The sequence below is a fragment of the Streptomyces sp. NPDC001393 genome, assembly GCF_053597455.1.
In genome coordinates, this window is sequence record NZ_JBSFIH010000046.1 from 1 (window position 1) to 57671 (window position 57671).

Annotated in this window: 25 protein-coding genes and 2 pseudogenes (1 of these 27 running past the window's edge); 5 read left to right on the forward strand and 22 right to left on the reverse strand. The window is 71.9% G+C overall.

What is annotated here, in order from left to right:
- The 4 genes from ACWC2T_RS34490 to ACWC2T_RS34505 all read right to left on the reverse strand — a co-directional run.
- Nucleotides 1-248, reverse strand: a 248-nt coding sequence (locus ACWC2T_RS34490) for an ATP-binding cassette domain-containing protein (RefSeq protein ID WP_450674273.1), incomplete at its 3' end; no start/stop codon positions are given.
- Between the two features lie 99 nt (nucleotides 249-347).
- Nucleotides 348-1190: a DUF4097 family beta strand repeat-containing protein gene (locus ACWC2T_RS34495; RefSeq protein ID WP_450674274.1), complete on the reverse strand. Its 843-nt coding sequence runs from the start codon at nucleotides 1188-1190 to the stop codon at nucleotides 348-350.
- Nucleotides 1191-1279: 89 nt separating this feature from the next.
- The gene (locus tag ACWC2T_RS34500) at nucleotides 1280-1798 is read right to left on the reverse strand and encodes a hypothetical protein (RefSeq protein ID WP_450674275.1); all 519 of its coding nucleotides are present in this window, start codon (nucleotides 1796-1798) and stop codon (nucleotides 1280-1282) included.
- Nucleotides 1799-2039: 241 nt separating this feature from the next.
- Nucleotides 2040-3617: an acyl-CoA carboxylase subunit beta gene (locus tag ACWC2T_RS34505; RefSeq protein ID WP_450674276.1), complete on the reverse strand. Its 1578-nt coding sequence runs from the start codon at nucleotides 3615-3617 to the stop codon at nucleotides 2040-2042.
- A 488-nt stretch (nucleotides 3618-4105) separates the two neighbouring features.
- Here ACWC2T_RS34505 and ACWC2T_RS34510 point away from each other — a divergent pair, with 488 nt between their 5' ends.
- From ACWC2T_RS34510 to ACWC2T_RS34520, 3 genes are all read left to right on the forward strand, one after another.
- Complete coding sequence (locus tag ACWC2T_RS34510; protein ID WP_450674277.1) at nucleotides 4106-5626, forward strand: FAD-dependent monooxygenase; 1521 nt, start codon at nucleotides 4106-4108, stop codon at nucleotides 5624-5626.
- Between the two features lie 83 nt (nucleotides 5627-5709).
- Complete coding sequence (locus ACWC2T_RS34515; protein WP_450674278.1) at nucleotides 5710-6468, forward strand: thioesterase II family protein; 759 nt, start codon at nucleotides 5710-5712, stop codon at nucleotides 6466-6468.
- Between the two features lie 229 nt (nucleotides 6469-6697).
- Complete coding sequence (locus ACWC2T_RS34520; RefSeq protein WP_450674279.1) at nucleotides 6698-7336, forward strand: hypothetical protein; 639 nt, start codon at nucleotides 6698-6700, stop codon at nucleotides 7334-7336.
- A gap of 874 nt (nucleotides 7337-8210) precedes the next feature.
- On the opposite strand, the gene ACWC2T_RS34525 is transcribed toward ACWC2T_RS34520, so the two are convergent.
- On the reverse strand, nucleotides 8211-9023 hold the full coding sequence (locus ACWC2T_RS34525; RefSeq protein WP_450674280.1) for a hypothetical protein: 813 nt from the start codon (nucleotides 9021-9023) through the stop codon (nucleotides 8211-8213).
- Between the two features lie 501 nt (nucleotides 9024-9524).
- Here ACWC2T_RS34525 and ACWC2T_RS34530 point away from each other — a divergent pair.
- Together ACWC2T_RS34530 and ACWC2T_RS34535 are read left to right on the forward strand one after the other, a co-directional pair.
- Nucleotides 9525-11177 carry a trypsin-like serine peptidase gene (locus ACWC2T_RS34530; RefSeq protein ID WP_450674281.1) on the forward strand — a complete coding sequence of 551 codons (1653 nt, stop codon included), beginning with the start codon at nucleotides 9525-9527 and terminating at the stop codon, nucleotides 11175-11177.
- Nucleotides 11178-11499: 322 nt separating this feature from the next.
- Nucleotides 11500-11742: pseudogene (locus ACWC2T_RS34535) on the forward strand (dienelactone hydrolase family protein); the annotation flags it as partial.
- 397 nt (nucleotides 11743-12139) lie between these two features.
- Here ACWC2T_RS34535 and ACWC2T_RS34540 read toward each other — a convergent pair.
- The 17 genes and pseudogenes from ACWC2T_RS34540 to ACWC2T_RS34620 form a co-directional block, all read right to left on the reverse strand.
- Nucleotides 12140-13024: a 3-hydroxybutyryl-CoA dehydrogenase gene (locus ACWC2T_RS34540; RefSeq protein WP_450674282.1), complete on the reverse strand. Its 885-nt coding sequence runs from the start codon at nucleotides 13022-13024 to the stop codon at nucleotides 12140-12142.
- Entirely contained in the window at nucleotides 13021-14010 is a 990-nt protein-coding gene (locus ACWC2T_RS34545; RefSeq protein WP_450674283.1) for a 3-oxoacyl-ACP synthase III family protein, read from the reverse strand. The genes ACWC2T_RS34540 and ACWC2T_RS34545 overlap by 4 nt, the downstream gene beginning before the upstream one ends.
- A 1-nt stretch (nucleotide 14011) precedes the next feature.
- A complete protein-coding gene (ccrA, locus tag ACWC2T_RS34550) occupies nucleotides 14012-15370 on the reverse strand; it encodes a crotonyl-CoA carboxylase/reductase (protein ID WP_450674284.1) in 1359 nt (452 codons plus the stop codon).
- Nucleotides 15371-15425: 55 nt separating this feature from the next.
- Nucleotides 15426-18704, reverse strand: coding sequence for a non-ribosomal peptide synthetase (locus ACWC2T_RS34555; protein WP_450674285.1), 3279 nt, complete (start codon nucleotides 18702-18704; stop codon nucleotides 15426-15428).
- 99 nt (nucleotides 18705-18803) lie between these two features.
- On the reverse strand, nucleotides 18804-21914 hold the full coding sequence (locus tag ACWC2T_RS34560) for a type I polyketide synthase (RefSeq protein ID WP_450674286.1): 3111 nt from the start codon (nucleotides 21912-21914) through the stop codon (nucleotides 18804-18806).
- Nucleotides 21915-21919: 5 nt separating this feature from the next.
- Complete coding sequence (locus tag ACWC2T_RS34565) at nucleotides 21920-28504, reverse strand: type I polyketide synthase (protein WP_450674287.1); 6585 nt, start codon at nucleotides 28502-28504, stop codon at nucleotides 21920-21922.
- A 9-nt stretch (nucleotides 28505-28513) separates the two neighbouring features.
- Nucleotides 28514-34018, reverse strand: a pseudogene (locus tag ACWC2T_RS34570) (type I polyketide synthase); the annotation flags it as partial.
- Nucleotides 34019-34088: 70 nt separating this feature from the next.
- A complete protein-coding gene (locus ACWC2T_RS34575; RefSeq protein WP_450674288.1) occupies nucleotides 34089-37229 on the reverse strand; it encodes a type I polyketide synthase in 3141 nt (1046 codons plus the stop codon).
- Nucleotides 37230-37285: 56 nt separating this feature from the next.
- Entirely contained in the window at nucleotides 37286-38023 is a 738-nt protein-coding gene (locus ACWC2T_RS34580) for a thioesterase II family protein (RefSeq protein WP_450674289.1), read from the reverse strand.
- Complete coding sequence (locus ACWC2T_RS34585) at nucleotides 38020-39270, reverse strand: cytochrome P450 (RefSeq protein WP_450674290.1); 1251 nt, start codon at nucleotides 39268-39270, stop codon at nucleotides 38020-38022. The genes ACWC2T_RS34580 and ACWC2T_RS34585 overlap by 4 nt, the downstream gene beginning before the upstream one ends.
- The gene (locus ACWC2T_RS34590; RefSeq protein WP_450674291.1) at nucleotides 39267-39527 is read right to left on the reverse strand and encodes an acyl carrier protein; all 261 of its coding nucleotides are present in this window, start codon (nucleotides 39525-39527) and stop codon (nucleotides 39267-39269) included. The genes ACWC2T_RS34585 and ACWC2T_RS34590 overlap by 4 nt, the downstream gene beginning before the upstream one ends.
- 399 nt (nucleotides 39528-39926) lie before the next feature.
- A complete protein-coding gene (locus tag ACWC2T_RS34595; protein ID WP_450674292.1) occupies nucleotides 39927-40691 on the reverse strand; it encodes an ABC transporter permease in 765 nt (254 codons plus the stop codon).
- Nucleotides 40688-41662: an ATP-binding cassette domain-containing protein gene (locus tag ACWC2T_RS34600; RefSeq protein ID WP_450674293.1), complete on the reverse strand. Its 975-nt coding sequence runs from the start codon at nucleotides 41660-41662 to the stop codon at nucleotides 40688-40690. The genes ACWC2T_RS34595 and ACWC2T_RS34600 overlap by 4 nt, the downstream gene beginning before the upstream one ends.
- 100 nt (nucleotides 41663-41762) lie before the next feature.
- Entirely contained in the window at nucleotides 41763-42512 is a 750-nt protein-coding gene (locus ACWC2T_RS34605) for a thioesterase II family protein (RefSeq protein ID WP_450674294.1), read from the reverse strand.
- 16 nt (nucleotides 42513-42528) lie between these two features.
- Entirely contained in the window at nucleotides 42529-46350 is a 3822-nt protein-coding gene (locus ACWC2T_RS34610) for a non-ribosomal peptide synthetase (protein WP_450674295.1), read from the reverse strand.
- 91 nt (nucleotides 46351-46441) lie between these two features.
- Nucleotides 46442-50329, reverse strand: a complete 3888-nt coding sequence (locus tag ACWC2T_RS34615; RefSeq protein ID WP_450674296.1) for a non-ribosomal peptide synthetase — start codon at nucleotides 50327-50329, stop codon at nucleotides 46442-46444.
- A gap of 4 nt (nucleotides 50330-50333) precedes the next feature.
- Nucleotides 50334-57671, reverse strand: partial view of an amino acid adenylation domain-containing protein gene (locus ACWC2T_RS34620; RefSeq protein ID WP_450674297.1) — the 3' portion only. It continues 438 nt past the right edge of the window; 7338 of the gene's 7776 nt are visible here — the last part of the coding sequence; its start codon lies beyond the right edge, outside the window; its stop codon occupies nucleotides 50334-50336.

Consider the following 57671-nt stretch of genomic DNA (forward strand, 5'->3'; position numbering starts at 1 on the left):
TCATGGCCCGCCACCTGGACCTGCCCGCCGTCGCAGGAGATCAGCGTGGACAGGATCTGCACCGTGGTGGTCTTCCCGGCCCCGTTCGGGCCGAGGAGCGCGAACACGGAACCGGCCGGAATGAGCAGGTCGATGCCGTCGAGCACGACCTTGTCGCCGTAGGACTTGCGCAGCCGGGTGGTGGAGATGGCGGCGGGCGACGTGTGACCGTCGGCCCGACTGGGCGTGGGCATGACAGATGAAGGCATGGGTCCTCCTGTTCGAAGGCTGAGTGAAGTGCGTACGAGGATGGAGCGTGTACGGGGATGGAGCGCGTACGAGGTGGGACGAGTCCGCGGGGCCGGGGTTCAGGCCTTGGCGCGGCGGATGTCGATGTTGCCGTGGCGGGTGCGGGCACGGACCTCGACGGTGTCCTCGGTCTTCTCCGGGCTGTCGGAGGTGTTGAGGGTGTTGCGCACCTGGCCGGAGCCCGAGCTGACGTCGAGCCAGGCGGCCGTGCCCTGGCGGACGCCGACCTCGATGGCGCCGTAGGCGGTCTCCAACTGGACCTTGCCCCGGGCCACTTCACCCACGCGCAGGGTGCCGTGGGCGGTGGTGGCGGTCACCGAGGCCTCGGCACGCTCGATGCTGATGTCGCCGTTGGCGCCGCTGACCCGCAGCTCGCCGGTGACGGCGCCGACGGTCGTGGTGCCGTGGGAGTTCTTCAGCACGGCGGGCCCGTCCACGAGGCCGACGCGCAGGCTGCCGGAGCTGGTGCTGATCTCGACCGGGCCTTCGGCACGGTCCACGGTGATCGAGCCGTGCGAGGCGGTCAGGTGCAGCGGGCCGGTCGCATCGAAGCGCACATCACCCGAAGAGGTCTTCACGCGGACCTCGCCGAGCCTGCCCTCGCCGAGCACCTGGGTCCAGGCACCGGAGGTGTCGATGCGCGAGCCCGCGGGCAGGTCGACCGTCACGTCGACGACGCCGGTGCGGCCGAACAGGCTGGACTTGGGCGTCCTGACGGTCAGCACGCCGCCCGCGTAGGCGACCTGGGTCTGCTCGGCCGCGCGCACGTCCAGGGTCTTCTTCGGGTCACGGGGCCGCACCTCGACGACCGTGTCGGCCCGCTCGCCCGCGGTGAACTGGATGGAACCGGCCTCCACACGCGCGGTGACCGAGATCGCTTCGGGAGTGTCGAAAGAAGGCATGGCTGTCCCGTCCTCATGGGTCTTCAGGACGTCCCCGCGGTGGGACGTGATGGGGTGTGGGCGAAGTGGCGCAGGCACGGGCGCCGCGGCTAGCGCACCCAGCCCGTGAAGCTCTGTCCGACGGCCTGTGCCCTCTCCGGTGTACCCGGACGGGCGCCGCCCTCGACCGCGGCCGACACGGCCCGCACCAGCCAGGCGTTGACCGACAGACCCTCACGGCTCGCGGCCTGCTCGGCACGCGCCTTGAGATGCGCGGGCAGCCGCAGGTTGACGCGGGCGGTGCCGCCCTCGTCGCCCTCGGCCGGGACCGGGGCCCGGAACGGCTCGGCGGGCGCGGTCGGCTCCGCGATGGCGCCGCCGTCGGTGGGCGGTGGCGTCACCACGAAGTCGGGGTCCAGCCCGCGCAGCCGTACGTCGACCGAGCCGGGCGCGAGCTCGCGGGTGATCTCGTCCATGGCCGCGGAGAGCACGTTGAGCAGGGTCAGCCGGGTCGCCGACTCCAGAGGAGCGGTGAGTCGCTCGGCCAGCTCGCGGGCATCCTCCCCGCCGGCCTCGGCGGCCACCGCGAGTTCACGGCGGAGGGTGTCGACATACGGCGTGAGGTCCATGACGTCATCATGGCAGCATCATGGCGCCATGCGCAAGTCTTCATGGCGCCGCGCGGCTACATCCTCCAGGGGAAACCGTTCTATCTGCGGAAACGCCGGGGCGGCGAGCTGGGCCATGACGGCGACAGGCGCGCTCAGGCTCCCTCGAAGGCGCGAAATGACACCGGATGGCGCCAGCTAACGCCAAGCGGTGCCATGCGGCGCCATATACGGACCGGTCGCCCGGTGTGGGGCTCGCAGGTCACTGGGGCTGGTTCCCGTGCTTGCGGGACGGCTGTGCCACGTACTTGGTGCGCAGCACGGCGAGCGCGTCGATCAGCCTGACGCGGGTCTCCGCGGGGTCGATGACATCGTCCACCAGGCCGCGTTCGGCGGCGTAGTACGGGTGCATGAGCTGGTCCCGGTACTCCTTGATGTACTGCTTGCGGGCGGAGGCGGGATCGGCCGCGGCCGCGATCTCGCGCCGGAAGACGACGTTCGCGGCGCCCTCCGCCCCCATCACCGCGATCTCGTTGCCGGGCCAGGCCAGCGACACGTCCGAGCCGATGGAGCGCGAGTCCATGACGATGTACGCGCCGCCGTAGGCCTTGCGCAGGATCAGCTGGATCCGGGGAACCGTCGCGTTGCAGTAGGCGTAGAGGAGTTTCGCGCCGTGCCGGATGATGCCGCCGTGCTCCTGGCCGACGCCGGGCAGGAATCCGGGGACGTCCACCAGCGTCACGAGCGGGATGTTGAAGGAGTCGCACATCTGCACGAACCGGGCCGCCTTCTCGCTGCCCTTGATGTCGAGGACTCCGGCGAGCACGGCGGGCTGGTTGGCGACGATGCCGACGACATGACCGTCCAGCCGGGCCAGGGCGCACACCACATTGGGCGCCCATGCCTCGTGCACCTCGAAGAAGTCGCCGGCGTCGACGAGTTCCTCGATGACCTCGCGCACGTCGTACGCGCGCTTCTCGTCGGACGGCACCAGGTCGAGCAGGGCCGGGGTGAGCCGGTCGGGCCGGTCGGCGCAGGGTTCCGACGGCGGCAGCTCATGGTTGTTGGAGGGCAGGAAGGACAGCAGGTAGCGGACGTCGGCGAGGCAGCTCTCCTCGTCGTCGTAGGCGAATCCGGCGACCCCGGACAGACCGGTGTGGGCGTCGGCGCCGCCCAGCTCCTCATGGCTGATCTGCTCTCCGGTGACGGCCTGCACCACGTCCGGCCCCGTGATGAACATCTGTGAGGTGCCGCGCACCATGAACACGAAGTCGGTCAGCGCCGGGGAGTAGGCGGCCCCGCCCGCGCACGGGCCCATCATGACGCTGATCTGCGGGATGACCCCGGAGTTGCGGACGTTGCGCTGGAAGATCCCGCCGTACCCGGCGAGCGCGGTCACGCCTTCCTGGATGCGCGCTCCGGCGCCGTCGCACAGGCCCACGATCGGGGCCCCGGCGGTGGCGGCCATGTCCATGATCTTGTGGATCTTCTCGGCGTGCGCCTCGCCGAGGGAGCCTCCGAAGATCCTGAAGTCATGGGCGTACGCGAAGACGACACGCCCGAAGACCCGGCCCCAGCCGGTGACCACGCCGTCGGTGTAGGGACGCTTGTCCTCCAGGCCGAAGCCGCTCGCCCGGTGTCTGCGCAGGCCCTCGACCTCGGTGAACCGGCCGTCGTCGAAGAGGAGCCGGAGCCGTTCGCGGGCCGTGAGCTTGCCCTTGGCGTGCTGTGCCTGCGTGGCCCTTGCACTGGGCCCTCGGCGCACGGCGTCACGTATGGCCTCGAGTTCGGCGACCGTGCCGCGCTGCTGCCCGACCGGCATGTCGTCCAGGGCGGTCATGGGTTTCCCCTTTCCGGCCGTCGTGATGAGTCAGCTGTCGTGATGAACCAGCTGTCGTGATGAACCAGCGGCCAGCCTCTTCCATGTCACTCGAAGCCGGTTGGAGCGCCGGACGACGACGACTTCGGCCAGGCCGGCCCTCCATCGCCCCGCGAGCATCCGTCGAGCGCGAAAGGTGATGCTCTCGAGTCGTGAGCTCCGATGTGCCGGCCATGAGCCCTCGCGGAGCCCCGAACCGCCCGTCGGCGCCCCCACCACCCCCCGAGGGCACCGGCGGGCTTCATGTGTGCCCGATGTGTGCTCGATGTGTGCCCGGAGCCGGCGGCCATGGAGCCGCCTCGTAGGCGTGTCCCGCCGGCGGGACAAGGCACGTCGGACGGCGGTGGGCACCGCCCCGGCACCGAGTTGTCTTGAACCGCTGATCCATGTGCCGGACCGTGGAGGTGGTGCAACGACGTGACAGGCGCAGTGGAATGAGGGGGAACGACGTGGCAGACACCCGCATGGACACGGACGTGGTGATCGTGGGTGCCGGGCCGACGGGCCTGATGCTCGCCTGCGAACTGCGCCTGGCCGGCACCGACGTGACCGTGGTCGAGAAGCTCGCCGAGCGGTCGGGCGAGTCCCGCGCCGGCGGGATCCACTCCCGCACCCTGGAAGTCCTCGACCAGCGCGGCGTCCTCGACCGCTTCCTCGCCGAGGGCGAACTGCAGCCGGTGGGCCACTTCTCCGGCCTCTACCTGGACTTCGACGAGTCCGAGTCCCGGCACCCCTACCCGCTGATGATCCTGCAGTCCTCCATCGAACGGCTCCTGGAGGAATGGGCCACCGGACTCGGCGTCCACCTGCGCCGCGCCTGCGAGGTCAGCGGGATCAGCCAGGACGAGGCCGGCGTCACGGCCGAGCTGAACACGGGCGGGACCACAGCCGCGACCCTGCGCGCCCGCTACCTCGTCGGCTGCGACGGCGGTCGCAGCACCGTCCGCAAGCTCGCGGGCATCGACTTCCCCGGCACCGAAGCCACCATGACCGCCCTCATCGGCGACGTCGAACTCCCCGACCTGCCCGAGGACTACGTCTGGGTACGCCGCACCCCGGTCGGCGACTACTCGGCCATCGCCTTCGAACCCGGCTGGCACCGGGTCATCACCTCCGAGTACGACCACGTCCCCGGCCGCGACGAGCCCGTCACCTTCGAACGCCTGAAGGAATCCCTGACCAGGGTCGCGGGCACCGACTTCGGCATCCGCAACCCCCGCTGGATCTCCCGCTTCAACGACGCCGCGCGCCAGGCCGACCGCTACCGGGCGGGCCGGGTCCTCCTCGCCGGCGACGCCGCCCACATCCACTTCCCCGCCGGGGGCCAGGGCCTCAACATGGGCGTGCAGGACGCCGTCAACCTGGGCTGGAAACTGGCCTCAGTCGTACGCGGCCAGGCGCCCGAGAGCCTGCTGGACACCTACCACGCCGAGCGCCACCCCGTCGCCGAACGCGTCCTGCACAACACCCGCGCCCAGTCCGCCCTGGTGCGGCCCGGCCCGCAGACCGACGCGCTGCGGGACGTCTTCGGCTCCCTCATGGTCTTCGACGAGGTCAACCAGTACCTGCGCCACCTGCTCAACGCCCTCGACATCCGGTATCCGGTCGACGGCGACCACCCGCTGACGGGCCGCCGCGTCCCCGACGCCGACCTCACGGCATCCTCCGACGGCGCCACCCGTGTGTACGAGCTGCTGCACGCCGGCCGCCCCGTCCTGCTCGACCTGCACGGCGACACCCGGCTGGCAGCCGGCGCCAAGGGCTGGAGCGACCGCGTCGACCTCGCCGAAGCACGCAGCGCGGACGAGCACTGGACCGTCCCCGCCATCGGCGACATCCCCGCCCCCGCCGCCGTCCTCCTCCGCCCCGACGGCCACGTCGCCTGGGCGGCCGACAGCGGCGACACCCCCGACATCGCCGCGCTCACCAGCGCCCTCACCACCTGGTTCGGCCCGGCCCTGCAGGGATGACACACCGCGCGAAACGAACGGACGACCGGTCCCGGCACGAGCGGGGACCGGTCGTCCGACACTGACGAAGGGACACACCGACAGTGAACAGCACGTGGCTGCGACGCTTCACCACGGCCTCGGGGGACGGGCCGCGGCTCGTGTGCTTCCCGCATGCGGGGGGCTCCGCGACGGCGTTCAAGGACCTGGCACACCGGCTGCCCGCGCACTTCGACGTGGTGTCGGTGCAGTACCCGGGGCGCCAGGACCGCTACGGCGAAACGCCGTTCACGGACCTGGTCCCGCTCGTCGAGGCCGTGGCCGGGGAGCTGGCCCGCGAACTGGCCGCGGACCCGGGACGGCCGTACGCCCTGTTCGGCCACAGCATGGGCGCGCTCGTCGCGTTCGAGACGGCCCGGCTGCTCGCCCGGGGCGAACTGCCGGATCCTCAGCGGCTGTTCCTGTCCGGCAGGGGCGGCCCGGAGACCGGTAGTGCCCCCTACCACCTCTTCGACGACGCCGATGTGCTGGCCGATGTGCGCAGGCTGGGCGGCACCGACCAGGCCATGCTCAGCGACCCCGACCTCCTGGAGCTGGTGCTGCCGGCGCTGCGGGCCGACTACAAGGCCCTGGGCACGTACCGCTGGCGCGGGGGTGAGCCGCTCGCCGCTGCGGTGACCGCCCTGACCGGGGACAGCGACCCGATGATGACGGTCGAGGATGCTCATACCTGGCGGGCGCACACCACCGGCGACTTCGCCGTGAAGGTCTTCTCCGGCGGCCACTTCTACCTCTTCGACCACCTCGACGGCATCGCCGCGACCGTCACCGAGGGGCTGCTCACCGAAGCCGCCGTCTCCTGACCGGCCGCCGGCAGCAAGGGGCCAGGAGGACGAGGACGCATGAGGACCGTCGCGCCCAAGACCACGTTCTACGAGGCGTACCGCGATGAAGGCACTCGGCATCACGCACACGCCGGCCGTCATGCTGGGCACGAACGTCCGCCTGAGTGACAATCCGGTTCAACCTCCTGCACAACCGGGTCGAGACCGAGGCGAGCATCGTGTACGCCGATCCTGGCCCCATCGGCGAGTGGCCGTGGATCCCTGGGAGACCATCAACGTCGCCAACTCCCGCAATAAGCCGTTCCAGCAGGCCATCTCCTACATGACCGGCGGGCACGGCGCGTGGGGCAGCGTCGTCATCGATGACCAGGGGCAGATCGCCCTGAACGCCGAGTACGCCGTGGTGGCGGCCGTGGGAGAAGCTGGCCCTGCCCCGGCTGCGCAAGGCCTCCGACCCGCGCGTGGTCGACTTCGGCGCTGGCCACGGCGACTACGCCAAGAAGCTACGGACCGACGAGGGCTACCTGATCGACGACTACGAGCCGTACCGCACCACGCCGGCAAGTACGCTGTTGACATCCAGGGCGTCCTCGGCATGATCCGCACCATCGAAAAGCGGCTCGCCGAGCACGGCCTGTACGACATGGTGGTCCTCGACTCCGTCATCAACGCCACCACTTCGCTGGACTGCCAGCACTGGGTGCTCACCGCGGTGAATGCGCCGTGCCGGGGCGACGGCACGGTTCGGGACCCGCGACCTGCTCAACGAGGTGGCCCGGATCGCGCAGACATCCTCCGAGCGGACATCGTTCACCCGGGCCCTGTATGTAGCCCGCCGTTCGGTGATCACGCCGTGCGGCTTTTCCCCCTCGGCCCGAAATCATGACCGTCTTCTCGGCCTCGCCGAGATCCGCTGGATCCTCCTGCCACGACGACGCTCACGCGACTGCCCCCGCAAACTGAAGTCGTCGATCACCCCGTTCAGCAGCAAGGCCCCCGACGAACCTGCCAGCCACCGTTGCTGGCGGGCGCGGAGACGCCGGCGGCCAGCCAGCCGGGACGCGGTCCGGGCCGCCGTAGAGCGGATCGCGGACAAGACCGTGCCGGCGGTTGGATCCGCCTCAGATCCTCGGCTCCCCCATGTCCTGGTGCTGCAGTTGGTCACGTGAACAGGGCTAAGCTCGCGGGGAAACGGGGGCGGAGCGGTCGCTGCTCGTCCTCTGCCTCAGACATCTCGGGAGCCCTGCCATGGTCCAAACCCCTCGCCCTCGTGCCCTCGTGACAGTGGCCGCCGCCGTACTCGCCACATCCCTGTCCGCCTGTGGTTCCGGCTCCGGCCAGGCGCACCCAGCTCCGGCACATCCCACCGCCACCGCGACTCCGACCACCACGCCTGCCACCAACACGCCCGCACCCGCGACAACCGCAAGCCAGGCCGATCTGCTTGCCGCAGCCCGCCAGAGTGCCCGTAACCCCGCCTTCGCCCATGCCGTCCGCCCCGGTGACACGCACTGGACGGCCAGCAAGGTCCGCTTTCCGTCGGGGCATTACACGCTTCGTACCGCGTGCGTCGGGGACGGAACTGTGACTGTAACGGCCACCGGCAGTGGGTCCTGGAGCGTCCGGTGCACACACGGCCAGATCTCCGTGGATCAGGTCACGGAGACTACGGTCGGTCGGTCGGTGGACTTCTCCTTCACGGCCAAGACCGGAGTGCGCTTCGCAGCCGTTGCCAACAGTTGAGGCCACCGCCCAACTCGCTAGCGGTTGCAGTGCATCTGTGAGTTCCCGTCAGCCGGCAGCACACGCACCTGGGTCTCGAAGCGGTAGTCCACCCCACCGTCCCCCGCACCGCCGCCGAAACCGAAGCGGACCGGATACAGGCCCGGTCGGGTGCCGCATCGTACGGTGACGTCGGCCGTGAAGGAATGGGTCAGCTGCTCCAGTGTGGGCTGCACGGCTTCCCGCTGGTCGCGAGGCTTGGTCTCACGCAACCTGATGTGCCCGTCGAACGTGGGGGAGTCAACGACGTCGCCCACGAGCGCGGCCGCGTTGGCACCGAGCGCGATGTGGGCACTCTCGCCGGGCCGCACCGGTGCCACAGGACTCAGTAGCGGCCACAGCTCCTCGGTGGTGTACGGAGAAGGATGGGCGCACGCTGCGGTGGGGACGCTCGTGGGCTGCACCCGTACCTTGGCCCACACCGTGGAGTCGCGCTGCTCTCCGACCAGGTAGACAGGATACACCCCTGGTTTGGCATCACAGCGCACCGTTGCGGCGGTGACGTAGCTGGACTTGGCGCCGTGGAGGGTTACCGGTTCGGTGAACACCGGTGAGCGGACGGTGTCTTGCGGATGCGCGACCCCGTCGTTGGTGGACACGAGGAGTGTGTCGCCCGGGCGCGCATCGCGTGGCTGGGGGGTGCCCTCCTCCGGCCACAGATAGGGGTAATCAGGATCGGTCGCCGACGCCGAGGGGAGTGAGGCCACCGGTGTGGGCGGGGGGCCCGCGGCGGTGAGTGCCAGCGTGACGGCGGTCATCGCGGTCAGTGCGGCGAGAGTGCGGGGCAACATCACGAGAGCGATCCTCAGCTTTCGTTCGTCCGGACGGGTCCGGCCTGTGGAGGAAGTCGTGTGCAGGCGGGATGACGGGCCTGTGCGCATGCTGTCAAAAAGCCGTTGATCATCTGTGAACATCATCTTACGCTCCGTGTGAAGAACGCCGGTTGAGCGGCGTCGTACTGACCGGAGCCTCCGGCAGCGTGCGCGGCTCCCGTTCCTTTTTGCGCCTTCCCTCGCCACCTTTCTGAAAGGGTATCGGTGCGGCACTTTCGATTGTTCCGTCCTCTCGCCGTCGGTCTGTGTGCGGCCGTCCTCGCCACAGTTGGCGCCGATGCGGCCCTGGCGGCGGACAAGCCGCCATCCGTCCCGTCCAGACCCGCTCCGTCGCCGGCACCCACGGCTTCGCGGTCTCCAACGCCCCGCGTGGCGCCGACCAAAGCACCCGGACCGACGACGGGCCGAGCGGTCGGGAAGGAGAGCCGTGTCGCCGCCGAATACTGGACAGCGGCTCGTATGGCGGCTGCCAAGCCTCTTGGAGACAAGCCTCTCGGCCGGAGGGTCAAGGCCTCCTCCGGTCTCGCGGCAGGCGCCCCTCCTGGCACCCCCGCTCCCGAGCACTTCAGCGGAACGCCGGTCGTCGGTACCTTCTTCGCACAAGGCCCGAATGGTAAAGACTGGTACTGCACCGGGTCCGTCATCGACAGCAGCACACGCAATATCGTTCTCACCGCCGGGCACTGCGGCCTGGGGCTCAAGGGCGGCAACTACATCTTCGTTCCCAAGTTCATCATGGGAGCCGGACCCGACAAGCAGCCCTTCGGGATCTTCAAGGTCCAGCATCTTTTCCTGGACGCCCGTTACGGCCCTTCACAGACCTCACTCCCGGTGTCCGACCTGGACACCGCCTTCGCCCGGGTGGCGCCGAACCAGTTCGGCAAGCAACTGCAGGATGCCGTGCACGGCGCTCTCACCTTCACGCAGCCGAGCGGCTACATCAACACGGTCCAGATCATCGGGTATCCGGCCAACTCCCACGGCAACGACACAGGCTATGCCGTCCAATGCAGCAAGCAAGTGGTCACCAGTCAGCTCGCCGGATACCGGCAGATGCAGATGACTTGCGGCGGCTTTTTCGGTGGCACCTCGGGGAGCCCTTGGATCGTCGATTGGAACCCGACCACCCTCACCGGCAAAGTGATAGGGAATCTCGGTGGAAAAGGGGGCGGTGGCAGCAATGACTGGACCAGTTACGCGCCGCTTTTCGGTCAGAACGCTGCCGATCTGCTGAACGACGCCATCACCAACCAGGACCCGCCCTCGAACCCTCCGCCGTACATAGGCCTGTCCCAGGCGAACAAGTTCCCAGAAGGCGCGGCAACCTGGCAGCACGCCAAGCTTCTGGCATCAGGAGACTACAGCGGGAGTCACCACAGCGACCTCATCGTCGTATGGACCGACGGGGAGGTCACCTTGTACCCCGGCGACGGCCAGGGCGGCTTCCTCGAGGAAAAGCAACTCGCGCCGCCCAAGTCCATATGGACGCACGCCGTAACCATCACCGGGGGCGACTTCGCCGGCAGCTCCCTGTACGACCTCATGGTCCGCTGGTCGGACGGCGAGGTCACGCTCTACCCCGACGTCAGCACCGCCGGGCTCGGCAACGAAGTCCAGATGGCCCCACCCCAATCACAGTGGAAAGACGCCATGCAGATTTCCGCAGGACAGTTCCACAACGGCGGCTACGTCACCGACCTCGTCGTCCGCTGGGTCGATGGCGAACTGTCCCTGTACACCTACGTCGGCGCCGGAACCTTCGGTACCGAACACCAACTCCTGGCACCCAACAGGACGTGGAAGGACGCCACACTGGTGACCGGTGCCGATCTCTCAGGGCAGCCCAACTGGGACATCTTCGTCCGCTGGGTCGACGGCGAACTGGACACCTACGTGGCCACCTCCGCGGCAGGTCTCGGATCCGAATACCGCATGCTGGACGCCAATTCGCTGTGGACCCACGACCTGGTGATGACCGCAGGCAACTACATCGGAGACAGCTACAACGACGACCTGATCGTGCGCTGGTCCGACGGAGAAACCACCCTCTACGCCGACAGTGGTCCCTCCTACCTGGGCAAAGAGAACACACTGGTCTACCCCGGCACCTGACCCGGCCGGACCGCGACACGATCGGTGGCTGCACGATTCGCCTTCAGCCTCGACGCCCATCCATCCCAAGCCGCCAATGCGCCGATCGCCGCGTCCGATACCTGGCCCCGGCCCGGCGACGCCCTTCCTTCGGTGGGGCGTCGCCACGGCCGACCCGGGCGCCAGGCGGGGAGCGCGACCGGCCCCCGCCCGACACCTGGCACGCCGGGGCCGCGCCTCTACCAGGCCGCCCCGCCCCGCCGCACCAGCGCACTTTGCCGATACCCGCGCCCGCCGTTCGGCGGCGCCTCTACCGTCCGGCCCGACAGGTGATCAGGGGGCGGCCGGGGTCGGGTCGGAAGACCCGATCATGCCGCCCGCGCAACGCGACGCCTTCACCGCCGAGATGCAGGCCGCGGGCGTCGACTGGCGCCTCGTGGTCTACGGCGGAGCCCTGCACGCCTTCCACTACCCACCGGTCGACCACACCGCGCGCCCCGGCGTCGGCCACCACCCACGGCACGCACAGCGGGCCTGGCGCGACATTGTCGACCTGCTCGCCGAGTGCTTGCCTGTGACAGAGTGACCGGTCCCACACCACCAAGAGGTCACGGGTCCCTTGGACCGGCTTCATGTCGCACCACCACCACGGCTCCATCGGGCAATCCGCAACAGCGAGGCCGGCCGTCAGCCGCCGACCATCCGATCTCGCATAAGGAAACGCCCTCGTCAGCCACGGCCTTCCACCGCTCTGCCTGAGCGCCCCGCTTGCCGTAGCAGGGGTTCAGATCTTTCGGCCCGGCCCGCAGGTCCTGAACGAGGCCACCGGCGAGTACGAGCCTGGCCTGGACGTCATCGTGTGGGAGGGCTTGGGCGCGGTGTTCGCCGCTGGCGGGCCCGGCATGGTGATGTCCCCGGCCGGCAGGCGTACCAGGACGACACCCGCAACCGTTGACGGTCGGCCGGGCCCTCTCGCGCACCGCTCACGTGTACGTGTAGAAGCCACGGCCGGACTTCTTGCCCAGCAGGCCGCCCTCGACCATGCGCAGCAGCAGCGGCGGAGGCGCGTACAGCGGCTCCTTGAACTCCTCGTACATGGCCTGCGCGATGGACACGGTGGTGTCCAGGCCGATGAGGTCGGCGAGCCGCAGCGGGCCCATCGGGTGGGAACAGCCCTGCTCCATGCCCTGGTCGACGACCTCGGCCGGCGCCAGGCCCGACTCGACCATCCGGACGGCGGAGAGCAGATAGGGGAACAGCAGCGCGTTGACGAGGAAGCCCGCCCGGTCCGGCGAGGCGATCGGCTTCTTGCCGAGGACGTCGCGGACGAAGACCAGCGCCCGCGCGCTCACCGCCTCGTCCGTGCGCACGGAGGCGACGAGCTCGACGAGCGGCAGCGCCGGCACCGGGTTGAAGAAGTGGATGCCGAGCACCTGGCCCGGGCGCCGGGTCGCGGCGGCGAGTCGTACGACCGGGATCGAGGACGTGTTGGTCGCCAGGATCGCGTCCGGGTCCTCGACGATCTTGTCGAGGGTGGCGAACAGGTCCAGCTTGAGCTGCTCGTCCTCCTTGACCGCCTCGATCACCAACTGGCGGTCCGCCAGTTCGGCGAGGTCGCGGGTGTACGACACCCGGCCCAGCGCCGCCTCGCGTTCCTCGGCGGTCAGTTTGCCCCTGGCCACGCCCCGGTCGAGGGACGCGGCCAGCCGCTCGGGCGCCGTCACCAGCGACGACTCGGAGAACACGGCGACCGTCACGTCGAGCCCGGCCTTCGCGCACAGTTCGGCGATGCCGGTGCCCATGATGCCGCTGCCGGCGACACCCACCCGGTCGATGCCGGCACCGGCTTGGTGCGTGGACGTGGTCATGCGTGGGCCCCCCAGGTCAGAAGTGATGCTCCGATCGACATGCCACCGCCGAACCCGGCGAGCAGCACCAGGTCACCCGGCGACAGCGCGCCCGTGCGGTGGGCCTCGTCGAGTGCGACCGGCACCGAGGCACTGCCGACGTTGCCGTACCTGATCAGGGTGCGGTGCGTCTGCGCGGCGCCCAGCCCGGTGCGCTCGACGACCTCGCCGAGCATCACGCCGTTGGCCTGGTGCGGTATGAAGTGGTCGACCGCGCCGATGTCCACGCCGGCCCTGCGGGCCAGCGCGAGCAGCGCCGGCGGCACGTGCTCGGCGACGAAGTCCCGTACCCCGCGGCCGTCCATCCGGAAGAAGTGGCCGCCGTCCGCGACGGTCGCCGCCGACGCCGGATTGCGGCTGCCGCCGGCCTCGACCCGGATCAGATGGTGCGCGTCGCCGCGGCTGGACAGGTCGCTGGCGATGATCCCGTACGGCTCGGGCACCGCCCCGACGACCGCGGCCCCGGCGCCGTCGGCGAACAGGACCGCGGTCCTGCGGTCGGTGAAGTCCAGGATCCGCGAGTACACGTCCGCCCCGATCACCAGCACCCGAGTGTCCGGGCGCACGGTCACCAGGCTGTGGGCCAGCGACAGCGCGTAGACGAAGCCGCTGCAGACGACATTGACGTCGAAGCAGGCCGCGCCGTAGGCGCCCAGGCCGTGCTGGACCAGGTACGAGGTGGGCGGCTGCGGGAAGTCCCCGGTGGAGGTCGAGACGATGATGTAGTCGATCTGGTGGGCGGTCAACTCCGCCTGGGCCAGCGCGCGTTCGGCGGCCTTCACCGCCAGGTCGGACGTCGCCTCGTGCTCGGCCGCGTAGCGCCGCGACCGGATCTGCGTCTTGCGTTCGATCCACTCGGCGGTGACGCCGACGCGCTCGGCGACCTCCTCGTTGCCCACCTCGTGCTTGGGCAGGTAGGAGCCGGTGGAGAGGATGCCGATGCCCATGTCATGACACCCCTGCGGATCCGGGCGCACCGCCGGCGCGCAGCGGGTTGAGCCGCGCGGCCCCGATCTTCTCCCGCAGTGCGGGATCGGTGACGCCGAGTCCCTCCTCGGGCGCGAGGCAGAGCACGCCGACCTTTCCGGTGTGCCGGTTCGTCTGGACCAGCCGTGCGGCCTCGCCGACCTCCTGCAGCGGGAAGACCTCGGAGAGGACGGGGGAAAGGTGCCCCAGCCGGAAGAGCCGGTTGCATTCCGCCTGCTCCTGCAGGTTCGCGGCGTGGCTGCCCACGATCCGCTTGAGGTTCATCCAGAGGTAGCGGTTGTCGAAGTGGTGGTCGTAGCCGGTGCTCGACCCGCAGGTGACGACCACTCCGCCCTTGCGCACGACGAACACCGAGATCCCGAACGTGGCCCGCCCGACGTAGTCGAACACGACATGCGGGTCCTCGCCGACCTGCCGCCGGATCTCCCGCCCGAGCCGCTTGCCCAGCTCGATGGTCCGTTCCGGGGTGGGCGCGCCGTCCCCGCCCATGCCGATCTCGCTGCGGTTGATCACCACGTCGCAGCCGAGCCGGCGCAGCGCCTCGGCCTTGCGTTCGGAGCTGACCACGCCGACGGCGATACCGCCCGCGTTCTTCACCATCTGCACCGCGAACGCGCCGAGACCGCCCGTCGCGCCCCAGACGAGCACGATGTCGCCCTGCTTGATCCGGGCGCCGTTGTCGCCGACCAGCATCCGGTACGAGGTCGCCGCGGTCAGCAGGACACTCGCCGACTCCTCCCAGGTCAGATGCGCCGGCTTGGGCAGCAGCTGGCTCGCGCGCACCACCGTGTAGTGGGCGAGCCCGCCGAAGTTCGTCTCGTAGCCCCAGATCCGCTGCCCCGCTCCAAGCATCGCGTCGGCGTGCGTCGCCGGTTCCTGCTCGTCGACCTGGACACAGCTGACGACCACGTGGTCGCCCGCCTTCCAGTGCCGTACCCCGGCCCCGACCCGTACGACGACCCCGGCCGCGTCCGATCCCACCACCTGGTGCGGCAGGTCGTGCCGGGCGGCGTATCCGCCCTGGCGGGCGTAGCGCTTCAGGGACTGGAACGTGGGCACCGGCTCGAACGTCGCCGACCACACCGTGTTGTAGTTGATGGAGCTCGCCATGACGGCGACGACCACCTCGTCCGGCGCGATGTCCGGCATCGGAACCTGCCCGACGTGCAACGACTTGCGGACGTCCTTGTCCTCGACGCCGTCGAACATGCCGAGGTCGGAGGCCAGGAGGTGCGCGGCCTCGTACTCCGGCGGAAGTTCGTGTCGCCCGATCTCGTCCGGGCCGGCCCCGGACAGCAGGGCTTCTGTCAAAGAATCCATGATTCCCTTTCTCCTCACCCCGCTGACGGGAGGGCGGTTGAGCGGCGGGCGGCGGTCAGAGGACCGCGCCCTCCTTGGTCCGCCTGCGCAGGCTCGGCCTGCTGGACTGGCCGAGGTCCTTCAACATGTCCGACAGGCCGATGATGGTGCGCGCCGCGAACAGCCTGCGGATGGACACCTCCTGCTTCAGCTCGGCCCGGATCAGGCCGACCAGCCGGATCGCCCGCAGCGAGTTGCCGCCGAGGTCGAAGAAGTCCTCGTCGATGCCGACCCGGTCCAGTTCGAGTACGTCGGCGAACGCCGCGGCCAGCATCCGCTCGGTGTCGTTGCGCGGTGCCCGGTAGGTGCGCTCGTCGAACTCGGGCTGCGGCAGCGCCGCCCGGTCCACCCTGCCGCCCGCCGTCACCGGCAGGCGGTCCAGCACCGTGAACACCGACGGCACCATGGACTCCGGCAGCCAGCCCGCGGCGAACCGGCGCAGTTCGTCGGCCGAGACGGTCCGGCCGGCCACCGGGACGACGTAGGCCACCAGGTGCCGCTGACCGGAGCCGTCCTCCCGGACGACCACGACCGACTGCGCGAGCCCGGTGTGCTCGGACAGCACCTCTTCGACCTCGGCCAGCTCGACCCGGACGCCGCGTACGTCCACCTGGGCGTCGGCCCGGGCCGCGTACTCGAGCCGGCCGTCGGTGCCCCAGCGCACCCGGTCGCCGGTGCGGTACATGAGGGCGCCGGCCGGGCCGAACGGGCAGGGCACGAAGCGCTCCGCGGTCGGGCCGGGCCGCCCGGGGTAACCGCGCACCACGCCGGGACCGGCCACGTACAGCTCTCCGGTCACGCCGACGGGGACCGGCGTCAGGCCCGGGCCCAGTACGTACAGGGCGGTGTTGTCCATCGGGCGGCCGACCGTGCCCGCGTGGCGCACCGGTTCGCCGGCGGCCAGGCGGTGGCAGGCGGCGAACACGGTCGATTCGGTCAGGCCGTGGCCGTGGACGATCGTCAGCTCGGGGCAGGCCTGACGGACCCGGCGCAGCGCGGCCGCGGACACACGGTCGCCGCCGGTCCACACCTCACGCAGCCCGGCGAGGCATTCGGGGCGCTCGGCGGCGATCGCCGAGAACTGGCCCGCGGGCAGCCACACCGTGGAGATCCCGTGGTCCGCGCGAGCCTTGCTCAGCACGTCGGGGCCGAGCTCCCCGGGGGGAGCCACGACCACCCGGCCGCCGCCCAGCAGGGGCGCCCACAGCTCCAGGGCGAGTGCGTCGGAGGTGTGCGGCGTGTGCCAGAGCACGGTGCTGTGGCCGGCTTCCTGCCAGTGGTGGTCCAGGACGAACCGCTCCACGTTCCGGTGCGTCACCCCGACCGCGGTGGCCCCGCCGGCCGGCCCGGAGTCGTACAGCACGGCCAGCAGGTTGTCCTGATGGAGGCTCAGGGGGGATGGCGGGGCGGCGTCGCCGTCGTCGCCGGCGGTGTCCGCCACGAGGTCGTCGAACACGATCGCCGGGACGTCCCCGCCGGCCGAGAGCCGTCCGGCTGTCGCCGCGTCGGTGAGCAGTGCGCGTGCCGAGGCCTCGCCGATCCGGGAGGCGATGCGCTCCGCCGCGAGCGCCGGGTCGACGGGCAGGTAGGCTCCGCCCGCCTTCACCACGCCGAGCAGGGCGACGGCGAGGTCCACCGACCGGGGCATCGCCACCGCCACGACCGTCTCGGGTCCGACGTGCCGCCGGCGCAGCGCCTCGGCCACGCGGTTCGAGCGCTCGTCCAGCTCCCGGTAGGAGACCGTGGTGTCGCCACAGGCCAGCGCGACGGCGTCGGGATCCCGCTGCACCGCCCGGGCGAACAGCTGCGGGACCGTCAGCCCCGGCAGCGGCGCGTCGGTGGCGTTCGGCGCCTTCAGGACCTGGTGCCGCTCGGCACCGCCGAGCACGTCCAGCGCACCGACCGGCTGGGCGCCGGCGGCCACCACGGCGCGGATGTACGCGATCAGCTCTTCGCCGATGAAACGCAGTTCCGCGCGGTGGTACAGGCTTGCGGGGGCGTCGAGCCGGATGTAGAGGTCGCTGTCGGGGCTGCCGTCGGTGTAGACGCCGATCGACAGTTCCTCGAAGGTGCCGGTCGTCGCGCCCGAGTAGCGGGCCGGGCTGTCGCCGAAGCGGAGCTGCTCCACGAACTCGACGACGTTCACGACGGCGCCGTAACTGCCGCGGCCGCTCAGGACGGTTCCGGCCGCGCGCTGGATGTCGGAGTAGTGGCAGGCGGTGTGGTCGAAGAGCTCGTACGTCTCCTCGACGAGCGTGTCGGCGACCTCGGTGAAGGTCGCGCCGAGGCCGATCTTCACCCGTACCGGCACCACGTTCACCGCGAGGCCGGGCGTCCGGCTCGCCACGCCGACCCGGTTGCCGACGGCCAGCGAGAGGAGGAACTCCGGCCGGTCGCAGCGGTGCCGCAGGAACACCGCCGTGGCGGCGGTCAGCATCTGCGACATCCACAGGCCCATGGACTGCGCGGTGTTGGTCCACACGTCCAACTCGGCGCGGGGAACGGTCAGTGTCCGGCTGACCATGCCGATGGTCTCGGCCACCTCGGACCAGCGGTCGGCGCTGCTCAGCGGTTCGGACAGCGCGGACCGCTGCGCGTCGGACAGGGCGACGCGCGGAACCTGCGCGGGCGGGGGCGCATCGGTCAGGTAGTCGCGCCAGAACGCGGAGTCCTCGGCGAACTTCGGGGAGGCGAGGTACTCCGTCGCCTCGGTCGCGAAGGACTCGGCGTCCCAGGGGTGCGGCAGCTGGGGCACCTGCTCGCCGCGCACCAGCGCCGTGTAGACCTCGGCGAGCCGCTTCGACAGCAGGCCGCCCGCGCCGAACCCGTCCGATATGAGGTGGTGATAGGCGATCACCAACAGCGAGCGGGCCGGCGCGAGTTTGACCACACCGAGCCGGAACAGCAGGTCCCGCTCCAGGTCGAACGGCCGGCGCACCAGGTCGGCCAGGGCGTCGCGGGCCGCCTGCTCGGGGTCGGCCTCGGTGCTCAGATCCAGGAAGAACGGCCGCCAGTCGCCCAGTTCCCGGGGGATGAGGCGCAGGTGGCCGCCGTCGTCGGCGAAGTTGACGCGCAGCACCTCCGCCTCGCCCATGACGTGCAGGAAAGCGGACTGGATGACCGCCGCGTCCAGTTCGCCGTCCACATCCCACATGGTCAGCGCATGGTTCGGCGTGTCGGGAGCCATTTGCTGCGCCCGCCACATGCCTTTGTGCGCAGAGGACGCACCGAATGAACGCACTGAGACCAACCCCTCGACAAACAAACCGGGACACCGGAGGAATTCGCAGATCACCCCCCATGGTCCGGGGGGTGGATCGGCCGTTCAAGACAACGTGATTCCCGGCGGGACAGGCCGCTGTCGAGCTTGCGGTGTCCCGCCGGCGGGACATTCCTACGCGGCCATCGAGGACACGATGTGCCCGGCGATCAGTCGCGCGGTCGGGTGCCGCAGCACCATGTTCGCCCTGAGCTTCAGTCCGGTCGACGCGCTCAGGCGTTTGCTCAGCTCCATCGACAGCATCGAGTCGAACCCGATCTCCCAGAACTTCTCGTCGGGGTCGATGGACGCGCTGGAGGGGTGTCCGAGCACGACGGCGGCCTTCTGGAGGACGTGGTCGAGGACGAGGGTGCGGGCTTCGTCCTCGGAGAGGGCGGAGATCCTCTCCGGCAGCGGGACGACCTCGTCGTCGTCCTCGGGCGGCTGAGCCGGGGACACCTCGGCCGTCACCGCCGCCGTGGGCGAGGAGGTCAGCCAGTACCGCTGCCGCTGGAAGGCGTACGTCGGCAGGTCCACCCGCCGGCGCGTGGTGAACAGGGCATCCCAGTCGACGGATCCGCCCCGGACGTACAGCTGCGCCAGCGAGCCGAGCACGGCCTCCACCTCGTCGCGGTCGCGCCGCGTCGACGCCAGGACCAGCGCGTCGTCCACGTCCTCGACGATCTCCTCCACCGGGACGTTCAGCACAGGATGCGGGCTCGCTTCGATGAACACCCGGAAGCCGTCCGCGGCCAGTTGCCGGACGGACGTCTCGAAGAGGACCTTTTCGCGCAGGTTGTTGTACCAGTAGTCGGCGTTCAGCCCCGCGGTGTCGACGATTTCGCCGTACAGCGTCGAATAGAAGGGCAGCGTCGACGACTTCGGCTTCACGTCGGACAGCGCGCCGATCACCTGGTCGCGGACCCGGGTCACCTGGTGGGAATGGGAGGCGTAGTCGACCGGAATTCTCCGCGCCTGGGCGCCGTCGGCCTTCATCTTCTCGACGAATTCGTCGAGCGCGTCCGGTTCCCCGGACACCACCACGGAGCGGGGTCCGTTGACCACGGCGACGCTCACCCGGTCGCGCCACGGCGCCAGTTGTTCTTCCACGACGTCCGCGGACTGGGCGACCGAGGCCATCCCGCCGAGCCCCTTCAGCTCGATCAGGGCCTTGCTGCGCAGTGCCACGATCTTGGTGGCGTCCCGCAGGGACAGCGCACCGCAGACGTGGGCGGCGGCGATCTCGCCCTGGCTGTGGCCCACCACCGCGGCCGGTTCCACGCCCCAGGACCGCCACAGGGCGGCCAGGGACACCATCACGGAGAACAGCGCCGGCTGCACCACGTCCACCCGGTCGAAGGTGGGCGCCCCCGCCACGCCGCGCACCACGTCGAGCAGCGACCAGTCGACCCACTCCGACAGTGCGGCCGCGCACGCGTCGAGGGACTGCGCGAAGACCGGGAAGGCGTCGTACAGCTCCCGGCCCATGCCGATCCACTGCGAGCCCTGCCCGGGGAACACGAAGGCGACGCCCCCGAGGTTCCCGGCGACGCCGCGGACCACCCCGGCGCAGTCCGCACCCTCGCTCAGCGAGGAAAGGCCGCTCAGCAGCTCGTCACGGCCGCGCCCCAGCACCACCGCGCGGTGCTCGAACCGCGACCGGCTCGACACCAGCGACCAGCCGGCGTCGGCGAGGTCCAGGTCCGCGCCGGCGGCGAGGAAGTCGCGCAGCCTGCCCGCCTGCTCCTGAAGGGCCTTCGCCCGCTTGCCCGACACCACCCACGGCACCAGTGCGCCCACCACGCCCGCGTCCGGGCCCCGCTCGTCCGGCTGCTCCTCGGGCGGGGCCTCTTCCAGGATCACGTGCGCGTTGGTGCCGCTGACGCCGAACGAGGACACCCCGGCCCGCCGCGGACCGCCCGTGCGGGGCCACTCACGTCCCTCCACCAGGAGTTCGACCGCGCCGGAGGACCAGTCGACGTGGTGCGAGGGCGTGTCCACGTGCAGGGTCTTCGGCAGGTAGCCGTGGCGCATGGCCAGCACGGCCTTGATGACGCCGGCGACCCCGGCGGCGGCCTGGGCGTGCCCCATGTTCGACTTCAGGGACCCCAGCCACAGCGGCCTGTCCTCGGGCCGGTCCTTGCCGTAGGTCGCCAGCAGGGCGCCCGCCTCGATGGGATCCCCCAGGGCGGTTCCGGTGCCGTGGGCCTCGACGAGGTCGACCTCACAGGGCGAGACGCCCGCGTTCGCCAGTGCCTTGCGGATCACCTTCTCCTGGGCGCGGCCGTTGGGGGCGGTCAGCCCGTTGCTGGCCCCGTCCTGGTTCACCGCGCTGCCGCGTACGACGGCCAGCACCGGGTGGCCGTTGCGCCGGGCGTCGGACAGCCGCTCCAGGAGCAGCACGCCCACCCCCTCGGCCCAGCCGGTCCCGTCGGCCGCGTCCGCGAAGGCCTTGCACCGGCCGTCGGCCGACAGGGCCTCCTGCCGGGAGAACTCCACGAACATCGCGGGCGTCGCCATCACCAGGGCCCCGCCCGCCAGTGCGAGCGAGCACTCCCCCGAACGCAGCGACTGCACCGCCATGTGCAGGGCCACCAGCGACGACGAGCAGGCCGTGTCCACCGACACCGCCGGCCCGGTCAGCCCCATCTCGTACGCCACCCGGCCGGACGCGACGCTCAGCGCGCTGCCGTACAGGAAGTAGCCCTCCAGCTCCTTCTGGCCGCCCTCCAGGAAACGCCACCCGTACTCGGAGGAGCTGACCCCGGAGAAGACGCCGACCTCGGACCCGCGCACGTCGGCGGGGACGATGCCGGCCCGCTCGAAGACCTCCCAGGACGTCTCCAGCAGCAGGCGGTGGTGCGGGTCGACGGCCAGCGCCTCACGCGGGCTGAGGTGGAAGAAGTCCGCGTCGAAACCGGCCACGTCGGCCAGGAACCCGCCCTGGCGCGTGTACGCCTTGCCGGCGGCCTGGGGATCGGGGTCGTACACGTCTCGCCACCCGCGGTCCTGCGGGAAGTCCCCGACGACGTCCCGGCCTTCGCGGACCACGTCCCACAGGTCCTCGGGCGTCGAGACGCCTCCCGGGTAGCGGCACGCCATGGCCACCACGGCGATCGGCTCGCCACGGCCGGTCTTCAGGGCGTCGTTCTCCTGCCGGAGGCGGTCGCGTTCCTCGATGAGCGTGCGGAGTGCCCGCTGGACCCGGTCCGTGCCGTCCGCGGTGCGATCTGCGGAGTTGGTCATGTCACTTACCCCTTCTCACCCAGAGCCAGGTCGACCAGTGCGTCCAGGTCCAGGTCCGACAGTTCTTCCGCCGCGGCGTCCGCGTCCGCCGCCGGTGCGTCGCCGCTCGGCTCGGGCGCCTCGGCGCACGCCAGGACTGTTTCCAGGACGCCCGCGCGGCGCAGGCTCTCGATCGAGACGGTCCGCAGCAGCTCGCGGATCTCGGCGTCCCCGGCCTTCTCGGCGGCCTCGGCCGGGCCGGTGTCCGCTTCCGGGCGCAGCAGGCCGCACAGGTACTCGCTCAGCTCGCGGGGGGTCGGGTAGCTGAAGACGAGGGTGGACGGCAGGCGCAGTCCGGTCGAGGCGGACAGGCGGTTGCACAGTTCGACCGCGGTCAGCGAGTCGAATCCGAGCTGGGTGAACGCCTGGTCGATGTCGACGGCCGTCCCCGACGGGTGGCCGAGCACGACGGCGGCCTGGTCGCGGACCCAGTCCAGGGCGGCGGCCTGTGCCTCGTCCGCCGGCAGGGCGGCCAGCTTCGCGGCCAGGGAGAGCGAGCCGCCGGCCTTGGCCGTGCTCGCCGCGGCGCGGCGCGGCCGGCCGCCGTCGACGAGGTCGCGCAGCAGCGGCGGCAGCTCGTCACCGCTCTTGCCGCGCAGCGCGGCGACGTCCAGCCGGGCCGGGACGAGGACCGGCTTGCCGCTCGCGCACGCCGCGTCGAACAGGGCCAGTGCCTCCGGCGTCGGCATCGCGGCGATGCCCATCCGCCGCAGCCGGGAGAGGTCGGCCTGGTCCAGCTCCCCGGTCATGCCGCTGCTCTGCTCCCACCAGCCCCAGCACAGCGAGGTGCCGGGCAGGCCGGACGCCCTGCGCTGCGCCGCCAGACCGTCCAGGAAGGCGTTGGCCGCGGCGTAGTTGGCCTGTCCCGCGTTGCCGAGCGTGCCCGCGAGGGCGGAGAACTGGATGAACGCCGACAGGGTGTGGTCGCGGGTCAGCTCGTGCAGGGTGACGGCGCCGCCGACCTTGGCGCGCAGCACGTGGTCGACGCTTTGCGCGGTCAGCGACTCGACGGTGCCGTCCGCGAGCACACCCGCCGCGTGCACGACCGCGGTCAGCGGGTACCGGCCGGGCAGGTCCGCGAGCAGGTCCGCAACGGCGGCCCGGTCCGCGACATCGCACTGGACGACCCGTACGGCCGCGCCCGCGCTCTGCAGGTCCGCGACCAGCTCGGGCACCCCGTCGGCCGCCGTTCCCCGGCGGCTGGCCAGCAGCAGACTGCGTACTCCGTGTTCGGCTACGAGGTGCCGTGCCAGGAGCGAACCGACTCCCCCGGTGCCGCCGGTGACCAGCACGGTGCCGCCACCGAGGCCGTCGCCCACCTCGAGGACCAGCTTGCCGACGTGGCGGCCCTGGCTCATCTCGCGGAAGGTCCGGCGCGCGTCACGGATGTCGCGCAGGGAGATCGGGTTCAGCCGCACCCGCCCGTCGGCGAACAGGTCCATGACGGCCCGGAACATCTCGTGGATCGCGTCCGGGCCCGCCTCGTAGAGGTCGAAGGCCTCGTAGTCGACTCCGGGGTGGTCGGCCGCCACCTGGCGGGGGTCGCGGATGTCCGTCTTGCCCATCTCGACGAAGTGTCCGCCGCCCGGCAGCAGCGTCAGCGAGGCGTCGACGAACTGGTGCGCGAGGGAGTTCAGTACGACGTCGACACCGCGGCCGTCCGAGGCCTTCAGGAACTTCTCGGCGAACTGAAGGTCGCGCGACGACGCCAGGTGCGCCTCGTCCAGTCCCAGGCCGCGCAGCACGGGCCACTTGGCCGGGCTCGCGGTGGCGTAGATCTCGGCGCCGGCGTGCTGGGCCAGCTGAACGGCGGCCATGCCGACGCCGCCCGCCGCGGCGTGGATGAGGATCCGCTGCCCCTTCCTGAGGTTCGCCACGCGGAAGAGCCCGTGGTAGGCGGTGAGGAAGGTGCACGGCACGGACGCCGCCTCGGCGTAGCTCCACCCGTCGGGGATGGGCATGAGCATGCGGTGGTCGGCCACGGCCGTGCGGCCGAAGGCGCCGGTGAAGATGCCCATCACCCGGTCGCCCGGGGCCAGACCCGGCACGTCGTCCGCCACTTCCAGGACGACTCCGGCGCCCTCACTGCCGAGCCCGGCGTCGATGGCCGTCTTGTCCACCAGCCCCAACGCGATGGTGACGTCACGGAAGTTGAGGCCCGCGGCCTGTACGGCGATGCGGACCTGACCGCTGGTCAGGGGTGCTTCGACCTCGGGGCACGCCACCCAGGTCAGGTTCTCCAGCGTGCCCTTGCTCGGGATGCCGAGCCGGTGGGGGCCGGCCGCCGGCGGCTCGAGCCGCTGGTCCTCGGGTGCGGCCGGTGCCAGGCGGGGGACGAGCAACGCGCCCTCGCGCAGCGCCAGTTGGTCCTCGTCGAGGGCGAGCGCGTCCGGGACGCGTGCGAGGGACGTCTCGGCGTCGTCGACGTCCACCAGCCGGAACCTGCCGGGGTGCTCGGTCCGGGCGGAGCGGATCAGGCCCCACACGGACGCGCCGGGGAGGCTTTCGACGCTCTCGCCCGTACCGGTGTCGAGGGCCCGGCGGGTGAGCACGACCAGCGTGGACGAGGCGAGCGAGTCCTCGGCGAGGAACCGCTGGACCCACTCCAGCACGCGCTTGTCGGTGTCGCCGACCGTGGCGAGCAGATCGGGGCCGGCGGCGACGAGGTCGTCCAGGCACAGGACGAGGTGCCGGGGCGGCTGTCCCGCGAGGACCTCGTCGAGGGAGGCGTGGAGCACGGCGGTGTCGTCGCCCGCCGCGGCGAGCCGGGAGGCCAGGCCGCCCGTCGTGCCGAGGACGCTCCACGGCCCGCGGTAGGTCTCCCGCCCGCCCTCCTCGACCGGCCGCCACCGCACCTCGTACAGCGACCGCTCCTTCCCGCCGCGCGCCGAGTGCACCTGCTCGGCGCTTGCCGGCCGGAACGTCAGCGCCTTCACCGAGGCGATCTTGCGGCCCTGCTCGTCGGCGACGGCCAGCGACACGGCGTCGGCGCCGGCCGGGGAGAGGCGGACCCGCACGGTCGGGCCGCAGCTGCCGGCCAGTGCCGCGCCGGACCACGAGAAGGGCATCCGGCCCTGCTCGCCCGTCACCTCGATGACCCCGCCGGCGATCGCCGCGTGCAGGACGGTGTCCATCAGTGCCGGATGCAGGCGGAAGGCGCCGGCGGCCGGGTCCTCGGCGGCATCCGGCAGGGTGGCGAGGGCGAAGAGGTCGTCGCCGTGCTGCCAGACCTCGCGCAGCCCGCAAAACGCCGGACCGTAGTCGAAGCCCGCGTCCGCGAAGTCGTCGTAGAGGCTGTCGATGGCGAGCTGCCGGGCGCCGGCCGGCGGCCACACGGCGAGCTCGCGGGTGTCGTCCGCCCACGCGGCCGTCGGCGGTGTGCCCGGTGCCAGGCCGCCCATCGCGTGCCGGGTCCAGCCGCCCACCGCCAAACCGTCCTCGCCGGGGCGTGAGTACACGTCCAGGGAGCGGCGCCCCGTCTCGTCCGCCGCGCCGACGACGACCCGCACCTGCACATCGCCCGAGTCGGGGATGATCAGGGGGACTTCCAGGGTGAGTTCCTCGACCGCGCCGCACCCGACGTGGTCGCCGGCCGACAGCGCCAGGTCCAGGTAGGCCGTCGCCGGTACGACGACCGCGCCGAACACGGCGTGATCGGCCAGCCAGCCGTGGGTCCGCAGGGACCACAGGTCGGTGAAGACCACCTCGCCGGTGCCGGGGTGGTCCACCACGGCACCCAGGAGCGGGTGGTCCGGGGCCGCCAGACCGGCGGAGGCGACGTCCGCCGACTCCATGCCGGCCCGCAGGTCCAGCCAGTACCGCTGCCGCTGGAACGCGTACGTCGGAAGGTCCACCCGGCGGCGCGCCCCGAACAGGGCGTCCCAGTCGACCCGGACTCCCCTCACGTGCAGTGCGGCCAGCGCGCCGGTCAGCGCCTGCGGCCCGGTGCGGTCCCGCCGCGACGCCGACAGGACCACCGCGTCGTGCACGCCCTGAGCGGCGAAGGCCTCCTGGGTGATGCTCGCGAGCGTCGCCCCCGGCCCCACCTCCAGGAAGACGCGTGCACCGGCCGCGCGGGCGCACTCCACCGCGTCGTGGAAGCGAACGGGTTCACGGACGTGGTTCACCCAGTACTCGACGGTCGACAGCTCCTGGAGCGTGACCTCGCGGCCCAGCCTGGTCGAGACGATCGGGACCGCCATCTCGCCCGCGGGGAACGTGGTGAGCGATGCCGCGAACTCGTCCAGGATCGGGTCCATGAGCGGGGAGTGGAACGCGTGGTCGACCGCGAGCAGCTTCGCCGAGGTGCCCTCGGCGACGAGCCGGTCGCGCAGGGCGTGGACCTGGTCGCGCAGGCCCGAGACCACGATCGACTCCGGGCCGTTGACGGCGGCGACGCCGACCCGGTCGTACTCCCCGAGCAGGGCGCTCACCTGGGCTTCCGAGGCGCGTACGGCCAGCATGGCGCCGCGCTCGGTGACCGTCTGCATGGTCCGTCCGCGTGCGGCCACGAGCCTGGCCGCGGTGTCCAGGTCGAAGACCCCGGACACATGGGCGGCGGCGATCTCGCCGACGGAGTGGCCGATGAGGTGGTCCGGGCGCGGGCAGTACCGCGCCAGGAGCCGGTACAGGCCGACCTGCAGGGTGAACAGCGCCGGCTGCGCGATGTCCGTGCGCTCGCGCTGCGCGGGTTCGAGCTCGTCGGCGAGGAGCAAAGGCTTGAGCGCGAAGGGCAGGTGGGTGTCGAAGTGTGCGCACGTCTCGTCGAGGCTCTGCGCGAACACCGGGTAGGTGTCGTACAACTTCCGTGCCACGCCAGCCCATTGGCTGCCCTGGCCCGGGAACATGAAGACGGTTCCGCCCACTTCCCCGGCGACACCGCGGACCACCGCGGCGGACTCCTCGCCGTCGCTCAGCGCCGCCAGAGCGCATCGCAGCTCCTCCCGGTCGTGCCCGAGGACCACCGCGCGGTGCTCGAACCGCGACCGGCTCGACACCAGCGACCAGCCGGCGTCGGCGAGGTCCAGGTCCGCGCCGGCGGCGAGGAAGTCGCGCAGCCTGCCCGCCTGCTGCTGAAGGGCCTTCGCGCTCTTGCCCGACACCACCCAGGGCACCAGGCCGCCGGCGACACCCGCCTGCGGGGCGCGTTCCGGCGCCTCCTCCTGGGGCGGCGCCTCTTCCAGGATGACGTGCGCGTTGGTGCCGCTGACCCCGAAGGCGGACACGCCCGCGCGCCGGGGCCGGCCCGCCGGTGTGGTCCACTCCCGGGCCTCGGTCAGCAGCTCCACCGCCCCGGCCGACCAGTCCACGTGGGTCGAGGGACGGTCCACATGCAACGTCTTCGGCAGCACCCCGTGCCGCATCGCCATGATCATCTTGATCATGCCGCCGACACCCGCGGCCGCCTGCGTGTGGCCGATGTTCGACTTCAGCGACCCCAGCCACAGCGGGCTCAGGCCGTCCCGCTCCTGACCGTAGGTGGCCAGCAGGGCACCCGCCTCGATGGGGTCGCCCAGCGTCGTGCCCGTGCCGTGCGCCTCGACCGCGTCCACGTCGCCCGCCTGCAGCCGGGCGTTCGCCAGCGCCGCCCGGATCACGCGCTGCTGCGCCGGTCCGCTCGGCGCGGTCAGCCCGTTGGACGCGCCGTCCTGGTTGATCGCCGAACCGCGGATCACCGCCCAGATCCGGCGTCCGTTGCGGCGCGCGTCCGAGAGCCGCTCCAGCACCAGCACGCCGACGCCCTCGGCGAAGCCGGTGCCGTCCGCCGCGTCCGCGAACGCCTTGCACCGGCCGTCCACGGACAGACCCCGCTGCCGCGACATCTCCCGGAAGACCTGCGGCATCCCGACGACGGTGACGCCGCCGGCCAGGGCGAGGCCGCACTCGCCCTGCCGCAGCGACTGCACCGCCTGGTGCACCGCCACCAGCGACGACGAGCACGCGGTCTCCGTGGACACCGCCGGGCCCTCCAGCCCCAGGGCGTACGCCACGCGCCCGGACGCCACGCTCAGCAGGGAACCGATCTGCGCGTAGCCGGCGATGGCCTCCGGGGTGGCGAAGTGGTTGCCGTATCCGAAGTAGGCGAGCCCGGCGAACACGCCGGTGTCGCTGCCGCGCAGGGACTCGGGGTCGATACCGGCCCGTTCCACGGACTCCCACGCGGTCTCCAGGAGCAGCCGCTGCTGCGGGTCGGCGGACAACGCCTCGCGCGGGCTGATCCCGAAGAACTCGGCGTCGAAGTCACCCGCGTCGTACAGGAAGCCGCCCTTGCGGGTGTAGCAGGTGCCGGGCCGGTCCGGGTCCGGGTCGTACTCCAGGTCCCAGTTGCGGTCGTCGGGGAAGTCCGACACGACGTCCGCGCCGTCCCGCACCAGCTCCCACAGCTGCTCCGGGGAGGCCGCCCCTCCGGGGTAGCGGCAGGCGACACCGACGATCGCGATGGGCTCGGCAGCGGCGTCCGTCAGCTCCTGCAGGCGCTTTCGCGTCTCGATCAGCTCGATCGACGTCCGCTTGAGGTAGTCGAGAACGTCGGCATTGTTGTCGTTGGTCATCGCTCTCCCCTAGCCGAGCTCTTTGTCCAGCAGCGCGAGAAGCTCTCCCGCCGAGGCCGAACTGATCTGGTCGGCGATGCCGGCCGGTGCCCCGGCGCTCGCCATCGAACGGACTCGGCCCTGCAGTTCGCCGAGCAGACTGGAAATGGTGGCCTGGTCCTCCTCACCGAGCCCGAGGAACGCGTCCTCGAGCCGGGCGCCCAGTCCTTCGATCTCCTTGACCAGGTGATCGGCCGGGGACTGCGGGTCGGCCCCGGAGTCGGGGGTGATGCTCGCGGCCAGGAACTGCGCGAGGGCGGCCGGGTTCGGGTGGTCGAAGACGAGCGTGGCGGGCAGCTTCAGGCCGGTCACCGCCGCAAGCTTGTTCCGCAGCTCCAGCGCCGTGAGCGAATCGATCCCGAGCGTCTTGAACGTCGCGGCGGGGCCGATCCGTCCGGTGTCGGCGTGCCCGAGCACGAGCGCGGTCTGCGTGCGTACGGCGTCGAGCAGGGCCGCCTCCGCCTCCTCGGGCGGCAGCGACGTCAGCGTCTGCGCGAGAGAGAGGTCGGTGGAGGCCGGGCCGGCGGCACCGGCGGACGGGCCGGCCAGCGTGCGCAGCAGCGGTGACGCCATCGGGCCGAGCGCCGTCAGGTTCAGCCGCACCGGCACCAGCACCGGCTCGTCCGCGGGGAGCGCCGAGTCGAAGAGCGCGAGCCCCTCCTGCGACGACAGCGGCTGCACGCCCTGCTGTTGCATGCGGACCACGTCCGCGTCGGTGAGGTCGGCGCTCATCTCGCTGCGCTCCGCCCAGAAGCCCCAGCCCAGTGCGCGGGCCGCCAGTCCCTCGGCCCGGCGGGCTTCCGCGAGGCCGTTGAGGAAGGCGTTGGCCGCCGCGTAGTTGGCCTGCCCCGCGAAGCCGAGCACGCTCGCGATCGAGGAGAACAGCACGAACGCGGACAGGTTCAGATGCCGGGTCAGCTCGTGCAGGTGCCAGGCGCCGCGCACCTTCGGCGCGAGGACCGCGTCCAGGCGGTCCTCGGTCAGGGCCGCCACGACGCCGTCGTCCAGCACGCCCGCGCAGTGGATCACCGCGGTCAGCGGGTGCTCGGACGGCACCGCGGCGATCAGTTCGGCGACGGACTCGCGGCTGGTCACGTCGCAGGCCACGATGTCGACGTGCGCCCCGGCCCCGGTCAGCTCCTCGCGCAGCGCGGCCGCCGCCGGAGCCTCGGCCCCACGCCTGCTGGTCAGCACCAGTCGGCGCACCCCGTGCCGCGCGACGAGGTGCCGGGCCAGCATCGCGCCCAGGCCGCCGGTGCCGCCGGTGATCAGCACCGAACCGGAGCCGAGAGCGTCCGGTGCCCCGTCGAAGTCGCCCGTGGCGTGGGCCAGTTGAGGTGTGGTCACCCGGCCGGCGCGGATCTTGAGCTGGGCTTCCCCGGTTCCGGCCGCAGCCGGGACGAGGGCCCACGAGGCGGGCTGGTCGTCCGTGTCCACGAGCGTGAACCGGCCCGGGTTCTCGGTCTGCGCGGTACGCAGGAATCCCCAGACCGCGGCAGCCGCGGGGTCGGGGTGCGGCACCTGCTCGTCGTGGAACGCGTCCCGCGTGACGACGACCAGGCGGGAGTCACGGAACCGTTCGCCGGAGAGCCAGGTCTGCGTCCAGCGCAGCACGCGGTGGAGGTTCCGCTCGACGTCGGCGGGTGTGTCGGCGCCGTCCGCACGCTCGATGCCGACGATGACGACCGGGGGTGTCTCCCCGGCCAGGGCGGCGAGTTCGTCGAGATCGGTGAAGACCTCCCGGTCCTGGCCCAGGGCCGCGGTGACCGCGTCGGATCCGCCCACCACCGCGTACCGGTCCACGGCCGGAGAGGACACGACCGTGAGGGGGACCCAGTCCAGCTGGAACAGCGAGTCCTGCCGGTCGAAGCTCAGCTCGGTCAGCTTCTCGACGTCCGCGGGCCGCAGGCTCAGCGAGGCGACGCCGCCGACGGGTGCTCCGCCGGCGTCCGCGAGGGTCACGGACAGCGCGTTCTCGCCGGCGGGGGCCAGACGGACGCGCAGTGCGGTCGGCCGGGCGGAGTCGAGGCGGATGCCCGTCCACCGCAGCGGCAGCCAGCCCTCGGGCCGGGAGGTGTCGACGAACCGCCCGAGGCCGAGCGGGAGCAACGCGGCGTGCAGCAGCGCCGGGTGGATCCGGAACCGGCCCTGATCGGCGCCGTCGGACGCGGGCAGCTCCACCTCGGCGAACAGGGTGTCGCCCTGGCGCCACACCTGCTTCAGGCCCCGCAGCAGGGGACCGTGGCCGAAGCCGAGGGCGGCCAGCCTGGCGTACTCGTCCTCGAAAGGCACGGCGGCCGCGCCCGCGGGCGGCCAGGAGGTGAGGCCTTCTTCCGCGCGGGTCGCTCCGGTGCCGGATCCGACGAGCCCGACGGCGTTGCGCGTCCACTCGGGTTCGCCCTCGCCGCGGGAGTGCACGCTGAGCGCACGGGTGCCGTCGACCACGACGCGGATCTCGCGGTCGGCCGTGCGGGACAGCACCAGCGGTGTCTCCAGGGTGAGTTCCTCGACGACGTCGCAGCCCGCCTTGTGCGCCGCCCACGCCGCCAGCTCCGCCAGCACCGTCGCGGGCACCAGGACGGCGCCGTGGACCACGTGCTCGGCGAGCCACGGGTGGCGCTCCACGGACAGGCGCCCGCTGCCCACGACGGAACCGCGCTCGCCGTCACCGGGCAGATCGATCACGGCGTCGAGCAGCGGATGGTCGGACGTGCCGGCGGCGGTGGTCTCGGCGGGTGTGTTCAGCCAGTAGCGCTGCCGCTGGAAGGCGTACGTCGGCAGGTCGACCCACCGGCCGCCGCTGTCCGGGAGCGCCGCCTCCCACGACACCGCGAGGCCCGCCACGAAGGCCTCGGCCGCCGACTGGTACAGCCGCGCGAGGCCGCCCTCGTCGCGGCGCAGGGAACCCACCACGAACCCGGTGGCACCGGGCGTGGTGTCGAACATCTCCTGGATGTTCATCACGAGCAACGGGTGCGGGCTGAGCTCGATGACCGCGCTGCTCGGTTCCTGTTCGACCAGGCGCTGCATGGCGGCCGCGAACTGGACCGGTTCGCGCAGGTTGCGGTACCAGTAGGCGGTGTCGAGGTCGGTGGGGTCGATCAGGTCGCCGGTCACCGTCGAGTAGATCGTCACCGGCGTGGGCAGGGGGGTGATCCGGCCCAGCTCCTGCTGGAGCCGGTCCTCGAACCGGTCCATCAGCGGCGAGTGGCCGGGCACGCTGGACTTGATCAGGCGTGCGCGGGCGCCCTCGGCCTGGCAGGCCGCGACCAGCGCCTCGACGGCCTCGGTCTCGCCCGAGACCGTCGTCGAGTTCCGTCCGTTCACCGCGGCGATCCCGATCCGCGACTCCTGCCCCTGGATCAGTTCCCGCACGCGGTCCTCGGGCAGCAGGATCCCCGCCATGCTGCCCTGCCCGGCGACCGTGGCCAGCAGCCGGGACCGCAGGGCCACGATCTTGGCCGCGTCCTCAAGGGTCAGGGCGCCCGCGACGTAGGCCGCGGCGATCTCGCCCTGGGAGTGGCCGATCACCACATCCGGTGTCACCCCCAGCGAACGCCACACCCGGGCCAGCGACACCATCACCGCGAACAGCACCGGCTGGACGACGTCGATGTCCTCCAGGTCCGCCGCGTCCGGCCCGCCGCACACGGTGTCGATCAACGACCAGGACACCCACGGCTGAAGCGCCTCGGCGCACGCGCGCAGTTCCTTCGCGAAGACCGGGGAGGTCTCCCACAGCTCCCGGCCCATCGCGGCCCACTGTCCGCCCTGGCCCGGGAAGACGAACACGGTCCTGCCCACCGGCTTCGCGACGCCGGACACCGCACCGGCGAGCCCGGCAGTGTCACCTGCGGCGACGGCGGCCAGGGCGGCGAGCAGTGCCTCCCGGTCGGTGCCGATGACCACCTGGCGGTGCTCGAACAGCGACCGCGTCGTCACCAGCGCGTGTCCCACGCCCGTGACCGGCAGGTCCGCGTGCGCGGCCACGTGGTCCCGCAGCCGCAGGGCCTGTTCGCGCAGCGCCTGTTCCGACTTGGCCGACAGCACCCACGGCACCGGCCCGGCGACGTCCCCGGCGGCGGGAGCCGGCGTCTCCTCCTGCTCGGCGGGCTCAGGTGCCTGCTCCAGGATCAGGTGCGCGTTGGTGCCGCTGATGCCGAAGGCGGACACGCCCGCGCGCCGGGGCCGGCCCGCCGGTGTGGTCCACTCCCGGGCCTCGGTCAGCAGCTCCACCGCCCCGGCCGACCAGTCCACGTGGGTCGAGGGACGGTCCACGTGCAACGTCTTCGGCAGCACCCCGTGCCGCATCGCCATGATCATCTTGATCATGCCGCCGACACCCGCGGCCGCCTGCGTGTGGCCGATGTTCGACTTCAGCGACCCCAGCCACAGCGGGCTCAGGCCGTCCCGGCCCTGACCGTAGGTGGCCAGCAGGGCCTCCGCCTCCATGGGGTCGCCCAGCCTGGTGCCGGTCCCGTGCGCCTCGACCGCGTCCACATCGCCCGCCTGCAGCCCGGCATCGGCCAGGGCCGCCCGGATGACCCGCTGCTGCGCCAGGGGGTTCGGCGCGCTGAGCCCGTTGGACGCGCCGTCCTGGTTGATCGCCGAACCGCGGATCACCGCCCAGATCCGGTGCCCGTTGCGGCGCGCGTCCGAGAGCCGCTCCAGCACCAGCACGCCCGCGCCCTCGGAGAAGCCGGTGCCGTCCGCCGCGTCCGCGAACGCCTTGCACCGGCCGTCCACGGACAGACCCCGCTGCCGGGCGAGTTCCACGAGCATCCCCGGAGTCGGCAGCGCCGCCACACCGCCGGCCAGCGCCAGCGTGCACTCCCCGGACCGCAGGGAGCGCACGGCCTGGTGGACGGCGACGAGCGAGGCCGAGCACGCGGTGTCGGTCGACACCGCCGGGCCCTCCAGACCCAGCACGTACGCCACCCGGCCGGAGGCCACGCTGAGGTAGTTCCCGGTGAGCTGGAAACCCTCCACCTCGCCGGCTGCCCCGCCGCCCACCCGTGGGCCGTAGTCGACGCCGTAGATCCCGGTGAACACCCCGGTCGCCGAACCGCGCAGGCCGGCCGGGTCGATACCGGCCCGCTCCAGCGCTTCCCACGACGTCTCCAGCATCAGCCGCTGCTGCGGGTCCATCGCCAGCGCCTCGCGCGGGCTGATGCCGAAGAACTGCGCGTCGAACTCCGGGAGCTCGGGCAGGAATCCGCCCGTGCGGGTGTACGTCTTGCCGTGCGCCTCGGGATCCGGGTCGTAGAGGGCCTCCACGTCCCACCCGCGGTCCAGGGGGAAGTCGCCCATCGCGTCCACGCCTTCGGACACGACCGACCACAGTCCTTCGGGGGACGTCACCCCGCCAGGGAAGCGACACCCCACACCCACGACAGCGATGGGCTCGCGCGCCGACTCCTCCAACTCGCGCACCCGCTCGCGCAGTTCCTGCGCGTCGCCGACGGCACGGCGCAAGTAGGACCGGAGCTTGTCGACATCCTCCACCAGGGCCTCCCCCAAAGGTTGTTTAGAAGAACGGGTGTGGCTATACGTATCCGCGTTCGATCAACGCGTAGAGATCGTCATCGCTGCGGCTCTCCAGACTCGTGTCCTCCACCGTTTCGCCGGCCTCGGGCGCCGCGTGTGCCTCGGGCGTCTCGGGCGTCTCGGGCGTCTCGGGTTCGAGGAGGGAGAAGAGGCGTTCGGCGAGCGCGTGCGGAGTGGGGTAGGTGAACGCGACGGTGGCCGGGAGCCGCACCGCGACCGCCGCGCCCAGCCGGTTGCGCAGTTCCACCGCCATCGAGGAGTCGAAGCCGAGTGCCTTGAAGGTCTCGGTCGCCCGTGCCTGGAGATCGGTGCCCGTCAGGCCCGCGCCCTTGGTGCTCAGCAGCGCCGCGGTTTCGGCGCACACGAGGGCGAGGACCGCTGACGGCGAGCCCAGGTCCGCCGCCCTGGTGCGCGCACCCGGCCCGTTCGCCTGCGTGGCGGGGCCACCCGCGGTGTCGGTGCCGGCGGGCGCCGTCAGCCAGTACCGCTGCCGCTGGAAGGGGTAGGTCGGCAGGCCGATCCGGCGCGGCCGGCCGGCGGCGAACACCGCCTGCCAGTCCACCGGCACCCCGCGCACGTGCAGCTCGGCCAGGGACGTCAGGACCTTGCCCAGGCTGCCGTCGTGCCTGCTCAGGGTGCTCACCACCGCAGGCGGGCTCGCCAGCGCGTCGGCGGCCTCCTCCATCGCCACCTGGAGCACGGGATGCGGGCTGACCTCCACGAACACGCCGCCGCGCTCGCGCATCAGGTTCTGAACGACCTCGCCGAAACGTACCGTGGAGCGCAGGTTGTCGTACCAGTACGAGGCGTCGAGCCTGCGGGTGTCGAGCGGTCCTGCGGTGACCGTGGAGTGGAACTCCACCGCCGTCTGACGCGGTGTGATGCCGGCGGCGGCCTCCAGCACCTGGTCACGGATGCGTTCGACCTGGTGGGAGTGGGACGCGTACTCGATCCTGACCCGGCGCACCCGGACCCCGTCGCCGGCCGCCAGCGCGGCGAACTCCTCCAGTGCCTGAAGGTCCCCGGCGATCACCACGGAGGCCGGCCCGTTGACCGCGGCCACGGACAGCCGTCCGGACCACCGCCCGAGCCGGTCCTCGACCCAGGCCAGGGGCGCGGCCACCGCGTTCAGCCCGCCCAGGCCGGCCAGAGCGGTCAGTGCCCGGCTGCGCAGGGCGACGACCCGGGCCGCGTCCTCCAGGGAGAGCGCACCCGCCGCGCACGCCGCGGCGATCTCTCCCTGCGAGTGCCCCACCACCGCGTCGGGGACCACTCCCAGCGACCGCCACAGCCGCGCCAGGGACACCATCATCGCGAACAACGCGGGCTGGACCACGGCGTCCCCGCGCTCCAGCGACGGCGCCGACTCGGCGCCGGTGATCAGGTCCAGCAGCGAGAAGTCCAGCCACGGGTCCAGCGCCCGCGCGCAAGTGTCGATCGCGTGCGCGAACACCGGCGACTCCGCGTAGAGCTGCCGTCCCATGCCCAGCCACTGCGACCCCTGGCCGGGGAAGACGAAGACGACCGGACCCGCGGGCCCCGTGGCGACGCCGCGCACCGCGCGGGCCGCGTCACCGCCCGCCGCCACCAGGTCGAGGCCGGCCAGCGCCTCCGCACGGTCACCGCCGAGCACCACCGCCCGGTGCTCGAACGAGGACCGCGTCGACACCAGCGAATGTCCCACGTCGGTCGCCGACAGCGAGGCGTCGGCGGTCACGAGCTCCCGCAACCGCGCCGCCTGCTCCCGCAGGGCCGGCTCCGAGCGCGCCGACAGCACCCAGGGCACCACGCCGGAGACGCTCGCGGGGACCGGGGCCTCGTCCGTGGCGGGGGGTTCGGTCCGGGACTCGGGGGCCTGTTCGAGGATCACGTGCACGTTCGTGCCGCCCATGCCGACCGACGACACCCCGGCCCGCCGCGGCCGGCCCGGCTCGTCCGGCCAGGGCCGGGCGGCCCTGGGGACGTCGAAGTCCTCCTCGAAGTCCGCGATGGCGGGGTTCGGGGAGCGGAAGCCCGGCTGCGGAACCAGCTCGGCGCGGTCGACGCACAGCGCGGCCTTCACGAAGCCGGCGATCCCCGCGGCCGGCTCCAGGTGCCCGACGTTCGCCTTCACCGAGCCGATCACCAGGGGGCGGCTGCGGCCGGCTTCCCGGAACACCTCGCGCAGACCGGCTATCTCGGCCGGATCGCCGAGCCGGGTGCCGGTGCCGTGGGCCTCGACGTAGTCGACACCGTCGAAGGCGATCGCCGCGCGCCGCAGGGCGGACAGCACGGCCGCCGCCTGCCCGGTGGGGCTGGGGTCGGGCATCCGGGAGGACGCGCCGCCGCTGCCGACGCCCCAGCCGCGCACCACCGCGTAGATGTGGTCACCGTCGGCGACGGCGAGGTCGAGCCGCTTCAGCAGGACGAACGCCCCGCCCTCTCCCCGGATGAAGCCGTTGGCCCGTTCGTCGAAGGGGAAGCAGCGGCCGTCGGGCGACAGGGCGCCCAGGTTCGCCAGCCCGGCCCCCGCTTCCGGGTCGGCGATCAGGTGTACGCCGCCGGCGATCGCCATGTCGACGGCGCCGGACCGGATCCGGTCGCAGGTCAGCGCCAGGGACACGAGTGAGGAGGACTGGCCCGAGTCCGCGCAGAAGCTCATGCCGCGGACGTCGAGCAGGCCCGAGATGCGGTTGGCGATCAGCGCGCCGCTGGAGCCGAGCGCGGCGTAGTGGTCGTCCTGGTCGCTGCCGGAAGCCTTGCGCAGCAGTTCGTAGCCGGAGGGCGCGGCGCCGACCACGACGTCGACCTCGCGGCCCGCGAGCGTGCTCGCCGGGATGCGGGCGTCCTCGACGGCCTCCCAGGCGAGCTCCAGGCCCAGCCGCTGCACGGGGTCCATGGCGGCCGCTTCCGCCGGTCCCGTTCCGAAGAAGGCGGCGTCGAAGGCGTCGATGGAGTCGAAGAAGGAACCCGAGTTCAGGGTGGCGGCGTCCGGGTGGGAGGTGTGCTTGGAATGCGCGTCGGCCGCCCGGTGCTGGGGAAATGTTCCGATGGTGGACTTCCCGTCGTGCAGCAGGCGCCAGAACTCGGCCAGGTTCTGCACACCGGGAAAGCGGCACGACATCCCGATGACGGCAATATCGGTGGCTGCGCCACTCATGGCATTCCTTCCGGTTCCCTCGGTGTACGGCTCTTTGACGGGCGGCTGGCTTGCGTTCACAGCCAACGGGTCAGCAACTTCCGCAGCTCGTCCGGCGCGTCCATGAAGTCGTAGTGACCGCCGTCGACCACCCGGAATTCGACCGAGTCCGCGTACTGGCGCCACCCCTGGAGGTCGGCGAGGGTCACGTCCGGGTCGTCCCGCCAGTGCAGTACGACGATGGGGCAGTCCACCGCGACCGGCTCGGTACGCCGGTACGCACCCGCGGCCGCGTGATCGCGCAGCAACACCATGAGGCCGAGATCGATCATGTCCGGCCGCGGCTCGATCCCCCGGCTGCGGACGAACGCCTCGACCTCGGCGCGCAGTTCGGGCTCGGTCATGGTGAGCATCCGGTCGCGCGCGGCGTCGTGCGGGGCCGGCTGGCCCGACACGAACAGACAGTCCGGCGTGGGCAGGCCGAGCTCGGCGAGCCTCAGCACGGTCTCGTACGCGGGCAGCGCACCCGCGCAGTGCGCGAAGAACGCGTACGGCCGGTCGAGCAGCGGTGCCAGGGATTCGACCAGGCCGGCGGCGAGGTTCTCGTAGGTGCCGTAGTGCGGATGGCCCAGCCGGTTCTCCCGGCCGGGGAACTGCACCGGGCAGACCTCGACGTCGTCGAGCGCGGCCGGCCAGGCGCTGAAGGCCGAGGCCCCGGACCCGGAGAAGGGGAAGCAGAAGATCCGGGCGGGGTGGCCGGTGGACGGCGGCCGGACGAACCACGGCGACAGGGCGGTGGTGGAGCCGGATGTCATGACGTCTTTCGTTTCTGGGCGACGATGGGCAGGTGGGTCATCCCGGCGATGAAGTACGACCGCAGGTGCTGCGGTTCGCCGGCGAGCTCGATCGATCCGAAGCGCTCGAGCAGTTCCTCGAAGAAGATGCGCAGGGTGAGCCGCGCCAGCGGTGCGCCGATGCAGAAGTGCGGCCCGAACCCGAACGCGACGTGCCGCTTGGCGTTGCTGCGCGTGATGTCGAACGTGTGCGGGTCGGCGAACTGGGACGCGTCCCGGTTGGCCGATCCGATCCACGCGACGACCGCCGCACGGGCCGGGATCGTGCCCCCGGCGATCTGCACGTCGTCCACCGCGTACCGCATGAAGTTGCACGCGGCCGAGGTCCAGCGCAGCCCCTCCTCGACCAGGTTCGGGATCAGCGTCGGGTCGGCCTGCGCCTTCTCGAACTGCTCGGGCCGCTCGATGAGCGCCTGCACCGTGCCCGAGACGGTGTGCGGCGTCGTCACGTTGGCGCCCAGCAGAATGCTGTAGCCGTCGAGGGCGATCTCCTCGTCGCTCAGCGGCGCGCCGCCCGGGCGGACGCTCATGAGGTGGGCGAGCAGGGTGTCGTCCTCGCCACCGGTCGCCCGCCGCCGCTTGACCCACTCGGTGACGTAGTTGACCAGCTCGTGGTGGGAGATGGCCAGCGTCGCGGCCTCGTGGCCGACCATGAAGTGCGGGTCCGCGGGAGCCGTCACCATCGCGGTCAGCTGGACGAGTTCCTCCCAGTCCTTCGCCGGGATGCCGAGCAGCGGGCCCGTGACCATCGCCGGCAGGAGCAGCGCCCGCTCGGCCAGGTCGAAGGTCTCACCGTCGAGGGCCGGCTCCAGGAAGCGCCGGATCGTGCCGCGGATCGAGTCCTCCCAGGACTTCACCGCCCGGGCCGTGAGCTTGGAGCCGAGGGGCCTTCTGACCTCGGTGTGCCGCGGCGGGTCGGTGGACGTCAGCAGCTTGCCGGCCGCGGGGTCGTCCACCCCGACGTGGGTGGGTGTCGTGCCGCGCTCGGAGGTGAACTCCCGGTGGTCGCCGAGCACGCGGCAGACGTCCTCGTGGCGGGTCACCGACCAGAACTCCCGGCCGTCCGGGAGGACTTGGTGGTGCAGGGGCGCCTTCGCCCGCATCACGTCCCAGACCGGATGCGGATCGCCCGAGGTGTACAGGTCCAGGTCGAACAGGTCGACGCTGTCGAGGTCGACGTCGCGCCCGGGACCCGGCGTCAGCCTCACGCCGCCGCCCTCCCCTGCTCGATCAGCTCGGCGACCCGGGCCGGGGTCTGCGCCAGGTAGAAGTCGCGCACGGACAGCTTGACGCCGTAGTCCTGCTCCACCCGCTCGATGATCTTGATGCCGGACAGCGAATTGCCGCCGAGCGCGAAGAAGTCGTCCTGCGGACCGATCTCGCAGTCGAGGTATTCGGCCCACAAGTCCGCGATTTCCTGCCCCAGTGACACCGGTGCGCTCGACGGCGCGGCTTGACGTTCCATTGCCAGTCTTTCCTTCCTCCGCCGACCGGGAATGCCCGCTCGCGTCGTTTTCGGTCCGGGGTCCGGACCGCCATCGCCATGACGACCACTGGGGCCGGATGCGCTGTCCCGCCGGCGAGACAAATTCTTTGAATGGCCGAATTGAGTGTGGCGTGCATTCGCGTCCGTTCACACCGGGTTGGTGGTGTCCCGTGCTGCGCCGGCGGTCGGGTTGAGAGCGACACGGCGAGCGGACAGGGCCATTCGACAGCGGCTCGGTGCAACGACGTTAGAGGCCCGGTGGAATGCGGGGGAATGACGTGGGGGCGTCCGGGGGGCGCGGGGAACGCAACGGGCCGCCACGGCGAAGGGGAGTTCGCCGAGGCGGCCGGGGAGGGGATGGGGAGCGGTGGGGCGAGGTCACACCCGCTTCTTGAAGTTGGCGACCGCCCACACGTAGCCGACGACCGTCAGCCCGGCGCACCAGGCGACGGCGGCGACGACGTGGCCGGTCGAGGGTGCGCTGCCGGACAGCAGGCCGCGCAGCGTCTCGATGATCGGGGTGAAGGGCTGGTACTCGGCGAACTGCCGCACGCCGGTGCCCATCGTGTCCGCCGGGACGAACGCGCTGCTCAGGAACGGCAGCATGATCAGCGGCACGGTGGCCATGCCCGCGGACTCCACGGTCTTCGCGCCCAGGCCCATGGCGACCGTGAGCCAGCTGGTCGCGAACCCGAGGAACAGCATGACGCCGATCGCGCCGAGCCACTGCGGGAAGCTCGCGTGCGGACGGAACCCCATCGCGAAGCCGACGCCGATGATGGCCGCGTCGGCGATCAGGGCGCGCAGCGTCGTGGAGACGACGTGACCGAACAGCACGGCGCCGTGCGAGACGTCCATGGCCTTGAAGCGGTTGGTGATGCCCGTCGTCATGTCGCTGTTCACGGCCGCCGCGGTCGGCCCCAGCCCGTAGGTGATGGCCATCACGAGCAGACCCGGCACCGCGTAGTCGACGTACTTGCCCTGGACCTTGAAGGCACCGCCGAACACGTAGACGAACATGAGCATCATCACGATCGGGAACAGGACCGCGTTGAACACGGTGACCGGATTCCGGGTCGTGTGCTTGTAGTTGCGGCGCATCATGATCGCCGCGTCGCCGAACGAGGTCGAGACACTGCTCACGGTGCGACCGCCTCCTTCTCCTTGATCGTGTGCTCGGTGTTCGCGCTGCCGCCGGCCGTGTTGTCGGTCAGGGCGAGGAAGACGTCGTCGAGGTCCGGTGTGTGCACCGAGAACTCCCGGGCGTTGACGGCGTGTTCGTCGAGCCGGCTCAGCAGGGCCAGCAGCGACCTCGGCTCACCGTCGTTGGGCACCCGCAGGGTCAGCTCCTCGTCGTCCCGCGTGGACCCGGGCAGCACCCGGGCCGCCGTGTCGAGTTCGTGGATGTCGGCGAAGCGGAACCGGGCGTGGGTGCCGGGGATCTGGCGCTTGAGCTCCTCGGGGGTGCCCTGGGCGACCAGGCGGCCCTGGTTGAGCACCGCGATCCGGTCGGCGAGCTGGTCGGCCTCCTCCAGGTACTGGGTGGTCAGGAAGATGGTGGTGCCCTCCGCCACCAGCTCGCGGACGATCTGCCACATCGTGCGCCGGCTGCGCGGGTCCAGACCCGTCGTCGGCTCGTCCAGGAAGATGACCTGGGGGTTGCCGACCAGCGTCATGGCCAGGTCCAGCTTGCGGCGCATACCGCCGGAGTAGGTCGCGGCCATCTTGTCCGCCGACTCCACCAGGTCGAACCGCTCCAGCAGCCGCGTGACCAGCTCGCCGGCCGCGCGCACGCGCTTCAGGTCCGCCACCAGGCGCAGGTTCTCCCGGCCCGACAGCAGCTCGTCCACCGCGGCGAACTGGCCGGTCACGCCGATGGCCGCGCGGACCTGCTTGGTCGCGGTGACCACGTCGTGCCCGGCGACCTGCACCGTTCCGGCGTCGGCCGTCATCAGCGTGGTCAGGATGTTCACCGTCGTCGTCTTGCCGGCCCCGTTCGGACCGAGCAGGGAGAAGATCGACCCCGCGGCGACATCGAAGTCGATGCCGTCGAGCACGACCTTGTCGCCGTATGCCTTGCGCAGTCCTGAAACTGCAATCGCTGAACTTCTCATGCTTCCACTTTCCTCTCCGGCCCTGTCACTGCCCTGTCACGGCGCTTGACCCCGTCTTGCCTGGTCACAGCCGCGCGTCCGGTCGGCGGCCAGCGCTTGGTCAGCGGCCGCGGGCGGACTCCGCTTCGATCACGTCCAGCACCTCGCGGCCGTGGTCGACCAGGTACATGTGATCGCCCGGGAACTCGGCGTAGCTGAATTCCGCCGTGGTCGCGGCCTGCCACTGCCGGGCCTCCTCCGCGGTGACCAGGCCGTCGTGGTCGCCGCGCAGCGAGCAGATCGGCACCGACACCGGTTCGTCGGTGCTCGGGACGTAGGCCTCGTGCATCTCGCAGTCGGCCTGCAGCGCGGGCAGGATCAGCTCACGCATCTCCGGGTGGTCGAGGGCCTCGTGCCGGAACCCGGCGAACTCCTCGACCCTGGCGAGGAACTCCTCGTCCGGCAGGCCCGCCGCCCGCCGCTCGCGCTGGGTCCACGGTCCCGGCGAGCCACTGACGACCAGCCGCTCGACGTGCACGTCGCGGTGCTTGAGCAGGTGCACCAGCTCGTAGGCGAGCACCGCGCCCAGGCTGTGCCCGAACAGCACGGTCCGTGTCCCCGCACCGAGGTCCGCGACGATGTCGTCGATCGATCCCTTGGCCGCCTCGACGACGTTGCGGTACGGCGTCTCCAGGATCCGCCGTTCCCTGCCGGGCAGTTCGACCGAGGTCACACGCCACCGGCCGGCGGCCAGCTCCCGCCACGGGTGGAAGAACGAGGGACCCGCTCCCGCGAACGGCACGCACAGCAGCGTGGTCTGTTCCCCGTGTGCCGCGGATGTGCCGGGTGCTGTCACCCTGACCAACTCCATTCTTTCGTCCGGTGCTTCATGCGATGTTCTCCGCGACCGCGTGGTCCGGTCGCCGGGCCAGCTTGGCGTTGATGACCTCGAAGACCTCGGCCACGGGTGCGGGCATGTGCATTTCGTGGTGCACGGCGCGTACGTCGTGCACTTCGATGGCGCCGAGGACGTAGGGCCGCCACAGATGCGCGTAGGTCTCGTCCTGCTGCGTGGCGTTGAAGAACACCACGTCGCCGCGGTAGACCGGCGATTCGAAATCCATCATGCGGCGCATGTTGTTGGCGAGGACCTTCGACATGGTGTCCAGGAACTGTTGTTTGTTGCCGGTGTCGATGTACCGGCCGAAGTAGTCCTCGAGTTCGTCCCGGTACTCCGACACCTGCTTGCCGGCGTGTATCTCCGTGAATCCGTGTCCGCCGGGCTGGGAGTCCAGGATGGCCACCAGGGCGATGTCGTGACCGCGCCGGTCGAGCGCGTCGGCGACGGCCTGGACGACGGTGCCGCCGTAGGACCAGCCGATCAGGTGGAAGGGCCCTTCCGGCTGGATCTTCAGGATCTCGCCCACGTAGTCGTCGACCATCTCCTGCACGGAGCCCGCCAGCGGCGCGAGGCCGTCGGAGCCGCGGGACTGCAGGGCGTAGGCCGGCCGGTCCTGCACGTGCAGCACGAAGCTGAAGTAGGCCCAGCCGAGGCCGCCGCCACCGTGGAAGAACCAGATCGGCGGCTTGCCGGTGCCGGGGTCGCTGTTGAGGGGCAGGACGACCGCGAACGGGTCGGCGAGGTCCACGGGGGTGTCGCCGTTGAGCAGCAGCGCGGCCAGCTCGGCCACCGTGGGGAACTTCATGATCGTCCGCAGGGGGATGACGACGTCGAACTCCTCGCGGATGCGCAGGCTGAGCCGGGTGGCCAGCAGCGAGTGCCCGCCGAGCGCGAAGAAGCCGTCGTCGATCCCGACCTTCCCCCGGCCGAGCAGCTCGCCGAAGAGCGCACACAGCCTCTCTTCATGGGCGTTGCGCGGCGCGCGGCCGGCCACGGTGGTCGTGACCTCGGACGGCAGTGCCCGCCGGTCGAGCTTGCCGTTCGGGGTCAGCGGGAGTTCGGGCAGCACCAGCACCGCGGACGGCACCATGTAGTCGGGCAGCCGGCCGCGCAGGTACGCGGTCAGCTCCTCCGCCCGGACCTCGGTGCCCGGTCGGGGCACCGCGTAGCCGAGGACGCGCTTGTCGCCGTCCTGGTTCTCGTGCACCACGACCGCCGCCTGCGCCACGCCCGGATGTCCGGCGAGCACGTGCTCGATCTCCCCGAGCTCGATCCGGTAACCGCGGACCTTCACCTGGTGGTCGGTGCGCGCGATGTACTCCAGCTGACCCTTCCGGTTCCACCGCGCGAGGTCTCCGGTGCGGTACATCCGCGCACCGGCGGGGCCGAAGGGGCTCGGCACGAATCGTTCCGCGGTCAGCTCGGGCCGGCCCTGGTACCCGCGGGCGAGCCCGTCGCCGGCGATGTACAGCTCGCCCTGCACCCCGCGCGGGACCGGGCGCAGCCGGGCGTCGAGCAGGTACACCTGGGTGTTGCCGACCGGGGTGCCGATCGCCACCCCGGCCCCCGCCGCCACGGGCGCCATGGTCGACCAGGTCGTCGTCTCGGTCGGGCCGTACCAGTTGCCCACTTCGGCGGCCTGTTCCGCCAGGGTCTGGGCCAGCCGTACCGGCACGGCCTCGGCGCCGGTGATGATGCGCAGGCCCTGTGCGGCGTCCGGCTCGTGGGCCAGCAGCATCTGCCAGAAGCCGGGCGTGGCCTGTACGGCGGTGACCTGGTGGCGGCGTATCAGCGCCAGCACGGCCGAGGGGTCGGTGACGGTGTCCTTGCGCGCCATGACCATGGTCGCGCCGCAGACGAAGGGGAGGTACAGCTCGGTGTTGGCCATGTCGAACGAGACCGTCGTGCTGAACAGCATCCGCTCCCCGGGCGCCAGCGGGAACCGCCGCCGCACCGAGGCGAGGAAGTTCGCGACCGCGCCGCGCGGGATGGTGACGCCCTTCGGGGTGCCCGTCGACCCCGACGTGTAGATCACGTACTGGGTGTTCTCCGGCCGTACGGACACCTGCGGTGCCGTGTCCGGATACCCCGAGCAGTCCGCACCGGCCAGCGTGCCGGCGTCGAGGACCAGCGCCGGGTCGGCCTGCTGGAGGATGTGGTCGATGCGGGCGCGCGGGTGGTCGGGGTCGATGGGCACATAGGCCGCGCCGGCCTTCAGCACGGCCAGCAGCGCCACCATCAGGTTCACGGTCCGGGGCAGGCGGACGGCGACCAGCGTCTCGGCGCGCACACCGCGCTCGACCAGCCAGTGCGCCAGTCTGTTCGACCGGGTGTCCAGCTCCTGGTAGGTGAGGGACTCCTCCTCGCCGATGACGGCGAGGGCCCGTGGTGTCGCCCGTACCTGCCGGCGCACCGCCTGAACCAGGCCCGCCTCCAGGGTGGGCTCGGCGGTGTCGTTGACCTCCGTGAGCAGCCGCTCCCGCTCCCCCGCGAGCAGCACGTCGACGTCACCGACCCGCATCGCCGGATCGGCGGCCACCTGCTCCAGGACGCGTGCGAACCGGGCGGCCATGGCCTCCACGGTGTCCCGGTCGAACAGCTTGGTCCCGTACTGGATGTCGCCGTACAGCGTCCCGGTCTCGTCCGTGGTCATGCTGAAGAACAGGTCGACCATGGCCTTGGCGGTGAGGGCCTGCCGGAACTCCACGTGGAGTCCGGGGAATTCGAGGACCGGCTTGGCGAAGTTCTGCCAGCCGCACATCACCTGGAACAGCGGCCGGTACGCCGTGGAGCGGTCGGGGTTGATCGACTCGACCAGGACGTCGAAGGGCACGTCCTGGTGCTCGTAGGCCGCCAGTGCCTTGGTACGCACCTGGGTGAGCAGGTCGGTGAAGGCCGGATCGCCGGAGAGGTCCACGCGCAGCACGAGGTTGTTGACGAAGCAGCCGATCAGGTCGGCCAGCGCCTCGTCGGTCCGCCCGGCGATCGGCGAGCCGATCGGCACGTCCTCGCCGCCGCCGAGCCTGGACAGCAGCACCGCCAGCGCGGCCTGCACGACCATCGCCATGGTGACGCCGCGCTCGGCGGCCAGCTTCTCCAGAGCGGCCGCCACCTCCGTCCGCACCTCGAAGCCGACGGCGCCGCCCTCGGTGGACACCTCCGCGGACCGCGGGCGGTCCAGCGGCAGGGTCAGCGGCTCCGGTATCCCGGCCAGCTCCTCGCGCCAGTAGTCCAGTTGCGCCGCGCCGAGACTGTCCGGGTCGGCGAAGTCGCCGAGCACCTCGCGCTGCCAGAGCGTGTAGTCCTTGTACTGCACCGGCAGCGGCTCCCAGCCGGGCGCCCGGCCGTCGCGGCGGGCGGCGTAGGCCTCGGCGAGGTCCCGGGCCAGCGGTGCGCCCGAGCTGCCGTCCGTGGCGATGTGGTGGATGGCCAGGACCAGGACGTGTTCCTCGGGGGAGCAGCGCAACAGGGTGGCCCGGAACGGGATTTCGGCCGCGAGGTCGAACTCGTGCGCCACCGCCTCGGCGATCGCCTCGTCCACGTCCTCGGGCAGCACGTCGACGACCGGCACCGGCACCGGTGCCTCGGCCGCCGGCAGGATCCGCTGGTGCGGCTCGCCGGCGGCGTCGGTCACGTACGTGGTGCGCAGGATCTCGTGCCGCTCGACGACGTCGCGCAACGCCGCGACGAGTGCGGCCTGGTCCAGGCGCCCGGTCAGCCGCAGGGCCGACGGCATGTTCCAGGTCTCTCCGCCCTCGAGTTGGTGCAGGAACCAGTAGCGGCGTTGCGCGTACGACAGGGGAATCATCGGGTACGTCCCTCACGATCTTCATGGAGTAGATGGGGCTGCACTGTGCAGCCAGTCCCTCCAACCGCGGTGGGGCGCGGCTGACCAGTCGCTATGTCAGCTTGGGGCCGACGACCTCGAAGAACTGGGCCACGGGTGCGGGCATGTGCATCTCGTGGTGCGTGGCGTTCAGGTCGTGCACCTCCAATGAACCGCCGACGTACGGCCGCCACAGGTGGGCGTACGACGTGTCCTCCAGGGCCGCATGGAAATACAGCACGTCGCCGCGGTAGACCGGCGACTCGAAATCGATCATGAGGGCCGTGTTGTTCGCCATGACCTTCGCCATGGTGTCCAGGAAGCCCTGCCGGTTGCCCATGCGGATGTACTGGCCGAAGTCGTCCTCCAGCTCCGCCCGGTAGTCCGACGACTGCTTGTCGGCGTGTACCTGCCTGAAGCCGTGTCCCCCGGGCTGGGCGTCCAGGATGGCCACCAGGGAGATCTCGTGGCCGCGCCGGTCGAGCGCGTCCGCGACGGCCTGGACGACCGTGCCGCCGTAGGACCAGCCGATCAGGTGGAAGGGCCCTTCCGGCTGGATCTTCAGGATCTGGGTGACGTAGTCCTCGATCATCTCCTCCGCGGAGGCGGCGAGCGGTTCCACGCCGTCGGAGCCGCGGGACTGCAGGGCGTAGGCCGGCCGGTCCTGCAGATGCGCCGCGAAGCTGTAGTACGCCCAGCCCAGGCCGCCGCCTCCGTGGAAGAACCACACCGGCGGCTTGCCCGTGCCGGGATCGCTGTTCAGGGGCAGCAGGACCGCGAACGTGTCGGCGTCGTCGGTGGGCACGCCGCCGGCGAGCATCAGCGCGGCCAGCTCGGCCACCGTGGGGTACTTGATGATCGTCCTGATGGGGATGTCGATGTCGAACTCTTTGCGGATGCGGACGCTGAGCCGGGTGGCCAGCAGCGAGTGCCCGCCGAGCGCGAAGAAGCCGTCGTCGATGCCGACGTTCTCCCGCCCGAGCAGCTCGCCGAAGAGGGCGCACAGCTTCTCCTCGTAGGCGTTGCGCGGCTCCCGGCCGGTCACGGCCCTCGTGTCCTCCTCGGGCAGTGCGCGCCGGTCGAGCTTGCCGTTCGAGGTCAGCGGGATCTCCGCCAGCGGGATCAGCGCGGACGGCACCATGTAGTCCGGCAGCCGCTGGTGCAGGTACGCCGACAGCTCGCCGGCGTCGAGCGTGGCATCGGGCTCGGGCACCGCATAGCCGACGAGGCGCTTGTCGCCCTCCTGGTACTCGCGCACCAGGACCACCGCCTGCGCCACGTCCGGGTGTCCGGCCAGCGCGTGCTCGATCTCGCCCAGCTCGATGCGGAAGCCCCGGATCTTCACCTGGGAGTCGGCTCGCCCGACGTACTCCAGCTGGCCGTTCCTGCTCCAGCGCACCAGGTCGCCGCTGCGGTACATGCGCTCACCCGGCTCGCCGTAGGGGCAGGCGACGAACCGTGAGGCGGTCAGGCCCGGCCGGCCGTGGTAGCCGCGGGCCTGGCCGTAGCCCGCCACATACAGCTCCCCGGTCACTCCGGTGGGCGTCGGCCTGAGGTTCGCATCCAGGACGTAGGCGCGCAGACCCGGGACGGCCGGGCCGATCACGCTGGCCCTGTAGCGGGCGGCGGAGTGTTCGTCCAGGTCGATGCGGGTGACGTGCACGGTGGTCTCGGTGATGCCGTACATGTTCACCAGCACCGGCGCGTTCGAGGCGTGGCGCGCGTACCACTCCGCGAGGCGGCCCAGGTCGAGGGCCTCGCCGCCGAACACCACGTACCGCAGCGCCAGTTCCTGGCCGGGCGCTTCGGCGTCGGCCTGGATCAGCTGGTAGAAGGCGGAGGGTGTCTGGTTGAGGACGGTGACCCGCTCGCGCGCGAGGAGCTTCAGGAAGTCGGCCGGGGAGCGGGAGACGTCGTAGGGGACCACGACCAGGCGGCCGCCGTACAGCAGCGGGCCCCACAGCTCCCACACCGAGAAGTCGAAGGCGTAGGAGTGGAAGAGGGTCCACACGTCGTCCGCGCCGAAGGCGAAGTCCTCGGTGGCGGTGAAGAGTCCGACCACGTTGCGGTGCGGGATCAGCACGCCCTTGGGGCGGCCGGTCGACCCGGAGGTGTAGATGACGTACGCCGGGTGACCGGGGCGCAGCACCGCCCGGCGCTCGGCGTCGGTGAGGTCGGCGGCCGGCTGCCCGGCGAAGGCCTCGGCCCCATCGAGGTGGACCAGGGGCAGGTCGTGGGCCAGGTCCTGGGCGGTGGCGTTGGTGCTGGTGGTGACCAGCAGGACCGGGCTTGCGTCCTGGACGATGTAGGCGATGCGGTCGGCCGGGGAGTCGGGGTCGATCGGCAGATACGCGCCGCCCGCCTTGAGCACCGCGAGCAGCGCGACGACCAGCTCGGCCGAGCGCTCCAGGCAGACTCCGACCAGGGACTCGGGGCCCACTCCCCGGGCGACGAGATGCCGTGCGAGCCGGTTGGCCCGGGCGTTCAGCTCGCCGTAGGTGAGTGTGGCGCCGTCGCAGGTCACGGCGACCGCGTCGGTCCGCTGGGCAGCCTGCCGTTCGAACAGCTCGACCAGGGTGGCCTCGGGGATGTCGCCGCCGGTGGCGTTCACCCCCGTCAGCAGGTGCTCGCGCTCCGCCGCGCCGAGCACGTCGACGTCCCCGATGCGCATCGTCGGATCGGCGGCCAGCTGCTCAAGCACCCGCACCAGCCGGGCGGCGATCTCCTCGGCCGAGTCCCGGTCGAACAGCTGGGTCGCGTACTGCAGGTCGCCCCGCAGCGCCCCCGACTCGTCCACGGTCAGGCTGAAGAACAGGTCGACCATGGCGGTAGACGGGATGGCCTGCTCGAACGTCACCTTCAGGCCGGGGATGTCGAGGTCCGGCTTCTGGTAGCTCTGCCAGGCGAACATCACCTGGAACAGCGGCTGGTAGGCGGCGGAGCGTTCGGGGTTGATGGCCTCGACCAGCAGGTCGAACGGCACGTCCTGGTACTCGTAGGCCGTCAGCGCCTTGTCCCGCACCTGCGCGAGCAGGTCGGTGAACGCCGGGTTGCCGGACATGTCGGCGCGCAGCACCTGGGTGTTGACGAAGAACCCGATCAGGTCGGCCAGCGCCTCGTCGGTCCGCCCGGCGATCGGGCTGCCGATGGTCACGTCGTCCCCGCCGCCGAGCTGGCGCAGCAGCACCGCCAGTGCGGCCTGCAGGACCATCGACATGCTGGCCCCGCGCTCGTCGGCCAGCTTCTGCAGCCCGGCCGCCACCTCGGCGTCCACCGTGAGGCCGATGGTGTCGCCGTGCGAGTTCGCGGCCGCGGGCCGCGGGCGGTCGAACGGCAGGTTCAGCGGCTGCGGCACCCCGGACAGTTCTCCCCGCCAGTGATCGATCTGCGCCGCGGCGAGGCTCTGTGGGTCGGAGGGGTCGCCGAGCACCTCGCGCTGCCACTGCGCGTACTCCTTGTACTGCACGGGCAGCGGCTCGAACCGCGGCGCCCGGCCGTCCCGGCGGGCGGTGTAGGCCTGGATCAGGTCCCGCATCATGGGCGCGCTGGAGCTGCCGTCCGAGGCGATGTGGTGGACGACCACGACCAGCACGTGTTCCTCGGGGGAGCAGCGGAACAGGCTGGCCCGCAGCGGGAGTTCGGCGGCCAGGTCGAACCGGTGGGCGACGGCCTCCTCGATCGCGCCGGCCAGTTCCTCAGGCGCCACCTCGACCACCCGCAGCCGCGGGTCGGCCTCCGCTGCCGGCAGGATCCGCGAGAAGGGCTCACCGCCGTCGTCCGTCGCGTAGAGGGTGCGCAGGATCTCGTGCCGGTCGACCACGTCGCGGACCGCCGCGCCGAGGGCGGCTTCGTCCAGGGGCCCGGTCAGCCGGAACGCCGCCGAGATGTTGTAGGTCGCCGCCCCCTGCTCCAGCTGGTGCAGAAGCCACATACGGCGTTGGGCGAATGACAGCGGAATCATCGGTTCACTCCTTGACGATCATCTGGCGCAGGCTGGGGCGGCGGGGGGCGGCCGATTCCTGAGACCACGCGGCGAGCGCGGCGACCGTCGGCAGGTCGAAGATCTTGCGGATGGGTATCTCGATGCCCAGCTCGGCGCGGGCACGGCTGATCAGCCGGGTGGCGAGCAGGGAGTGCCCGCCCAGCTCGAAGAAGCCGTCGTCGATGCCGACCCGGTCCATGCCGAGCACCTCGGCGAACAGCCTGGCCAGGGTCTCCTCGCGGGGAGTGCGGGGTGCCCGGTAGGCGGCGCCGGTGAACTCCGGCTCGGGCAGCGCGGCCCGGTCCAGCTTGCCGTTCGGGGTGAGCGGCAGCCGGTCGAGGACCATGAAGGCGGCCGGCACCATGAAGTCGGGCAGCCGCTCCGAGACGAAGTCGTTGAGTTCCTTCGTCTCCAGGCCGGCGCGGTCGCCGGCCGGCGCGTCGTCGCCGGTGACGGCGGGCACGACGTAGGCGACCAGTTGTTTGCCCGTGCCGCTGCCGCGCCCGTCGCAGGCGAGGACGGCGGCCTGCGCGACGCCGGGGTGCGCGGTGAGCGCGGCCTCGACCTCGCCGGGCTCGACACGGAAGCCGCGGACCTTGACCTGCGTGTCCGCGCGGCCCACGTACTCCAGCCGGCCCTCTTCGTGGAAGCGGGCCAGATCGCCGGTGCGGTACATGCGCGCGCCGGCGGGGCCGAACGGGTCGGCGACGAAGCGCTCGGCGGTCAGCGCGGCGCGGCCGTGGTAGCCGCGGCCCACGTGTCCGCCGACGTACAGCTCGCCGACCGCGCCAGGCGGCACCGGGGCCAGGCCGGGGCCGAGGACGTAGGCCCGCATGTTGCCGAGCGGGGTGCCGACGGGCGCGCTGCCCGCCCAGCCCCGGGTGCCGTCCGAGACGGTGAAGGTGGTGGCGTAGAACGACTCGCTCTGTCCGTAGGCGTTGACGACCCGTACGCCCGGGAAGGCGGAGCGCACCTTCTCCACGAGCGACGCGGGCAGGGCCTCGCCGGCGAAGACGACCGTCTCCACGCTGGTGCGGCCGGAGATCTCGTCGACGAGTTCGGCGAAGGCGGACGGCACGGTGGAGACGACGCTGCCGCTCCAGTCCTTGCGCTCGCCCAGGACCAGGACGTCCCGGACCACTTCGACGACGCCGCCGGTGGCGAGGGTCGTGAAGATCTCGAACACCGAGACGTCGAAGTTGACCGAGGTGCCCGCGAGGAGCCGCTTGCCCGGCGCCAGCCCCACGCGCTCGGCGAGCCGCAGCACACCGTTGACCACCCCTGCGTGGGTGATGGCGACGCCCTTGGGCTTGCCCGTGGAGCCGGAGGTGTACATGACGTACGCCAACTGCTGTGCGTGGACCCGCAGTTGGCGGCCGGTGTCGGCGTCGGACAGGTCGAGCGTGTCGAGGAGGACGTCCGGGGCGGCGTGCTCGGGCAGCGCCGCGGCTGTCGCGGAGTCCGTCAGGACCAGGCGCGGCCGCGCCTCGTCGAGGATGGCGGTGAGGCGCCGGCTGGGGTACCGGGGGTCGACCGGCAGATACGCGCCGCCCGCCTTCCACACCGCGAGCAGGGCGACCACCAGGTCCGCCGACCGCGGCAGCGACACCGCGACCACCGACTCCCGGCCCACCCCGCGTGCGGCCAGTTCGCGCGCCAGGCGGCCCGCCCGGGCGTCCAGCTCGCGGTAGGTGAGCAGCGCGCCGTCGGCCTCCACGGCGACCGCGTCCGGCGTCCGCGCCGCCTGTGCCGCGACGAGCCCGTCGACCGTGATGTCCGGGACGACTGCGGCCGTGTCGTTGAACTCGGTGAGCATCCGGTGGCGTTCGGCCGGATCCAGGATGTCGACCTGCGCGGCCTTCAGCCCGGGGTCGGCCGCGAGCTGCCGCAGGACGCGCACGAGTCGGGCCGCGAGCACCTCCACCGTCTCCCGGTCGAAGACGCCCTGCGTGTACTGGAGGATGAGCTGAAGGTGCGGGGCGGCCGCCGCCATCAGGGTCAGCGGGTAGTTGGTGGCCGTGGACGCGCGCAGGCCGGTGAAGGCGATCCCGTCCGCGGCGTCGGAGGCGGCGCTGATGCCCTCCTCGTCGACCGGGTACGACTCGAAGACGACCAGCGTGTCGAAGAGGGACTTCAGGCCGACGGACTGCTGGATCTCCGTGAGCCCGTAGTAGTGGTGGTCCAGGAGAGCGGCCTGCCGGCTCTGGAGCCGGGTGAGGATCTCGGCGAGGGTGTCACCGGGCGCGTAACTGACGCGTACGGGAAGGGTGTTGATGAACATCCCGACCATCGAGTCGACGTCCGTCACGGCGGGCGGCCGCCCGGAGACGGTGGCGCCGAACACCACGTCCTGACGGCCGGTGAGCCGGCCGAGCAGCAGCGCCCAGGCGCCCTGGACCAGGGTGTTGATGGTGACGCCCAGCTCGGTGGCGCGCCGGCCCAGTGCGCGGGCCTCGTCGGCCGGGAGCGCGATGTCGACCTGGCCGACGCCCTCGCCCGTGCCTTCGGAGCCGGGAGCGAGCAGGGTCGGCTCCTCGACGCCGTCGAGTTCGGCCGCCCACACCCGGGCGGACTCCGTCTCGTCCTGCCGGGCGCGCCAGGCCAGGAACTCGCCGAAGTCGCGGGTCGCGGGCAGGGCGGCCGTCTCGCCGCCGGACGCGTAGAACAGCAGCAGGTCCTGCATCAGCAGCGGCATGGACCAGCCGTCGATCAGCACGTGGTGGGCGGTCATCACGAGTTCGGCGCGGCCGGGCTCGAGGTGGACGAGTGCCATCCGGATCAGCGGCGGGGTGGCCACGTCGAAGTGGGCGGCCCGGTCCTCGGCGAGGAACCGCTCGAACTCCTCGGTCCGCTCCGCCTCGCCGAAGGTGGTCAGGTCGAGGTACTGCCAGGGCAGGGACACCGTCTCCGGCACCGCCTGCACCGCATCGCCGTCCGCCCGGTCGACGAACGCCGCGCGCAGAGCGGCGTGACGCCCCAGCAGGGCCTGCGCGGCCCGGTGCATCCGCTCCGGGTCGACGTCGCCGGACAGGTGGAACACCAGCTGCATGTGGTAGGCGTCGAAGGAGGATCCGGCCAGCGCCGTGTGGAACAGCATCCCGGACTGCACCGGCGTCGTCGGCCACACCTGGGCCAGCTTGCCGAACCGGGCCTCCCAGGCGTCGATCTCGTCCTGGCGCACCTCGACCAGGGGTGCGTCGCTCGGGGTCAGCCCGCCGGCGTCCGGGGCCTGGGCGTGCCGGGCCAGGGCGGTCAGCGCCTCGACCCACAGCCCGGCCAGCTCGCTCACCTCGGCGCGGGAGAGCACTCCGGTCGGGAAGCCGAAGTAGGCGGTCAGCTCCTCACCGCCGGGGGTGCTGGTGGCCACCGCGTTGATCTCCAGCGCCGACAGCACCGGCATGTCCGCGTCGGGCGCGGCGATCAGGTCCCGGTGCGTGGTGTCCGGTGCCCAGCCCAGGCCCCGCAGGTCCTCGGGGATGTCCGCGCCGGAGGAGCGGCCCAGGTAGTTGAACCCGATCTGCGGTGCGCGCGCTCCGGCGAGCTCGGCGGCGGTCTCCTCGTTGAGGTGGCGCAGCAGGCCGTAGCCCATGCCGTTGTCCGGCACCGCCCGCAGCTGTTCCTTGACGGCCTTGACGGCCCGTCCGGCGGCCGCGCCGCCGGCGAACGCGTCGGCCACGTCGATGCCGGCCAGGTCGAGGCGCACCGGGTACATCGCGGTGAACCAGCCGATCGTGCCCGACAGGTCCGCGCCGGGCACCAGGTGCTCCTCCCGGCCGTGTCCCTCCAGCCGCACCAGCGCCTGGGAGGCGGAAACGCCCCGCGTCCGGCGCCAGCGGAGAAGTGCCAGGGCCAGTCCGGCCAGCAGCCCGTCGTCGACACCGCCGCGGAAGGTGGCGGGCACCTGGGTCAGCAGGGTCTGCGTGATGTCCGCCGGCACCCGGACGCGCACCGTGTCCACGGTGGCCGTGACATCGCGTGCGGGGTCCAGCTCCCGCGCGCCCAGCACCGGCTCCTCGGCGCTCAGGATCTCCTGCCAGACGGGCAGTTCGGCCACCCGCCGGGGGCTCGCCGCCTCCTCGGCCAGGGCGTGCGTCCACCGGCGCAGCGAGGTGCCCACCGCCGGCTGTGCCGGGGCGTGGCCGTCGCGGACGCGCTGCCAGGCGGACACCAGGTCCGGCAGCAGGATCCGCCAGGACACCCCGTCGACGACCAGGTGGTGCAGCACGATCAGCAGCCGGCCGCCCGGTTCCGCGTCCGTGCCCGCTTCCTTGCCGGCGTCCGCGCCCGTGCCGGAGGTGAACCACACGAACTGCGCCATGACGCCCGCGTCCGGGTCCAGCCGGTCCGCGGCCGCGTCCAGCTCGGCCTGCACATCGGCGTCGCCGTAGGGGACTTCCCGCACCAGCGCGGCGGCATCCACCCGGCCGGGCGGCTCCATCCGCAGGCCCGGCTGCGCCCGGTCGAGCCGGGAGCGCAGGCCGTCGTGCCGGTCCAGTACGGCCTGCAGCGTCGCGAGCAGGCCCGTACGGTCGATGTCCGCGGGCAGGGTCAGCATCGCGGACATGCAGAACCGGCCGATGCCACCGCCGAGCGCGAGGACGTGGGCCGCCGTCGGCGGGAGCGGGGCCCAGCCCACGCCGCCGCCCGGCAGCTCGGCCAGGCTGACGCGCTCCTCTTCCTGACGGCCCTCGACCAGTTCCGCGAGCCGGGCGACCGTGCGGTGCTCGAAGATCTCCCGCGTGCTGACCACGACGCCGCGCGTCTTGGCCCGCGCGACGACCTGGATCGAGCGGATGCTGTCCCCGCCGCTGGTGAAGAAGTCGTCGTCGATGCCCACCTGTCCGGCGCCGAGCACGTCGGCGTAGACCTCGGCCAGGATCCGCTCCGCCTCGCTGCGCGGCGCCCGGTAGGCGGCACCGGTGAACTCCGGCTCGGGCAGCGCGGCCCGGTCCAGCTTGCCGTTCGCGTTGAGCGGCAGCCGGTCCAGCACCACGAACACGGCGGGCACCATGTAGTCCGGCAGCCGCTCGGCCACGAACCGGCGCAGCTCCGCCACCGGGACGTCGGCGTTCCCTGCCTGCGCCACATACCCGACGAGTCGTGTGCTGCCGGTGTGGTCCTCACGCGCCATGACCGCCGCCTGGGCGACCTGGGGGTGCTGGGCGAGGACGGTCTCGATCTCGGTCGCGTCGAGGCGGATGCCGTTGATCTTCACCTGGGTGTCGGCCCGCCCGGCGTACCTCAGCCGGCCGTGCTCGTCCCACTGGGCCAGGTCGCCGGTGCGGTACATCCGGGTGCCGGCCGGGCCGAAGGGGCAGGGCACGAACCGCTCCGCGGTCGCCCGGCCGGCTCGGTGGTAGCCGCGGGCGACCAGGCCGGTGACGTACAGCTCCCCGATCACACCGGGGGGAACCGGTGCCAGTTCCGGCCCCAGGACATGGGCGCGCATGTTGGCCAGGGGTGTGCCGACCGGAATCGCGCCGGTTCCGCTCCACTCCTGCGGAAGGGTGAAGGCGGTGGCGTAGAAGCTCTCGGTCTGCCCGTAGGCGTTGACGACACGGACGCCGGGCAGGGCCCGGTGCACCTTGTGGACCAGGTCGGCCGAGAGTGCCTCACCGGCGAAGACGACGGTGCGCACGTCGAGTGCGACGGACTCGTCCAGCAGGGCGGAGAACACCGACGGCACGGCGCTGACGGTGGTGCCCGACCACCCGCCGCGCTCGGCGAGTTCGAGCACGTCACGGACGATCTCGACGCTCGCTCCGGCGGTGAGCGCGGTGAAGATCTCGAAGACGGAGACGTCGAAGTTCACCGAGGTCGCGGCGAGCATCCGGGACCCCGCCCCGACCTGAACCGTACGACGCAGATCGCGCACCCCGTTGACCACGGCCGCATGGGTGACGGCCACGCCCTTGGGCGTGCCGGTCGAGCCGGAGGTGAACATCACGTAGGCCAGGTTGTCCGGGCCGGTCGGGACGTCCGGGGCGTCGACGGTGCGGCCGTCGAGGCACAGGTCGTTGAGGTGAAGCACCGGCAGGCGGCACTTGGCCACGGTCGGCGCCGTCGCGTAGTCGGTCAGGACCAGCGCGGGCTCGGCGGCGCCGAGCAGGAGGTCGACGCGCGCGGCCGGGTAGCCCGGGTCGATCGGCAGGTAGGCGCCGCCGGCCTTGAGCACCGCGAGCAGCGCGACCACCAGGTCCGCCGAGCGCGGCAGTGCCACGGCGACCAGGACGTCCGGCCCGACCCCGCGGTCCCGCAGGACCGCGGCCAGCCGGTTGGCGCGGGCGTCCAGCTCCCGGTACGACAGTTCGGTCTGCCCGCACACCACCGCCGTCGCGTCCGGTGTCCGCGCCACCTGGGCGGCGACCAGCTCCGGCACCGTCGCCGCGGGCGCCGGCGCCGTGGTGTCGTTCAGCCGGGTCAGCCAGTCCCGCTCGGCCCCGGTGAGCACGTCCACGCCGCCGAGCCGCGTCCCGGGATCGGCGACCACCTGCCGCAGCACGCGCACATAGCGGTCGACGAGGCTCTCGGCCGTGGCGTGGTCGAAGAGTTCCGTCGCGTACTCCAGCCGGCCGTACGCACCGCCGGAGGGGGCCGGGACGATGTTGAAGAACAGGTCGAACTTCGCGGTACCGGTGCCCGCCGGGACGGGGGTGACCCGCAGGCCCGGGATCTCGATCTGCGACCACTCGAACTGCCAGGCCAGCATCACCTGGAACAGCGGCTGGTACGAGGTGGTGCGCTCCGGGCTCAGCAGCTCCACAAGGCGCTCGAACGGCACGTCCTGGTTGTCGTACGCGGCCAGGGCCCGGTCGCGCACCTGCTCCAGCAGCTCGCCGAACGACGGGTTGCCGGACAGGTCGACGCGCAGCACCCAGGTGTTGGCGAAGAACCCGATCAGGTCGTCGAGTTGCTCATCGGCGCGCCCCTCGATCGGGCTGCCGATCGTCAGGTCGTTGCCGGCGCCGACGTGGTGCAGGAGCACGGCGAGCACGGCCTGGGCGACCATCGGCGCCGTGCCGCCGCGCTCCGCGGCCAGCTTCCCGATCCCGGCGAGCAGGTCCGCGTCCAGCTCGAAGTCGACATGGCCGCCGTCGTGGCCGGCCGCCGTCGGCCGCGGCCTGTCCAGCGGCAGCTGCACCGGCTGCGGCACCCCGGCGAGTTCCCCCCGCCAGTACTCCAGCTGCGCCGCGGCGATGCTCTCCGGGTCCTCCTCGTCGCCGAGCAGCTCGCGCTGCCACAGCGTGTAGTCCTTGTACTGCACTGCAAGCGGCGGCCAGTCAGGCGTCCTGCCGCTGTGGCGGGCCGCGTACGCCGACAG

Excerpts from the sequence above, each read along its gene's own strand:
- ACWC2T_RS34540 (WP_450674282.1), bottom strand. The coding sequence starts at position 13,024 with ATGACCACGTCCACGCACCAAGCCGGTGCCGGCATCGACCGGGTGGGT.
- ACWC2T_RS34495 (WP_450674274.1), bottom strand. The coding sequence starts at position 1,190 with ATGCCTTCTTTCGACACTCCCGAAGCGATCTCGGTCACCGCGCGTGTG.
- ACWC2T_RS34500 (WP_450674275.1), bottom strand. The coding sequence starts at position 1,798 with ATGGACCTCACGCCGTATGTCGACACCCTCCGCCGTGAACTCGCGGTG.
- ACWC2T_RS34600 (WP_450674293.1), bottom strand. The coding sequence starts at position 41,662 with ATGAGAAGTTCAGCGATTGCAGTTTCAGGACTGCGCAAGGCATACGGC.
- ACWC2T_RS34525 (WP_450674280.1), bottom strand. The coding sequence starts at position 9,023 with ATGTTGCCCCGCACTCTCGCCGCACTGACCGCGATGACCGCCGTCACG.
- ccrA (WP_450674284.1), bottom strand. The coding sequence starts at position 15,370 with ATGGATTCTTTGACAGAAGCCCTGCTGTCCGGGGCCGGCCCGGACGAG.
- ACWC2T_RS34560 (WP_450674286.1), bottom strand. The coding sequence starts at position 21,914 with ATGACCAACTCCGCAGATCGCACCGCGGACGGCACGGACCGGGTCCAG.
- ACWC2T_RS34605 (WP_450674294.1), bottom strand. The coding sequence starts at position 42,512 with ATGGAGTTGGTCAGGGTGACAGCACCCGGCACATCCGCGGCACACGGG.
- ACWC2T_RS34590 (WP_450674291.1), bottom strand. The coding sequence starts at position 39,527 with ATGGAACGTCAAGCCGCGCCGTCGAGCGCACCGGTGTCACTGGGGCAG.
- ACWC2T_RS34505 (WP_450674276.1), bottom strand. The coding sequence starts at position 3,617 with ATGACCGCCCTGGACGACATGCCGGTCGGGCAGCAGCGCGGCACGGTC.
- ACWC2T_RS34530 (WP_450674281.1), top strand. The coding sequence starts at position 9,525 with ATGGCGGCTGCCAAGCCTCTTGGAGACAAGCCTCTCGGCCGGAGGGTC.
- ACWC2T_RS34610 (WP_450674295.1), bottom strand. The coding sequence starts at position 46,350 with ATGATTCCCCTGTCGTACGCGCAACGCCGCTACTGGTTCCTGCACCAA.
- ACWC2T_RS34545 (WP_450674283.1), bottom strand. The coding sequence starts at position 14,010 with ATGGGCATCGGCATCCTCTCCACCGGCTCCTACCTGCCCAAGCACGAG.
- ACWC2T_RS34580 (WP_450674289.1), bottom strand. The coding sequence starts at position 38,023 with ATGACATCCGGCTCCACCACCGCCCTGTCGCCGTGGTTCGTCCGGCCG.
- ACWC2T_RS34575 (WP_450674288.1), bottom strand. The coding sequence starts at position 37,229 with ATGAGTGGCGCAGCCACCGATATTGCCGTCATCGGGATGTCGTGCCGC.
- ACWC2T_RS34615 (WP_450674296.1), bottom strand. The coding sequence starts at position 50,329 with ATGATTCCGCTGTCATTCGCCCAACGCCGTATGTGGCTTCTGCACCAG.
- ACWC2T_RS34565 (WP_450674287.1), bottom strand. The coding sequence starts at position 28,504 with ATGACCAACGACAACAATGCCGACGTTCTCGACTACCTCAAGCGGACG.